This is a genomic window from Bradyrhizobium sp. Mp19 (assembly GCF_029952935.1).
GTDB lineage: Bacteria > Pseudomonadota > Alphaproteobacteria > Rhizobiales > Xanthobacteraceae > Bradyrhizobium > Bradyrhizobium elkanii.
Genome location: NZ_JASAUT010000065.1, coordinates 1 through 44,633, shown reverse-complemented (window position 1 = coordinate 44,633; position 44,633 = coordinate 1). Strand labels below are relative to the sequence as shown.

Annotated in this window: 52 protein-coding genes; 19 read left to right on the top strand and 33 right to left on the bottom strand. The window is 60.6% G+C overall.

Annotated elements, in window-relative coordinates; all coding sequences use genetic code 11:
- Positions 1-71: 71 nt before the first annotated feature.
- On the bottom strand, positions 72-1,325 hold the full coding sequence (locus QJT82_RS38835) for an SIR2 family protein (protein WP_245288860.1): 1,254 nt from the start codon (positions 1,323-1,325) through the stop codon (positions 72-74).
- An 88-nt stretch (positions 1,326-1,413) separates the two neighbouring features.
- Complete coding sequence (locus tag QJT82_RS38830) at positions 1,414-1,680, bottom strand: helix-turn-helix domain-containing protein (protein ID WP_016845109.1); 267 nt, start codon at positions 1,678-1,680, stop codon at positions 1,414-1,416.
- A gap of 191 nt (positions 1,681-1,871) precedes the next feature.
- Here QJT82_RS38830 and QJT82_RS38825 point away from each other — a divergent pair, with 191 nt between their 5' ends.
- The 5 genes from QJT82_RS38825 to QJT82_RS38805 all read left to right on the top strand — a co-directional run bounded on the left by QJT82_RS38825 (position 1,872) and on the right by QJT82_RS38805 (position 5,804).
- The gene (locus QJT82_RS38825; protein ID WP_016845110.1) at positions 1,872-2,183 is read left to right on the top strand and encodes a hypothetical protein; all 312 of its coding nucleotides are present in this window, start codon (positions 1,872-1,874) and stop codon (positions 2,181-2,183) included.
- A gap of 2 nt (positions 2,184-2,185) precedes the next feature.
- Positions 2,186-2,761: a hypothetical protein gene (locus QJT82_RS38820; protein ID WP_016845111.1), complete on the top strand. Its 576-nt coding sequence runs from the start codon at positions 2,186-2,188 to the stop codon at positions 2,759-2,761.
- A gap of 177 nt (positions 2,762-2,938) precedes the next feature.
- Positions 2,939-3,382: a hypothetical protein gene (locus tag QJT82_RS38815; RefSeq protein ID WP_051448084.1), complete on the top strand. Its 444-nt coding sequence runs from the start codon at positions 2,939-2,941 to the stop codon at positions 3,380-3,382.
- Entirely contained in the window at positions 3,379-3,531 is a 153-nt protein-coding gene (locus QJT82_RS38810) for a hypothetical protein (RefSeq protein WP_155258715.1), read from the top strand. Before QJT82_RS38815 ends, QJT82_RS38810 begins: the two co-directional genes overlap by 4 nt.
- A 2-nt stretch (positions 3,532-3,533) precedes the next feature.
- Positions 3,534-5,804: an AAA family ATPase gene (locus QJT82_RS38805; RefSeq protein ID WP_028343594.1), complete on the top strand. Its 2,271-nt coding sequence runs from the start codon at positions 3,534-3,536 to the stop codon at positions 5,802-5,804.
- Positions 5,805-5,974: 170 nt separating this feature from the next.
- On the opposite strand, the gene QJT82_RS38800 is transcribed toward QJT82_RS38805, so the two are convergent.
- Entirely contained in the window at positions 5,975-6,724 is a 750-nt protein-coding gene (locus QJT82_RS38800) for a helix-turn-helix domain-containing protein (RefSeq protein ID WP_016845114.1), read from the bottom strand.
- Positions 6,721-7,965 carry a ParB N-terminal domain-containing protein gene (locus QJT82_RS38795; RefSeq protein ID WP_155258716.1) on the bottom strand — a complete coding sequence of 415 codons (1,245 nt, stop codon included), beginning with the start codon at positions 7,963-7,965 and terminating at the stop codon, positions 6,721-6,723. The genes QJT82_RS38800 and QJT82_RS38795 overlap by 4 nt, the downstream gene beginning before the upstream one ends.
- Positions 7,966-8,717: 752 nt before the next feature.
- Between QJT82_RS38795 and QJT82_RS38790 the strand changes: the two genes are divergently transcribed.
- Positions 8,718-9,428 (top strand): hypothetical protein, encoded by a 711-nt coding sequence (locus QJT82_RS38790; protein ID WP_245288861.1) that lies wholly within the window; start codon positions 8,718-8,720, stop codon positions 9,426-9,428.
- A 226-nt stretch (positions 9,429-9,654) separates the two neighbouring features.
- Here the strand turns inward: QJT82_RS38790 and QJT82_RS38785 are convergent, their stop codons facing one another.
- The 6 genes from QJT82_RS38785 to QJT82_RS38760 all read right to left on the bottom strand — a co-directional run bounded on the left by QJT82_RS38785 (position 9,655) and on the right by QJT82_RS38760 (position 12,755).
- Positions 9,655-9,852, bottom strand: a complete 198-nt coding sequence (locus tag QJT82_RS38785) for a hypothetical protein (protein WP_016845116.1) — start codon at positions 9,850-9,852, stop codon at positions 9,655-9,657.
- A 652-nt stretch (positions 9,853-10,504) separates the two neighbouring features.
- The gene (locus tag QJT82_RS38780) at positions 10,505-10,876 is read right to left on the bottom strand and encodes a response regulator (RefSeq protein WP_016845117.1); all 372 of its coding nucleotides are present in this window, start codon (positions 10,874-10,876) and stop codon (positions 10,505-10,507) included.
- A gap of 74 nt (positions 10,877-10,950) precedes the next feature.
- Positions 10,951-11,139 carry an ATP-binding protein gene (locus tag QJT82_RS38775; RefSeq protein WP_028343597.1) on the bottom strand — a complete coding sequence of 63 codons (189 nt, stop codon included), beginning with the start codon at positions 11,137-11,139 and terminating at the stop codon, positions 10,951-10,953.
- Positions 11,123-11,758, bottom strand: coding sequence for a HAMP domain-containing sensor histidine kinase (locus QJT82_RS38770; RefSeq protein ID WP_245288862.1), 636 nt, complete (start codon positions 11,756-11,758; stop codon positions 11,123-11,125). Before QJT82_RS38770 ends, QJT82_RS38775 begins: the two co-directional genes overlap by 17 nt.
- Positions 11,759-11,866: 108 nt before the next feature.
- The gene (locus tag QJT82_RS38765) at positions 11,867-12,157 is read right to left on the bottom strand and encodes a hypothetical protein (RefSeq protein ID WP_016845119.1); all 291 of its coding nucleotides are present in this window, start codon (positions 12,155-12,157) and stop codon (positions 11,867-11,869) included.
- Positions 12,158-12,389: 232 nt separating this feature from the next.
- Positions 12,390-12,755: a response regulator gene (locus tag QJT82_RS38760; protein ID WP_028343600.1), complete on the bottom strand. Its 366-nt coding sequence runs from the start codon at positions 12,753-12,755 to the stop codon at positions 12,390-12,392.
- Positions 12,756-12,998: 243 nt separating this feature from the next.
- Between QJT82_RS38760 and QJT82_RS38755 the strand changes: the two genes are divergently transcribed.
- From QJT82_RS38755 to QJT82_RS38720, 8 genes are all read left to right on the top strand, one after another.
- The gene (locus QJT82_RS38755) at positions 12,999-13,418 is read left to right on the top strand and encodes a histidine kinase dimerization/phosphoacceptor domain -containing protein (RefSeq protein ID WP_245288863.1); all 420 of its coding nucleotides are present in this window, start codon (positions 12,999-13,001) and stop codon (positions 13,416-13,418) included.
- 889 nt (positions 13,419-14,307) lie between these two features.
- A complete protein-coding gene (locus QJT82_RS38750; protein WP_245288864.1) occupies positions 14,308-14,877 on the top strand; it encodes a hypothetical protein in 570 nt (189 codons plus the stop codon).
- Between the two features lie 839 nt (positions 14,878-15,716).
- A complete protein-coding gene (locus QJT82_RS38745; RefSeq protein WP_028343602.1) occupies positions 15,717-15,896 on the top strand; it encodes a hypothetical protein in 180 nt (59 codons plus the stop codon).
- Between the two features lie 10 nt (positions 15,897-15,906).
- Positions 15,907-16,257 carry a type VI secretion protein gene (locus QJT82_RS38740; protein ID WP_245288865.1) on the top strand — a complete coding sequence of 117 codons (351 nt, stop codon included), beginning with the start codon at positions 15,907-15,909 and terminating at the stop codon, positions 16,255-16,257.
- 182 nt (positions 16,258-16,439) lie between these two features.
- Positions 16,440-16,844, top strand: coding sequence for a hypothetical protein (locus QJT82_RS38735; RefSeq protein ID WP_035632824.1), 405 nt, complete (start codon positions 16,440-16,442; stop codon positions 16,842-16,844).
- Between the two features lie 199 nt (positions 16,845-17,043).
- The gene (locus tag QJT82_RS38730) at positions 17,044-17,982 is read left to right on the top strand and encodes a class I mannose-6-phosphate isomerase (RefSeq protein WP_028343605.1); all 939 of its coding nucleotides are present in this window, start codon (positions 17,044-17,046) and stop codon (positions 17,980-17,982) included.
- A complete protein-coding gene (locus QJT82_RS38725; protein ID WP_028343606.1) occupies positions 17,979-20,264 on the top strand; it encodes a glycosyltransferase family 4 protein in 2,286 nt (761 codons plus the stop codon). Before QJT82_RS38730 ends, QJT82_RS38725 begins: the two co-directional genes overlap by 4 nt.
- A gap of 31 nt (positions 20,265-20,295) precedes the next feature.
- Complete coding sequence (locus QJT82_RS38720; RefSeq protein ID WP_028343607.1) at positions 20,296-21,594, top strand: glycoside hydrolase family 130 protein; 1,299 nt, start codon at positions 20,296-20,298, stop codon at positions 21,592-21,594.
- A gap of 60 nt (positions 21,595-21,654) precedes the next feature.
- Here the strand turns inward: QJT82_RS38720 and QJT82_RS38715 are convergent, their stop codons facing one another.
- From QJT82_RS38715 to QJT82_RS38695, 5 genes are all read right to left on the bottom strand, one after another.
- Entirely contained in the window at positions 21,655-21,948 is a 294-nt protein-coding gene (locus tag QJT82_RS38715; RefSeq protein WP_225895068.1) for a hypothetical protein, read from the bottom strand.
- 331 nt (positions 21,949-22,279) lie between these two features.
- The gene (locus tag QJT82_RS38710; protein ID WP_028343608.1) at positions 22,280-23,281 is read right to left on the bottom strand and encodes an HWE histidine kinase domain-containing protein; all 1,002 of its coding nucleotides are present in this window, start codon (positions 23,279-23,281) and stop codon (positions 22,280-22,282) included.
- A gap of 977 nt (positions 23,282-24,258) precedes the next feature.
- A complete protein-coding gene (locus QJT82_RS38705; protein ID WP_028343610.1) occupies positions 24,259-24,936 on the bottom strand; it encodes a Crp/Fnr family transcriptional regulator in 678 nt (225 codons plus the stop codon).
- Positions 24,937-25,118: 182 nt separating this feature from the next.
- Positions 25,119-25,502: a hypothetical protein gene (locus QJT82_RS38700; RefSeq protein ID WP_014493209.1), complete on the bottom strand. Its 384-nt coding sequence runs from the start codon at positions 25,500-25,502 to the stop codon at positions 25,119-25,121.
- Positions 25,503-26,002: 500 nt separating this feature from the next.
- The gene (locus QJT82_RS38695; protein WP_080686916.1) at positions 26,003-26,185 is read right to left on the bottom strand and encodes a hypothetical protein; all 183 of its coding nucleotides are present in this window, start codon (positions 26,183-26,185) and stop codon (positions 26,003-26,005) included.
- A gap of 171 nt (positions 26,186-26,356) precedes the next feature.
- Between QJT82_RS38695 and QJT82_RS38690 the strand changes: the two genes are divergently transcribed.
- Both QJT82_RS38690 and QJT82_RS38685 read left to right on the top strand, forming a co-directional pair.
- Positions 26,357-27,361, top strand: coding sequence for an alpha/beta hydrolase (locus QJT82_RS38690; RefSeq protein WP_028343612.1), 1,005 nt, complete (start codon positions 26,357-26,359; stop codon positions 27,359-27,361).
- 83 nt (positions 27,362-27,444) lie between these two features.
- Positions 27,445-28,623, top strand: a complete 1,179-nt coding sequence (locus QJT82_RS38685) for an AI-2E family transporter (RefSeq protein WP_028343613.1) — start codon at positions 27,445-27,447, stop codon at positions 28,621-28,623.
- A gap of 68 nt (positions 28,624-28,691) precedes the next feature.
- Here QJT82_RS38685 and QJT82_RS38680 read toward each other — a convergent pair whose 3' ends face one another.
- From QJT82_RS38680 to QJT82_RS38655, 6 genes are all read right to left on the bottom strand, one after another.
- Positions 28,692-29,813, bottom strand: a complete 1,122-nt coding sequence (locus QJT82_RS38680) for a PAS domain-containing sensor histidine kinase (RefSeq protein ID WP_028343614.1) — start codon at positions 29,811-29,813, stop codon at positions 28,692-28,694.
- Complete coding sequence (locus tag QJT82_RS38675; RefSeq protein WP_264641722.1) at positions 29,813-30,604, bottom strand: alpha/beta hydrolase; 792 nt, start codon at positions 30,602-30,604, stop codon at positions 29,813-29,815. The genes QJT82_RS38680 and QJT82_RS38675 overlap by 1 nt, the downstream gene beginning before the upstream one ends.
- A 114-nt stretch (positions 30,605-30,718) precedes the next feature.
- Positions 30,719-31,117 carry a low affinity iron permease family protein gene (locus tag QJT82_RS38670; protein WP_016845142.1) on the bottom strand — a complete coding sequence of 133 codons (399 nt, stop codon included), beginning with the start codon at positions 31,115-31,117 and terminating at the stop codon, positions 30,719-30,721.
- Positions 31,118-31,203: 86 nt separating this feature from the next.
- Positions 31,204-31,560, bottom strand: a complete 357-nt coding sequence (locus tag QJT82_RS38665) for a response regulator (protein WP_035632832.1) — start codon at positions 31,558-31,560, stop codon at positions 31,204-31,206.
- Between the two features lie 122 nt (positions 31,561-31,682).
- Positions 31,683-32,054 (bottom strand): hypothetical protein, encoded by a 372-nt coding sequence (locus QJT82_RS38660; protein ID WP_026193324.1) that lies wholly within the window; start codon positions 32,052-32,054, stop codon positions 31,683-31,685.
- A gap of 27 nt (positions 32,055-32,081) precedes the next feature.
- Positions 32,082-32,483 carry a hypothetical protein gene (locus QJT82_RS38655; RefSeq protein ID WP_196238221.1) on the bottom strand — a complete coding sequence of 134 codons (402 nt, stop codon included), beginning with the start codon at positions 32,481-32,483 and terminating at the stop codon, positions 32,082-32,084.
- 416 nt (positions 32,484-32,899) lie between these two features.
- Here QJT82_RS38655 and QJT82_RS38650 point away from each other — a divergent pair, with 416 nt between their 5' ends.
- Positions 32,900-33,094, top strand: coding sequence for a hypothetical protein (locus QJT82_RS38650; RefSeq protein ID WP_245288866.1), 195 nt, complete (start codon positions 32,900-32,902; stop codon positions 33,092-33,094).
- Between the two features lie 225 nt (positions 33,095-33,319).
- Here the strand turns inward: QJT82_RS38650 and QJT82_RS38645 are convergent, their stop codons facing one another.
- The 7 genes from QJT82_RS38645 to QJT82_RS38615 all read right to left on the bottom strand — a co-directional run bounded on the left by QJT82_RS38645 (position 33,320) and on the right by QJT82_RS38615 (position 38,684).
- Positions 33,320-34,129, bottom strand: coding sequence for a transglutaminase family protein (locus tag QJT82_RS38645; protein WP_028343616.1), 810 nt, complete (start codon positions 34,127-34,129; stop codon positions 33,320-33,322).
- A gap of 135 nt (positions 34,130-34,264) precedes the next feature.
- Positions 34,265-35,149, bottom strand: a complete 885-nt coding sequence (locus QJT82_RS38640; RefSeq protein WP_028343617.1) for a transglutaminase family protein — start codon at positions 35,147-35,149, stop codon at positions 34,265-34,267.
- A gap of 226 nt (positions 35,150-35,375) precedes the next feature.
- A complete protein-coding gene (locus QJT82_RS38635; protein WP_245288867.1) occupies positions 35,376-36,116 on the bottom strand; it encodes a DUF1236 domain-containing protein in 741 nt (246 codons plus the stop codon).
- Positions 36,117-36,249: 133 nt separating this feature from the next.
- A complete protein-coding gene (locus tag QJT82_RS38630) occupies positions 36,250-36,498 on the bottom strand; it encodes a hypothetical protein (protein ID WP_028343619.1) in 249 nt (82 codons plus the stop codon).
- A gap of 48 nt (positions 36,499-36,546) precedes the next feature.
- Positions 36,547-36,900, bottom strand: a complete 354-nt coding sequence (locus QJT82_RS38625) for a CsbD family protein (protein ID WP_028343620.1) — start codon at positions 36,898-36,900, stop codon at positions 36,547-36,549.
- 150 nt (positions 36,901-37,050) lie between these two features.
- On the bottom strand, positions 37,051-37,557 hold the full coding sequence (locus QJT82_RS38620; protein WP_051448086.1) for a hypothetical protein: 507 nt from the start codon (positions 37,555-37,557) through the stop codon (positions 37,051-37,053).
- Positions 37,558-37,607: 50 nt separating this feature from the next.
- A complete protein-coding gene (locus QJT82_RS38615; RefSeq protein ID WP_028343622.1) occupies positions 37,608-38,684 on the bottom strand; it encodes a fatty acid desaturase in 1,077 nt (358 codons plus the stop codon).
- A 424-nt stretch (positions 38,685-39,108) separates the two neighbouring features.
- Here QJT82_RS38615 and QJT82_RS38610 point away from each other — a divergent pair, with 424 nt between their 5' ends.
- Positions 39,109-39,309, top strand: coding sequence for a hypothetical protein (locus QJT82_RS38610; protein ID WP_028343623.1), 201 nt, complete (start codon positions 39,109-39,111; stop codon positions 39,307-39,309).
- Between the two features lie 51 nt (positions 39,310-39,360).
- Here QJT82_RS38610 and QJT82_RS38605 read toward each other — a convergent pair whose 3' ends face one another.
- Together QJT82_RS38605 and QJT82_RS38600 are read right to left on the bottom strand one after the other, a co-directional pair.
- Positions 39,361-40,137 (bottom strand): sensor histidine kinase, encoded by a 777-nt coding sequence (locus QJT82_RS38605; protein WP_028343624.1) that lies wholly within the window; start codon positions 40,135-40,137, stop codon positions 39,361-39,363.
- 98 nt (positions 40,138-40,235) lie between these two features.
- Positions 40,236-40,616 carry a response regulator gene (locus tag QJT82_RS38600; RefSeq protein ID WP_028343625.1) on the bottom strand — a complete coding sequence of 127 codons (381 nt, stop codon included), beginning with the start codon at positions 40,614-40,616 and terminating at the stop codon, positions 40,236-40,238.
- An 841-nt stretch (positions 40,617-41,457) separates the two neighbouring features.
- On the opposite strand from QJT82_RS38600, the gene QJT82_RS38595 reads away from it, so the two are divergent.
- Entirely contained in the window at positions 41,458-41,748 is a 291-nt protein-coding gene (locus QJT82_RS38595) for a DUF1488 domain-containing protein (protein WP_240536844.1), read from the top strand.
- Between the two features lie 222 nt (positions 41,749-41,970).
- Here the strand turns inward: QJT82_RS38595 and QJT82_RS38590 are convergent, their stop codons facing one another.
- The 3 genes from QJT82_RS38590 to QJT82_RS38580 form a co-directional block, all read right to left on the bottom strand.
- On the bottom strand, positions 41,971-42,285 hold the full coding sequence (locus QJT82_RS38590; protein ID WP_028343627.1) for a hypothetical protein: 315 nt from the start codon (positions 42,283-42,285) through the stop codon (positions 41,971-41,973).
- A 459-nt stretch (positions 42,286-42,744) separates the two neighbouring features.
- Entirely contained in the window at positions 42,745-43,257 is a 513-nt protein-coding gene (locus QJT82_RS38585; RefSeq protein ID WP_028343628.1) for a hypothetical protein, read from the bottom strand.
- Positions 43,258-43,966: 709 nt separating this feature from the next.
- A complete protein-coding gene (locus QJT82_RS38580; protein ID WP_035632845.1) occupies positions 43,967-44,209 on the bottom strand; it encodes a hypothetical protein in 243 nt (80 codons plus the stop codon).
- Positions 44,210-44,633: the final 424 nt, after the last annotated feature.

Below are 44,633 nucleotides of genomic sequence, written 5' to 3'. Positions count from 1 at the left end.
AATGAGGCAACTGATCGCGCCCGGGAGCATCGATATGTGAGGCAATACGGCTTCCCACCCAGATTGTCGCGCTATAGCAATCGGCGGACTTCGATCGCGTGCAGGTCGAAGCTTTCAATGTCGTAGGCCGAAAGCACGGCTCGCACGTTGGCGTCGGAGCCGAAAGCGAGTACTCCGGCTCGTGACCGGGTCGCGAGCACCGGCAGGGCTGCGGCTTCGATCGCCGACCTGACCTCCGCCACGCCGCCGATGCCGCATCCGACGCGGCGACAAACGGTCGGCGTTTCGATCAATTCGAGTGCATTGAGCCGGACCACTGGAAAACCGCGCTTGCCGGTTGGTCGCGGTGCGGGCGACCAGATTCGTCGCTCCGAAGCGAGTTCGTCCAAGGCCTTAGTGTCCAGATCCTCCGCCAGGCGAACGAGGTCGCGCAAGACCTCGTCGAAATTCTCGATCGGCACCAGCCCGCCGTCGACGCCTTTGCGGGCGGCGGCCGCCAAGAGCCGTTTGACGCGCGGCAACGGCGGGTCCTCGCCGCGATGGAGCCAGAAGATACCGGCAGGAAAAGGGGTGTCGCGCTCGAGAGCCGTTTCCAGGGTGTCCATGATGGAGTCGTCGCGGCCGCTGTAGCCAGCTACGATCAGGCCCCACCGGCCGCAACTGTCGATCAACAGCGACCTGAGTTTCGCATCCTGTTCGCGCAGTTCGTCTCCGGTGTTCTTCAGTCTGCGCGATCGAAAGTCGCCGTGCATTTTGACTTCGACGGGCCAACGCCCCTCGTCGATGACTTGGCGCCCAAGACTTCTGGTCTCGATCGCCACCGTCGTCAACTGACCAGTTCCGCCGTAGACCTTCGCGCAGCCGTCAGCGATCAACGGATCGAAGTTGGTCGTCCAGACGAGACGAGCACGTCCGGCCCGCATCATTGTCGCAAGAGCGACGTGTCCGTAAGACGGCTTGGCGCCGCTCACCTTCGACGCGATGTAGGTTCGACGGTCCGCCTCGCTCGGATAGACGGCTTCGAAGAGAGCCGCATACTCGTCGGGAGCGCCGGGCGGCGGCAAATTCCCGATGCCGTCGACGAATGACTGCAGTTCGCGCCGGACGGCTGGGTTGGCAAGGTCGGCGACCATTTTCGGGGAGACGCGCCGCTGACTTATGTAGAGCTGCTGCTTGAACTCCCAGATCATGTCCCACGCCGTCGGGATGCCGGCGGCCGCCGATCCACCGGCTCCGAGCAACCACATCAGATTTCCGCCCCGTTGCGAGAAGCGGCGCGCAAAATCATCCGCAGCGACGGCTGGATAGGTCGAATCGGCTGACATGCGAGTATTCTAGTTGTAGGACTTGCCTTGTACGGCTTAGGATTGGCCTTCTGTCATCCTGCCCACCGGAATCTTTTGGTCGCTCCCGTCACCTCGACTTCGCGCGACGTACGCCTTCGCCCGTCTTGTCACTCGCGAAGGTGAACTCGATATCGCATTCGACTTCGAGATATTGCCGCAGCGTCTGCAGCACGGCCTTGCGGCGCGGATCGGTTCGATCGGATGGCTTGGCCGTCTCGAACGTTGCGATGGCCTTCCGCGACACGCCAGCCTTCTGCCCAAGTTCGGTTTGACTCCATCCGAGCAGGGCGCGCGCTGCTCGAAGCAGGGAGGGGGTGAGCAGGTGGTCGTCCATCGGAATCTATCAGTTCTCCGGCCGGGCCTCCGAACGGGGCGAGCTACTAATCAATGGTTACATTTTTACCTTTCCTGTTAACCGACGGTTAAGGTTAACGAGAATTTCCGGGTTTTTGGGGACAATTTGTCCCCAAACCAGAAGAACTGTGCTACACCGCCCCTCAGGAAACTGACCGGGGACGATGACCGATGGTGGATTACGAGAAACATCTGCGTAGCGCCGCTTGGCGGCAGATTCGCCAGCGTGCGATCGCGGCCGCCGGCCATCGCTGCGTGCTCTGCGCGGCGACCGAGCAGCTCGAGGCGCACCATCGCACCTACGACAACCTCGGAGATGAGCGCGATGGCGACCTCACGGTGCTGTGCCACGAGTGCCACGAGGTGGTGACCAGCATGCTGCGCGCCCGTCGTTACGCGGCCAAGCCGGCCTCGTATGCCAACATCGTCCGCAGCATCGCCGAGACGGCACCGCTCTTCGATCCCACCGAGGGGGAGATCTGATCATGGCGGTGGAGATGATCACCCTCCGTCTGGTCGGCGTCGGCCCCATGCTGATGCACTCCAGCAGGCTCGCCGACCCGTTCGACCCCACCGCGAAGGCGCTCAAAAAGCTCACGGGGAAGCAGCACAAAACCGACGCTGACCATCACCGGATCGCGGAGCTCGAGTGGCACGGATCGCTGTGGCTTCACGAAGGCCGGCCGTGTCTGCCGCCGTCCGCGATCAAGGGTGCGCTCGTCAACGGCGCCAAGACGGTCCGCAAGGGCAAGGCGACCAAGGCGGCCTTCGTCGCCGAGGGTCCCGCGATGCTCGAGTACGATGGCCCGAAGACGGTCGAAGAGCTCTGGCAGGACCCGCGCTTCCGCCACCGCGAGATCGTGCGCGTCGACGACTCGCGGGTGGCGCGCACGCGTCCGTGCTTCGACGGCTGGAGCGCGACCGTACGCGGCTCGTTCATCACCACCATTATTAACCGGGAGGACGTCGTGAGCTACTTCCGCATGGCGGGTCCCTTCGGCATCGGCGACCACCGTCCCGACTTCGGTCGCTTCCTGATCGAGGAGTCGCAGCTCGAATAGTCTTGGCATGGCTCGACACCGCGAGGCTAGGCGTGGTCCGGCACGGCGTGACGTGACGGGGCGTGTCCCGGCGAGGCAGGGCAGGGTCCGCCAAGGACCCTCCCTCGCCTAACCTTTTCAAATTCCGCATCTCAACATCACGCGCGGCCTGCCGCGCGAATGACGGAGCTTTGCCCGATGAAAGAAGGCGAATTCCCGGACGGCGAGGCGCTGCCTCCGGTGTTCTTCTACTGGCGCACAAAGACGGCTGAATCCTTCGACGAACGCGCTCGCTCCGAGGTCGCCAGCTTCGTCGCCGGCATCTCCGCCACGATGCCCGAGTGGCGTGCGGTGATCCGCGGCGACGCTGCCGCCGCCATCGGCATCGTCATCGGACGTCGAATCCCCGAGCGCATCGGCCTGCGCGTCGATCTCAGCATGACAGTGTTGCTGGCCTGCGCCTTGTTTGATCCCGCCGCGGCGATGGTGCTGTCGCACACGCTCGCCCGCATGCCGATCGAGACGCGCGAGCGCACGCGCCTCTCGGCATCCTGGTCGATGCACGAGATCTGGCTCGGCAGCCGCCGTGCCGGCGCCCGTGTTCCCAAGACGCCGCCCCGGCTGACGGGAGGTGGGTCGTGATGGTGCAGCCGACGAGCGACCTGCATGCCGATTTTTCCGCCTTGAACGCGTCCTTGATCGTCGTCGCCAGCGACAACGAGCAGGGCTTCGCCGCGGCGCTTGGCTACCCGAACGAGCGCCTCGGGTCCGATCCTCTCATCGAGATCTAGACATGAACGAGACCACGAGCATGTCGAGTGTCTTTGGGCCCCGTAACGGCGGTACGCACCGCCCGGTGTCCTTCGCCGGCACCGGCATTGGACCCATCGAGCGGCGGGCTTATGGGCAGGCTTGGCGCGATGCCTTGCGCTTCCGGTGGAACCTCGCCGTGGGCGACGATCGGCCGCCTATCGCCCGGTCGGGCGGCTTCGCCAGTCTGACGCGCTTGGCGGATGTCGATGACGACACTGGCTTCGAGGAGAATGCAAGCCGCGAGGGATGCCCCCCGAGCCCGGCGCGAATTGCCGCGGCTCTGCTGCTCGCCCGCGCTTTCGACGCCGCGCCGGACGCTGCGCGGGACTTGATCTGCGGCGGCGCTCCCGTTGTCGTCGACGTCGCCGACGGCGCGATGCTCGACGCGCTTAAAGGCGGGTGGCGCGGGATGTTTTTCGACGACGCGCTGCGTATGATCGACCTGGTCAAGACCGCTCCCGGCCGTCGCGACGGTCTCGACGGCGCCTATATCGTGCTGAGGGAGCCGCTCAAAGGCGCTGCCAAACAGCGGCTGGAGCGCGTCGCTGCCGACATGTGCGCCTACGCGCTGCCCTTCGTGGCGTTCTCGTCCAACGGCCGCGCCTGCCTTCCGAAAGTGCTGAACGAAGCGGCCCGGTACCGGATCGAGTTGCCCATGCTCGATCCCGCGACGGTGTCGCGCACCATCCGCGCCGTCACCGGCATCAGGACGGCGGTCGATGTGCCGGCGGAGACGATGCGCGATGTTGGTGTAGGTGACCTCGCAGCGGCGATTCGGTTCGACCGCACGCCGGAAGAATGCGTCGACGAGCTGCACCGTCTCGCCGCCTCGAAGAGGGCCGAACGGCCGTCGCGGGGGCTGGTGCTCTCCGAGATCCATGGCATGGCTGGTGCGCGCGCCTGGGCTGACGATGCGATCGCCGATCTCGCCGCCTGGCGACACGGCGAGATCCCCTGGGATGCGGTCTCGAGCGCCGTGATGCTCGCTGGGCCACCCGGCGTCGGCAAGACGCTGTTCGCAGAGGCGTTCGCGCGTAGCGCGTCAGGCGAGGATTCGAAATCAGGCATCCCGCTGATCGTCTGCTCGTATTATTCCTGGCAGGCAGAGGGGCACTTAGGCGATTTCCTGGCGGCGATGCGCCGAGACTTCGCCTCCGCCCGGGCTCAGGCGCCCTGCGTGATGCTGCTCGAGGAATGCGATAGTTTCGTCGACCGTCGCGCCGTCAAGCACTCGCACTCAGACTACGTCAGGAATTGCATCAACGCGCTGCTTGAGGAGGTTGATGGTGTGCGCCGGCGGGAGGGCGTCTTCCTGATCGGCTGCACCAACGAGGTCGAGGCTTGCGATCCCGCGCTGCTGCGGGCGGGCCGCTTCGAGAACGTGGTGCGCATCAGTCCGCCCGATCAGGACGAGCTCAAGAAGATCTTCCGGGTTCGGTTGAAGGGCGATCTGGTCGGCGTGGACATCTCCACCGTCGTGATGTCGGCAGCTGGCATGACCGGCGCCGACGCGGAGCGCGCGGTGAAGGACGCACGCCGTGTGGCGCGGCGGGAGAACCGCGAACTCAGGCTCGACGACCTCCGTCTTGCTCTCGTCGGCGACCACGACGTTTCCGGCAAGCTGCGCTGGAGGACGTCGATCCACGAAGCGGGCCACGCGGTGGTCGATGTGCTCCGCTTCGGCCCCGACGGCGTCGTCGCCAACACGACGCGCACGGACCGGCGGCTCGGGATGTCGATGCGTACCACCCGCCAGGTCTTCGAAGGCACGGCGAGCGATTATAGGTCACGTATCGAAGTCTTGCTCGCCGGCCGTGCCGCCGAGGAAGTCCTGCTTGGTGAGGCGTCCCACGGCGCCCAACAGGATCTGGCGGAGGCCACCAGGCTGAGCTGCGCGATGTTAGGCGGCCTGGGTTTGGCGGGACCGTCGCCCCTGACGCACCTCGGCGACCCGCGCCATGCGGAGGAATTTCTCCGCCACGTCGATATTCGCGCCGCGGTCGGCATCGAGCTTGCCGAGGCTGACCGTGCCTGCCATGACCTGCTCGAGGGCAACCGGACGGCGTTGATCGCGGTGGCGCGCCGGCTGTTCGAGCGGGGTAGCGTCGACGGCGCCGAAATCGCCGCGCTGCTCGAGGCCGAGCGCTCGGCGGCAGCAGACGCGGAGGGCGCCCGGGGAGAGGACGATGCTCCATTTTCGGGCGAGCAGGGCGGCACTGTGATCGCTTTTCCGGAACTCAGTCGCGATTGAGTTCGCGGTTGTTTGAGCCGGTCTGAAGCCCATCTTGGACTGACTGACGGCTGCCCTGCCTTGAGCGTCGTCGTTTATCGGCTGACCGCCGGGAACGCATGGACGCGACCATGACTTCCCAGCACGATCGCGTACGGTCATGCGTCCCGCCGCTGGGCGTGCGCTGGAGCTTAGCCATCGTCCTGATCAGCTCGGCATGCGTTCAGGACTTCGGCTTCGAAATACTTCCAAGAAGCAATCTTGCTGGCGCCATTGCCAACTCGTCGGGCAACCTTGATCAGGCAGGACTTCACCTCGCGCTCATCAAAGTGCATCAGCCACGTCGCGACAGGCGCCAAGTTGTTGATACCTGGGGCAGACCAGTCAATTGCGGGTCCTAGCTCCACCGCAATCCCTTCGATGGTTCGAACGGCGTAGATGATGGCGTCTACGTCGAGGCGCCCGGGCTCGGGAAACGGCTCGATGAAGCTGGGTAGGGGCTGGTTCTGTCTGGGTGTTTCATCATGGTAGATTACGCTGAAATTCGTTCCGGTAGGAACCTGAACGACGTTCTGGTTATCACCAGAAACAGCTTCATTCTTCAGTGTGGGGTGGGAAGGAGTATCCGCAGGAGGCGGGCCGACCGGCGGAGCTGCGGTCGGCGGCGGTTCGAGAGGACGGATCAGGAGAGTGATCCAGTCGGACGTACGCTTGCGATTGACGTTCCTCGATTTACGGTGGATGAGTTTAAGCGCTTCAAGTTTGGCCAATACGGTGCAGACCGTGCGCTCAGTGAGGCGGGTCCGATTTGCGATGGTTTTTTGTTTGGGCCAACACACATTGGCGTCGTTCGCGCGATCGCAGAGGTCGAGGAGAACGATTTTCTCTGTGGACGTGATGTTGAGCTGCTTCCATCCCCATATCGTCGCCTGAAGGCTCATTTGCCGTCCTCGGATTGGAAGGCTTCAAACGATTGGGATTCCAGGGTCGTGGCCGCAGCGTTGGTTTCGTCGATCCAGGCAAGAAATGCCTCGCGAGCGGGAACGGAGGCTTCATGCCAGGCTGCTTGCAGGGCGGCGAGTCCCCGGACGCCTTCATCGCACTTAACTGGTTGGTCGCCGGGCTGGGCCGAGATCAGACCGCCGCGCGACTGCCTATACGACATGGGACTGTCGCCTGATCCCCATTGGTCCACCGCCGAGACATCTTGACCGGCGGCCGCCTCCTTGATGAGGGCCTCGCGCGTGTCCAGCGGCAACATGGGCAGTGTGTCAAGTTCGTTGCCCCGGTCCAACGATGTGCCGACAACACGCTCGAGATCGTTGCGCCCGTTCCGAGAGGCACGCTGAACAATCCGCTGAACGGACCGCGCAGACTTGCCGATCCGCCTCGCGGTGGTCTCGACAAAGGAGGGCGACGCATCCGCCACACTGGCGGATGCGTGTGCCCGACCCATGGCACGATTGGCTGCGGCCGCTCCTCTGGCCTTCGGTTTGCCGTGCAACTGCTCGTGGAGCTCCCGACAGCGATCAATGGCAAGCGCTTCTTGCGCCGGCGTGAACGGGCTTCGAACGAGGTTTTCTTCGATTTCCCAAAGTTCTGCTTCCTCATCGGTGAGTCCGACGACGCGGCAACGAATCTGGTCCTCGCCACTGGTACGTGCGGCATTGAGCCTCTGTAGGCCAGCAACGAGCAGGAATTTGCCCGGGTTCATGGGATCCGGTCGGACAACCACCGGCTGGATGACGTCATTGGTGGACAGGGAGCCAACCATGACTGGGATGAATTCGTCGATGATGCCACGGAGCCGATGACCGACCGAGATGTCGACCAGACGCACGAGCCTAAGAGCATCCACTCGGACGTCGGCATTAGTCACGAGCGGATCATCGAAGGGATTGGGCAACGATGGGGTTTCCCTCAACGTCGCGTTCGGAGCTTCGATCGCGTGCAGTGATGTGCCAGCGTCGTTGGCATCTTGCGCGAGGTCCGAGGCGGGAGTGTCGGAATGGCCTTTCGGCGAATGCGAATCGTTGTTCGCGACTTTGAGGATGTGAGACCGCCTGAGTTTAGGAAAGGCGTAGGGCCGGCAGGGCGCCGCATTGTGCTGAGATGCCTCGACCGAGCGGGAATCCTCAGAGCTCTCCAAGAGTTCATCAATGCCGATTTTGGGCCGTTCCACTCTTCGCTCCTGTCTGCCCAGCTCGGATGCGCTGCGCAGTAGATTATGCCAGCTGCTTTGTTGCCTGCGCAAATTGCGTTGCGTGCGCAAAAGCTTGCAAAATTTGTGGACACTCTCTGAGAAGATCAGGCGAGAATCGGTGGCGACGAAAAAATTCCGTCCCAAATTATTTTTGTTGCTGCGTTGCCGGAGAGGCGAGGGCCGCCTTGTAAGCGGTACTTAGCACCTTGCGCCGCTTAATTGATTGTTGAACGCCGGACTAGTCTTCGGACTAGTCCTTGTGGCTGAGGTGGGAAAGCTCGCGACTTCCGCTCGAATGCTTTGGAAGCGGCAGCCTTCGCGAGGCGATGCTGTTCGCAGCGATGAGTGTCCCGTTCGGGGCTCTAGAGAGGCCGTGCCGACTCGGCGCGGAGAGCCCCGGCATTAACTCATCTTAACTATACTGCTCTCGAGAGTTTGGCGTGCTAGAGGGGCCGCCCTATATAACATGTGTCCACCGCTCCCGAGGGCGGTCGTGCGGGCCATGGAGAGGCTCGCCGGAAGTTTCCGATCCGGCGTCACTTAGTGACGGAAGGCGGTGAAGGCTTCTCCAGATATCAGGCCTTCATCCCGGCAAACGGCCTCGCGCACCCCTGAAAACATTGAAACGAGCCTCCGGCACGTCGCTCGACGCGCGGCATTCTGCGCGCGCGATGCGATTGGCGTTTCGCAGGCCAGGCATAGGGAGACTGGTCTCGGGACTAGTCGTGCAAATGACCACAAAGACCTGCGGTGAAAGGAGCTCTGGAAACTGCCATGAGACTCTCGAAGAAGGCTCGGGAGCAGACTTCTGCAACGAGTCTCAGTTTGACGAGAAGGTCGCGGAATTCGGCCTGGAACCGATAAAAGCATATGCCCGCGTCGCTCGCGTTAAGAAGAAGGTTTCAGAGGCGGCCGAAGCCAAGCGCAAGTACCGAGCGCAGCGAAAGGCGGAAGGATTTGGGCAGTATGTTGTCGAGGTGCCCGTGGACGAGGATGCCAAGCGTACCGTGTACGCCGTGGCACAGGCGATCGTCGACGACAAGACGAACAGCAGAAATATGCGCTCGATCATCCTCTCGGTTGTTTCGAGTCCGGCGCTGCTTAAGCTCCACGAGGTTCTTTCGACGTCGTCGGTAAATGTCTCGTCGATTGTCAAGCTGATTGAGCGGGGAGAATTGGACAAGATCGTCGAGATCTATGCGCTGCGTCCTGCGCTGCTCCCCGACTTGTTGCGCTTAGCGAAGTCCGACACCGACTTCCTGTCGGTGCTCGAGTGCCTCGTTCGTCATGAGAAGGGCATCTCGGAGGGGTCTGCCAAGGGTCTGCTGGAAGCGGCGGTTATCGCAAATGATTGTCCCGAGGTTCTCAGGTTCCTCGAAGTTCGCCAGCGGGGAGGTCTTCGTGGCCGACTGCTTGGTTGGGCGCTGGGAAACATCCAGTAGCTGCCGCGGGCGGAGGCTGGCCAGTATAGATTCGTATCGGGGACGAGAATCCCTCCCTCTCCGCCATAATTTCGAGAAAGCCCCGTAAAATCAGGCTTTTCTGCACACCGAGGACTGCCGGTGTAGCCCCAGGGTGTAGCCCCTAGGTAATCCCAACCTGACACGGGACGCAGAAAACTTCAATCGATCGCGGGTCGCCAGGTGAACGCCGACCCGCGTGTCGCCGCTAATCCTTGTGGTCGTTCTGCTCGGCTTCACGCTTGCGAGCTTCTGGGCCTTCATCACCTGCGTGTTCGGCATCGACGATCTGGAGCTGAACCTTGAGGGCGTGGCGAACGGCGAAATCGCGGAATGCACTGGGCCCCGCCGACGCTGCGCCCGTGTGACGGTTGAGGCGACGCTCATCCATTGTCGCCGGCGTCATCGACCGAAGTCAGCGCGGAACGCGCAGTTCCTAAGTCCGACGCCAGCAAGCTTCCGACGCCGCGGCTGTCGCGATGACGGCGTGAGCCCACTGAACGTTCCCGCTCCTCCGAACCGGCGACTACCGAGGGCAAGGACTCGAACGCCCGATCCCGCAAGTGTTTTGCTCGTCTATTCGTCGAGCTGACGTCCCGCGCAAATCGCGGTTGGCTTCGAGTCGGGAAGTGCGGGAATCCCCCTGTCATTCGGCGTGTTGTTTGACCCCCGATCGGCGCCGAAGGATGACCCCGGCCCACGTCGCCCAATTCCTTGAAACATCACCGGAATGGTCGTCACGCGTGGGGTCAACGTTGAAAGCCGATGGGGGTCAAAGTTTCGGCGCTTATTTACAGTCCGCGCACCCGAAATACTCGAAACCGCGCTGGCGCGTGGCTTTGGCCATGGTCTCCAGGGTCTCGGTCCCGCCCGAGGGGGCGCTGTGGCAGTGAAGGATCCGGCTCTCTCTGCTCGCTAGGTAGGCCGAGGATCGAAAGGTGCGTCCCCGGAACGCAGGCTGTCCTGATGTGGTTTGATCGGCAGGGCCCTATCTTCAAGCGCCGTCGAACTCGATGGGCCCGCTGGTTTCGCGAGGGGAGCGAAAAATGTGATCGATCTCAGGCGATCCCCGTCATGTCCCGCAGCGTCGCGATGAGTTCGGCCCCACGGTACGGTTTAGGCAGAAAAACGCTGCCCTTTGGTAAATCATCGCCCGCGGCCCGGACATGACCCGATGTCGCAACTATTTTGATCGGCGGCCAACGGTCCCGCACGAACTGGGCAAGCTTCAACCCGTCCATTGAACCGGGCATCTGGATATCGGTGAAGACAAGGTGGATATCGGCCCGGGTCGACAGGATTGCGATGGCTTCGTCGGCATTTGCAGCCGGGATGACGTCGAACCCCGCATCCTCCAAAATCTCGACGGAATCCATGCGCAGCAGGAACTCGTCTTCGACGATCAGGATGACCGGCTTCACCTTCGACATTTCAGCATGACCTTTGCATGCCAAGCAAAGCGGGGAGGATTGGTTCCGAAGGAAAGGGCGTCGGGAACGCGCGATCATTTGGCCCGATCGTTCCGGACGAGCGGCATCGAGAACACGAACTGGGATTCTTCCGGCGTCGAGGTCACGTCGATCCTTCCGTCGTGCGCTTGCGCAATCTGCGAAGCGATATGCAGTCCCAGACCGAGTCCGTTTCGGCTGTTGCGCACCTCTCCGCGGAAGAACGGCTCAAACAGTCTCTGCATGGCGGCTTCCTGGAATGGGTTCGCCGCAATTAGCCACCCAGAGCCTGAATGTCCCGCCCTCCGTTCTGGCCCCCATCCGCACCGGCTGGTCCGGCGCTCCATGAGTAAGGGCATTACCAATCAAATTGGAGGCCAACTGTCCGATACGCGCGCGATCGCAGTCGACGGGCTCGTTTATCTCGAAGTCGGTCTGGATCAGGCGTTGAGGAGACGCCGTTCGTAATTCGTCGACGACCTGCTCGAGCACAGGCTCGATCGGCTTGGCGTCTCGGTGCAAGGTGATGCCCCCTCCCAGTCGTCCGCGCGCGAAATCCAGAATGTCGTCAATCAGATCGGACATGCGGGTGACGGTCGAGTTGATCATGTCGAGAATACGAAGCTCTTTTGGTTCCTGCAGCTCGCCCGACCGCTGCAGGATCCGCGCGCCGGCGCTGATGGCCGCAAGCGGATTTCGAAGATCGTGGCCGAGGACGGCAATGAATTGTTCGCGCAGCTGTGCGGTTCCAGCTGAGTGGCCAGACCCTCCTGAAGCTTCGACTTCGACTCCACTAGTTCGCGTTCGTAGCGTCGAACCGAACCCGCACGGTATCGCGAGCCGCGACCGGACCACGTCCAGCACCCCGGATTTGAAAGAAGGGTCCGTTTCTGCCGACGAGAGCACCCGTCGTTTGAGACGCGCCCGGAACGACTGAGGAGGGCACAGGCGTCCAGAAAATGGTGCGTCAGGCTAGGCGGCTTCCTTCAGAGAACCGAGACGCCTGCGGAGAAATGCCAGCACCACGATCTCGTCGGAGGTAAGCTTGGCGTACTGGCGCTTGAACTTCTGCGCTATCTTGGCTTCAATCATCTTCACGAGGTTCCCGGACATGTAGGCGTTCAGGACTTCCGGGTGCACGTAGCACTTGCGGCAGATGGCCGGCGTGTTGCCGAGCCGCTTTGAGACGCTCTCGATCGCGGCGACGACGTTGCGCTTTGCGTCGGCCTGGCTGTCGTATTTCTTGAACTTGGCCAGCGCCAACGCCGCCAGAACCGTTCCGGCCCAGGCCTGCCTACCCCGGAGGATCTACCGAGGATAAAGGCCCCAGCTCTGGGGGCTAGGGGGTGTGAGCTGGGGGGGCAGTACGGGGTTCGCCCCTGGGCAGGGGCATTGGGAAAACTTAGCACTGACGCCTTCGTTCCTGCGCAGGAAAGTTTGATCTGCGCGCATCGCCCCTGCTGAATCGGTGAAAGCACGGCAGCCGGTAAGACAGCTAAGCTGAAGGCGTCCCCTTCGTCTGGCCGAGCTCCTCTACTATTCGAACTATCTCTTCCGGCCGAAAGGGTTTCTTAACAATGCGGCTGCCGGGGACGGGACGTGGCAGGACGGGTGAGAAGCCAGTCGCGTAGATGACCGGCAAATTGGGAGACTGCTTCCGATAGCGTTCCGCGATCTGCCATCCATCGACTTGCCCGGGCAACCTGACGTCAGTCACCAGGACATCCGCGACGCGGCGGTTGCACCATGCCAGCGCCTTGTCGCCGGTGCTCGCGTGGATCACGTGATAGCCCGCCTCGCGAAGCGCCTCGACGACGAACTCGCGGATCAGAGGGTCGTCCTCTACAAGGAGTATGCTCACTGCCGGTGACGAAACGTATGGGTCTCGCATCGAACGGCGCAGCGCTCGGTCGTTCCCCGCGTCAATGGCTCTTGCGGACGAGCACGGCCTTGTGGAATTGGATCCCGCCAGGAACAGCTGTCCGCGGCACGTAGTTTTCAATCCATGAACAGGCTCTCCCCGCTCGTACTCAAGCACCGGCTTCCGACTCCCGTCCGGTACGGCATCTCCGCGAGCATCATGCTGGGCTGCGCCATACTGCAGATGGCGCTGCAGATGCAGACCGGCTCGCCGGGGTACCTGCTGCTGCCGGGCGTGTTTCTCTCGGGCCTGATCTTCGACCGGAGGTCCGGAATATTCGCGGCGATCATCGCCGTCGCCGTCGGCGCCTATGTCAGCTATGCGGGCAGCCTGGGTATCGACTATTTCGCGACGAATGCGCTCTTTGCGATCACCGCCGCCGGGACGGCCGCCGTCGCCGAATTCCAGCGTGCCGAACTGCGCCGGGTCGTCATGGCAGACAAGACGAAGGCCTTGCTGCTGCAAGAGATGGCTCACCGGACCAAGAACAATCTGACGATCCTCGGCGGCATGATCAGGCTGGAGGCGCGGCATGGAGGTCCGGAGGTCGCGGCTGCGCTCGAGGCTACCGCGCGCCGGCTGCAGGTGATGGCGGAGGTCTAGGACCATCTATCGCCGAAGCGGGACTAACATGCGCTATTTCCTGAACGACTTGGTCGAGAAGGTCTTTCAGTCCTTAGGCCCTTTCCGGACCGATCGCGTGTCAGGGGGTCTGCGAGGACATCGACCTCGCCAGCAACCATGCACTCGCAATCGGCATGATCACGAACGAACTGGTGACGAACTCGCTGAATACGCATTTCCTAGCGACAGGCCGGGCCACATCGCGGTCGCGTTTTCGAGCGCAAGCGGTATCGATCTCTCGGTGTCCGACAATGGCGTGGGTCTCAGTGAGGGGGCGGCGCCGGAGGGATTGGAGTCGCGGATAGTTCAGCTGCTGGCGCAAACAGCTCGAAGGCGAAACTTCCTACGAACGGCTGGAGCCTGGCCTCAGGGTCCGGGTGCGGGCGCACCCGCGATAGCTGCGGTTCGCCAGTTGGTCGTTCTTGACTGTCGGCGGTCCCTGATAAATTGCTTCAGCCAGCCGAGAAGATCGGCGGTGCGACGATGCTGGGCGTCGTAAAGGACTCGATCCAGATCCTGAAATTGGTTGGTTGGTGCTGCATTGCTCTCTCTCTCTCTCTCTCTCTCTCGTTCGGAGGGAAGCGTCCCAGGGATTCAGTACAAGACGACAGACGGGCTTTTTTGGATGGCCTTGGGGCGGTTGCCCCATGATGACCGAGATCGCGATGCCGATCGCCAAGGCCGACAACAGGGTCGACACGATCGGGTAGCTCCTCTCGTTGCTCATGCCTCAGTGCGAGGATTCGAGCTTCCGCATCTCTTGCAGGCGGGCAAAACAATAGTCGCGATAAAGGGTTTCGATGAATGTCCACATGACCATATCCCCATAGGTCTAATGACCGGAGCCTGATGCGTCGTTGGAGCTCCAATGCCAAGCACGCTGTTCAAAGATATGTCCTTGAATTCAAAGCTGCGCAGAAGCGAAAGAGGCTTTCTTGGCGATCGCGCGCCCAGGGGAGTCAAACGCGAGCTAATTCGAGCCCTGGCACCAGCCGCTGGCGGGCTTTTCACGGGCCACCGTGGCGCGCCCGAGCTAGTGCGCGTCATGGGTACGGAAAAGCAGAAGCGCGGGTCGCACAGAATGAGCGACTGCCAGCAGCTGGCTGCTCACGCGAAAGGCGAACCTGAACAGGAAGACCCGCTAACTGAATCAGCTTTATCTGGATCGTCCCGGCCTAGGCGCCGGGCGCTGGTTCGCTTTGGAGATTTTCGTTCGAGTCTCTTGTGCTTCCTTGGCCAATCTCAGTTCCTTGAGGCGCGCCATGTTTTCGCGAATATCAACGGCATTTTTTGCCTCTTCTTGCAAGACCACCTCGCGATGCGCGACCGCAAGGCGCTCTCGGTTCGCTTTGGCAGCGCGATGAAGTTCCCGATCGTCACTCATCTTATGGTCTCCGGCCTCGACATGCGGCTTGGAACGGTTAGCCGACCTCATTAGGCGCTCGGTTGAGGGCAGGAAGGCGCCCGCTTAGGGCTTTGAAACCTTCACGGGCGTATCTCAATGTCGCGCCCATCGCTGCCTCGGTCCCAGCAGCGTTCTTTAGCGCCACTGGCATCATCCGCCTTCTGTTCGGCGCGGTCGGCCTAATTCGCGGAAGGAAGGCTCCTCTTCCGGAGCCGTCGTCGGGTCGATCGTCTGGGCTGTGGTGGCGACCCTGCAACGATCAGCGCCAGGAACAATCTCTTCATCCCTGTTCATAACACGTGCCGGCTGAGAAGTCTGACTTTGTTTCGTCGCCGCTTCAGGGGAGTGAAGGATTCAATTCAACTCTGCGGGTGCGGCGGGGGCGACGACCGCCAACGGAGGCAGCCTCAATGCTGGGGGGTCCCCATTTCGACAGATCACGGAGGCGCAGAACAGTTGCTTGGTTGTGGAGCGAACCTAAATCGCCATTCGGGACGTTCGTGGAGGCTGCTCCGGACTTTGAATTCGAGCCAACGGCTCTCATCACTCGATGACCTCGTCGGTTTGTGCAAGAAGCATCGCCCGGCACTCCGAGGCGGAGAGCCCTGCAAATTCGATCTCGCTGCTGTTCCTCGACATTTTAGCGCTCGCTATTCCCAGGACGTAAGCGTAGAGTTGCTCATCACCGCCCATCCTGCGGCTTCCACCGGTGACTGAGGGTAACGAACGCTCCCGCCGAAAGAAAGGAAGAGGAGCGTGGATGTCTCGATCTCGTTTGGCAGCCGACTGGATCGTGTCGCCGGTGATCTTCCTACTGTTTCATGTGCTCCTGGTATTTGCAGCGGTTGTCCGGCGTGGATAGCGCAACACGAATGCAATACCTGGTTGGCGGCCACAATGGAGCCGGCCGCGTCAATCTGAGTCGCGACACGGCGGCTGCCGCCTTGAAGAAAGCGCGGGAGCTCTTGCAGGAAGACTATATGGACGTGCGGATCTGTACGCCGCGAGGCCAGATCTTGCTGCCTGACGAGTTCGATAAGCTCGAAGCCTGAGGGAACGGCTGTGCTGCCGCGCCAGAGCAAACGGCGGGCAGACGGTTTTCGCCTCGGCAGAAGAAAAAAGTACGAGATGATCGGCGTGAATGTTGCCCGAAAAGGCACCTGGATAAAGACGCTTCCTGTCGCATTTGCGCTCGGTACATTCGCCCAAGGCGCCGTCGCCGCGGAGCTGAACTGCCGCACGATCGAAAGCACGGGCGGACGCCTCGCTTGTTACGACGCTGCGTTTCCGCCGAAGGTGAAGAAGCCCGCGACGACCAGCGACGACGCATCGCGACCTGCATACAACGATCCGTTGATCGCGGAAGACACTCGAATCGCGGCCAAACTAAAGAATGTCTGTCGCGGCTGTTGAGCCCTGCGACCAAGTTTGCGCGGAACTGTGAGACGGCGACCTTAGTCGAAGAGCGCGCGCTGTCGACGCGTCGCTGCCGCTTTGCAACAGCAGCTCGGATTTTGCGGCAACGCCGCCGTGTCTGTTCTGGTCGACTATCGAGTTTGATCGTAATGGATGGCGGCGCCTAAGAAAGGCCGGACATGTTCAAGTCTAAACAATATCGTGCAGAAGCGGCCAAATACGGCGAACGGGTCAAGGGTTCGACCGATCTGGATGAAGGCCGCAAACTTCAGGAACTGCAGGACCGCCTCGTCTCGCTTGCTGATAACGAGCAGAGACTGGCGGACGACTACCACGACGCAGTTCATGTCATAAGCCCGGACCAACCTCGCGGCGCGGCCCTTGCAAGCGAAGAGGAGCGCGTTCTGCGGTGCCTTGGCGCGGCCGTCATCATGCAATGGAACGCGCTGCCGACGACGTTGCAGCGTGAGATCTTCGACACCGCTGGATCGGTCGGCAAGTTGCTGGAGACGGCGGAACTTCGTGGGCAGATCGCCCGATTTCTGCACAAGCACAAGAATGACGCGAACGGCAACGAACATTGATGAAGGCACGCCCGTCTTTATGAACGCGCAAAGGTTGTTATCGGATGCCGGAGTAGCCATCTGATGAAGGACACGATCGGATCGCTGTGACAGCGCCTGTCGCGAAGCGCGACGCTTTTTTTTAGCCACGCCAGATCTTACCGACCGCATCGACCAACAGCAGTCGCTTCGAGATGCGCGTCAAGGGTAAGGACAATCCATGACCATCGAACATGCCTCGGTGCAGGTTGCGCGCAGACCATGGGGGGTCGCAGACATCCGACCATGGAGCTGCATCGACGTTTCGGGCGACCCCGTCGGGGAATTGTGGTTTGATCGCATCGATAAAGATGCACCAGGCTCCGCCCTGCTGCTCAAGCTCCTGTTTACCAGCCAACCTCTGTCGATCCAGGTCCATCCCGACGATGAATTCGCGCACGCCATCGATTTGCCGAACGGGAAGACCGAGGCATGGTACATCCTGTCGGCAGCGCCGGGCGCGCGGGTAGCGCTGGGACTGACGCGGCGCCTCACGCCGCAGGCGTTGCGCGCAGCGATCAGGGACGGCTCGATCGCCGGTCTCGTGCAATGGCGCTCTGTTGCGAAGGGCGACTTCATCTTCGTCCCCGGCGGCACAATCCACGCCATCGGCGCCGGTATCGTGCTCGCCGAGATTCAGCAACGCAGCGATACGACATTCCGCCTGTTCGACTTTGGCAGGCACCGCGAACTGCACGAAGACGACGCGGTGGCTGCTTCCGACGCCGGGCCATCCCAGGCTCAATTCGCTCCGCGGCGTCTCACCGACGCACGAAGAGTTCTCGTCGCGCGCCCACAATTCGTGCTCGAGCGGGTCGACTTCCACGCCAATTCGCAGTGGGCGCTCGATGCCGACCGGGAAACCTGGATCCTCGTGATCGAGGGGAAGGGGCGCATCGGGCGAACGAATGCGACCGTCGGTGACGCGATCTTGATCGAGGCCGACAGCGCCGGCATCGAGGTTGGCCCGGACGGAATGACCGGCCTGCTCGCCTATCCGGGACCGGATCCCATGGTTTTGCTGCTGCAGGACTGCACCGGACGAGCGACCAAGTCTCCCGATGCTTCCACCGGCACGGGCTCCAGGAAATCGGGCAAGATCATCGAGGCACAGACATGACGTGGCTCCGCCGCATCGCCCTTATCGGCAACTCGCTGCCTCGCCGTTGCGGAATCGCAACCTTCACGATGGACCTGCAGAGAGCGATATCGGCGTCACGCCCTGATCTGGAAACCTGCATCGTGGCGATGACCGATCGCGGCCAGGCCTACGACTATCCGCCGGCGGTCGCTTTCCAGATCAAGGACGACAATGTCGAAGACTACCTGCATGCAGCGGATTTCCTGAATGCCGGCCGGTTCGATACCGTGTGCCTGCAGCACGAATTCGGCATTTTCGGCGGCGAAGCCGGCGCCCATATCCTCCCGCTGCTGGCGCGCCTGACCATGCCGGTCGTGACGACGCTTCATACCGTACTGGCCAACCCGTCAGCCAAGCAGCGCGCGGTCATGGAGCGCATCGTCGATGCGTCGTCGAAGGTGGTGGTGATGGCCAACAAGGCCCGCGAGCTACTGCGCAGCGTCTACCTCGTGCCGGACGACAAGATCGAGGTGATCGCCCACGGCATTCCCGATGTCGCCTTTGCCGGGCCCGATACGGCGAAGGCCAGGCTCGGATTTGACGGCAAGTCGGTCATTCTGACGTTCGGGCTGCTGTCCCCCAACAAGGGCATCGAAGTCATGATCGATGCAATGCCCTCGATTCTGAATCACTGCGCGAATGCGGTGTATGTCGTGCTCGGCGCAACGCACCCTAATCTGGTTCGAGATCAGGGCGAAGCCTATCGCGAAAGTCTGATGGCGCGGGTCCGCGAGCTGGGCGTCGAAGACCACGTGGTGTTCCTCGACCGGTTCGTGGATCAGGCCACGCTGCTCGATTTCATCTCGATGTGCGACGTCTATGTCACGCCCTATCTCAACGAGGCCCAGATGACCTCTGGAACCCTGGCTTACAGTTTTGGGCTCGGGAAGCCGGTCGTCTCGACGCCTTACTGGCACGCACGCGAGCTGCTTGCCGATGGATGCGGAGTTCTCGTGCCGTTCGGCGATGCGGCGGCGATCGGCGGTGAGATCGCCAAGCTGCTCACTGACGACGCGCGCCGGCAAGCGATGTGCCAACGCGCATACGCGATGAGCCGAATGATGACGTGGGAACGCACGGCCGAGCGCTACATGTCCGGCTTCGAGGCCGCGCGGCACAGTCATCGGCTCAAGGTCTTTGCGCGTCCCGATCCCGGCGCGCCGGAACCACGCGGCCCCGCGGCGCCCGACATGCAGATTGGCCATTTCATGACGATGTGCGACGACATCGGCTTGTTCCAGCACGCGGTTCAGTCGGTGCCGGATCGCTCGCACGGCTATTGCGTCGATGACAATGCCCGGGCGTTGCTCTTGGCCTGCGCCCTCAACAATCCCGGCGAACAGGCGTTGCCGGAAATCCTGACGACCCGCTTTGCGGCTTTCGTACAGCATGCGTGGAATCCCGACACCAGGCAATTTCGCAACTTCATGGGCTTCAACCGAACCTGGCTCGAGGACAGAGGCTCGGAAGACAGTCACGGGCGGACGCTATGGGCATTGGGCGAGGCGGCACGCAGAGACACGAGCCCGTCGCGGCGCAGGTGGGCCACCGATTTGTTCGCCCAGGCTTTGTCGGCGGCGGAGAGCTTCAGCTCGCCCCGCGCGTGGGCGTTCATGCTGCTAGGTCTGGACGCTTATTGCACTATTGCTCCGGATGATCTCCACGCGAGGGAAGTCCGGCATGCGCTTGCTGACAGGTTGATGTCCTGTCTGGCGTCGGTAGAGACGCCGGACTGGGTGTGGTTCGAGGAAGGGCTCGCTTACGACAACGCGCGATTGCCGCAAGCCTTGATGCTGACAGGGATGACGACTCAAACGCCGCAATACCGCGATGCCGGATTGCGCTCATTGCGCTGGCTGATGACGCAGCAGACGAGCGTGGCAGGTCATTTCCGGCCGGTGGGCACCGGCAGCTTCGGCGAACAGCGGCAACATCCCCGCGCCTTCGATCAGCAACCCGTGGAAGCCACGGCAACGATCGCTGCCTGCCTGACGGCGTGGCGTGCGGACGGCGATGCCGAGTGGAAAACCATGGCCATGCGCGCCTTCGGCTGGTTTCTGGGCAGCAATGATCTGTCCGTAGCACTGGTCGATCCGCACACCGGGAGCTGCCGCGATGGATTGCATCCCGATCGCGCCAACGAAAACCGTGGAGGCGAGTCGGTCGTCTGCTATTTGCTTGGACTTGCGGAGATTCGTCAGCTCGCGCGCGTCAACACCAGCCTGAACAAGCCCTCGGCCTTACGCGCCGTGGGCGCTTGAATTCCCTTTCATCCAGCGACCTGAGGATACCGTGTCACAAGCTACCTTCCTGAACCGGCAGGCGCTTCATCTGCGTCCCGATCCCGCGCGAGTTATCGTGCGGCCATTCAAGCCGGCGACTGAACCGCGCGATCTCAACCCCACCGACAAGATGCGCGCAAATCATATCGTCGAGCGAGTTCTCGCACTCGATCAGGAAGCCGTTGCCGCTCAGCTCGCGGACGTCCTGGACAATTTCAAGGGGCGACATCGCAACCTGTTGGAAAGATTCGAGGCCCGCGCGGACGAAATGGAGGACGCTTTCGCGACGCATGGCGTCTTCTCAATGAAGCAGCGCCAGCTGGTCGGCGCCTATTTCCTCAATGAGTATTCATTCGAAGCCTCTGCCTTGTTCAATCCGAGCATCGTGGCGCACCCCGATCAATCGGGAGCGCCGAAGGGCGGCGTGCGCTTCATCCTCAGTCTCCGTGCCATAGGCGAAGGGCATGTATCGTCACTGACGTTTCGAACCGGGACCATCGCGGCTGACGGCAGTCTGGCTGTTAATCCGACGGCTCGGCTCGCGTCGATTCCGAGGATTTGCCATCGCATATCGGGGCCGGACGGCGAGCGTGTCGAGCTGGTTTTCAAGCCCGAAGAAGACCTGACCGAGCGCGTCATCTTTCCCGTCACAGAATCCCAATCGAACGGCATAGAGGACGCGCGCTTTGTCGAATTCAGCGACGGCGATCGAAAGACGTATTACGCGACCTATACCGCTTACAGCGGTCGAGCCATCCGCTCCGAACTGATCGAAACCAGTGATTTCACGTCGTTTCGACTGGCGCCCCTGCGAGGGGCTGCGGCTCGGAACAAGGGCATGGCACTGTTCCCGCGCAAGATCGGCGGCCAGTATGCCATGATCGCGAGGCAGGACAATGAGAACCTGTATCTAATCTATTCAGACGACCTCCACACGTGGGATGGCGGTCAAGCCATTTTGAAACCGCAGTTTCCCTGGGAGTTCGTCCAGATCGGCAATTGCGGGTCGCCGATCGAACTCGATGAGGGTTGGCTGCTGCTGACGCACGGTGTCGGCCCGGTCCGCAAATACTCGATCGGTGCGGCGCTGCTCGACAAGCGCGACCCATCCAAGGTGCTGGCACGTTCGCGCGAGCCGCTATTGCGGCCTGAACCATCCGAGCGCGAAGGATACGTCCCTAACGTCGTTTATACGTGCGGCGGGATGCGGCACAATAACCAGATCATCCTGCCATATGCCGTGTCCGACACATTCTCGAATTTCGCAACGATCGAGATTTCCGAGCTCATGAACGCGATGAAATGCTAGGGCGCGGCCAGCTGATCTCAGGAGCATACATCCAGTTCAATAGCTGCTTTTGTTCCCGAGCTACTCCTGCGCCTTGACGCCAGGCCGCACGCTTATCCTTGCGAGCTCGCGACGCTCGTCCTCTGTCAGCTGCCAATCCTCGCACTGGCTGCAAAGCTGCGCGAAAACGTCGTGTAATTGGCTTCGGGCTACCCTGACGATCTCGGTATCGTCGAATTCGCAAGACTTCAGGAAAATTGGCAAGGTAAAACTGGTCTGACGGCTTTCGAACTGAAACGTCAGGCGAATGTCCTCGCCACGTTCATTCGGCAGAATCACCTCGATGCGTGCGATCGTAATCTCGAACATATTCATGCGCATCTCTTGCTTGGTCGACCTTGAATTGAGCTTTTCAGCGGGCGCGCGGATTCCGACGAGGTTGCTCGGATACACCGATATGAAGTCGCCCGTCCTTGAAGTTGTCAAAGGGAAGCGGCATGTCCGCAGCGTCACGGGCTCAGGCCTTTCGGGCATATTGCCGGGTTAGGCGCAGGCGCTGGCCGCAGACGTCGAGCCGATGGGCATTGTGCGAGGCCCCCTCATGCAGTCTCCCGGAAGGGCCGGCCACTCTGGAACGCGGACCTGATCTCCGTCTTCAAGGCTCCGCGTTGCGCCGGCCGCTACTATACGAAGATCTCAAGGTTCCTCACCTTGCCAGGCGATCTTTGCTCATGATCAGCGTCACGACCAGCCCCTCTTCCGACCAGTCGAATGCGATGGAGCCACCGAGTTGGGCCGCCATGCTCCGCTGCACCAATTTGCTTCCAAAGCCATCGAGCATTGCGGGAAACTTGAGAGGCGGGCCGCCCCGCTCGGTCCAGGTCACGACGACTTCGTCGCCATGGGCATTGCACGACACGTCCAAGGTGCCGCTTGCCAGCGATAGCGAACCGTATTTCGCCGAGTTCGTTGCCAGTTCGTGCAGCACAAGAGCGAGCGTTGTACTCGACATCTCGCCGACATTCATCTTCGGCACCGAAACGCGAATGCGGACGCTCGCCTCTCTTTCGTCGTAAGGCGCGAGCAAGATGGAGACGAGGTCACCAAGAAGCGCTCCTTCGCTCTTCCTTCCCGGTATGGGGCGAATGAGATCCTGTGCACGTCCCAAGGCCATCAGCCGATTTGTTAGCTCGTGGGCCATGTCTTCTTTGGTTGCGGCCGAACGCGATGTAAATTGAGTAAGCGCGGTCGCGATAGTCAGAAGGTTCTTCACGCGATGGCTCATCTCACCGGCCAGCAACTCGTTCGCTTCTTCGGCTTGCTTGCGTTGGGTAACATCGAGGAAGATGCCAAACATGGTTCGATCGGCGATGTCCGCATCGTCGCCTTGCCCGCGCGCGGAGATCCAACGGATGTCGCCGTCGAACAAGATGCGAAAGTCAATCTCGTAAGCGCCTACTATTGCGCGAGTAGCGGCAAACGCAGACCTGACCCGTTCCAGATCGGCAGGATGGATGTTCCTGGACAGGATCTCGAATGTGATGTGTTTTTCGCTCTTCGCAACGTCCCACAGGTCGTAGGCGCGTTCGTCCATCGTAATGGCGTCCGTATCCACGTTCCAGGCCCACAAGGCCACGCCGGCGGCGTCGGTCGCAGCACGCAAGTGCTTTTCATTCCAAACCGGCATCGATATCTTATCGGACGACATCCGCTTTGCTTCCATCTTGTACACCGATAACGGCTGAGGGGCGCGGTGGTGCCAGGCAGCGCATGTGAGCGGAAGAACGAGGCTTGGCGGAATCAATTTCCGTGATCGGCCCGCGCCGGCCGGCCTGCGCACTCCGACATACGCGCCGCGAGCGGATAGGAATGAGCCTTGCCTTAGTCGGCGTCCGTGATCCTGCCCTTGCCTTTGCATGACTGGCATTTCGCTGGGTAGATCTTTCGGCCCGGTTCCACCGGCTGCATCGTCGGAGCGAAGCCCGTTCCGCTGCATCCAGGGCAGGTATGCTCTTTGATCTTTAGCGTCATATCGACCTTTCAGGTTCCGCGGATCTGCGGCCACCAATTTCATTACAGATCGCGCGCTTCCATGATCGATCACGCTTCAGCGGTCCGTCCTGCTTCTCGCGCTCCTGCGCCAAGCCAAACAAGAGCGGCCCGAGTTCGGCACTGGTCGAGATCTCGGGCCGCCCGAACGGCGCGGGGGCGGCCCGCGACGCCCGGCGTCATCCGATCACATCCAGCTCGCGGTCGCTGTGCAATTTTGCTCACTCTTCGACGCGCCACTTGTTGGTCCCCACCTGCTCACGCGCCCTGATGCCGGGCACGCGAGGTAAGACCGGTCTGAGGTGCCTTCGAATTGAAACGTCGGCCGACCGTCCTCGCCGTGCTCGTTCGGCGGAATCGTCTCGATGCGTGATCTGTATGCTGAATGCATTCAGCGCATCACCTTGCTTGATCGACCTTGAAGCGACTTCCCTCGGCTTGATCTCGATCTCGATCGCGCTCGGCAGCGATGCTGCCGCGATCATACCAAATGACAACCATACTGGATCGCGATCAGCATCGCAGCGATCCAGCGAGAGGGCGAATGCTAAAGACCGGCGAGGGGGCCGACGTGCCCGACCTCCAAATGGCGATGCCACGCATCTGCAGTCGATCAATCGACCGGTCGCGCGCCGGTCAGTCCTTCCGGCCCAGCTCCGACTTCTCAATCAGAACGGCGTTCAGGAGCGAGCTATGGACCTCGATTTTTCCATTGTAGCTGATGAAGCCAAGCCTGCGGAATTTATTCATGAAGAAACTAACCCGCGATCGGGTCGCGCCGATCATTTCGGCAAGTGTTTCCTGACTGATCTTGACCCCAATAGGCTGCGGGCTGGTTTCCTTGCCGAAATTCGCGAGCAGAAGCAACAGCCGCGCCAGACGTTTTTCGCTGGAGTTGAATAGTTGGTCGATCAGATCTTCTTCGATTCGACTATTGCGCGTGAGCAGGTACGCCATGAACAATTGGGAGAACTTGGGCCTGCCTTCGAGCGCTGAAATCATTGCCAGTTTCGATATTCTAGTGATGGTGCTGTCTTCCATTGCCGTAGTCGTCGCGATACGCAATGGCTGGCCGTTGAGACAACCTTCACCAAAGAATTGTCCCGGCTCCAACATCCCGACGACGGCTTCCTTGCCCTGGTCGGAAACGACCGTGAGCTTGATCTTTCCTTTTTGAATGTAGAAAACCGCGTCCGCGACATCTCCCTGCACGAACACGTTCTGACCCTTGCCAAGCTTTGAGATCGATTTTCCTGCCCCAACCTTGGCGAGGAAGGTCTTGGGATCAAACTTGTCCTTCGCGGGCTTGGCCAAATGGACGCTCTCATTCCCTAGGTGTAATGCCCCGTGATATTAGCAGAATGTCCGCTTCGTGGAAGGCGCAGCGCGTGAGAGCGGGAACGGAAATCACATCAGGGAATTTCGGCCCGCAAGGGGGGGCCAGGTATGGACATCCCGAAATACTGCGCAGATTGCGCCCTGCGCAGGTTCGCCGGCTATCCGCGTTGCTCCACCGCTTTTTCGCGGCCGAGCGATTCGGCACAAGCCCGAGCAACGGCCGAGTTTGGCTCGGTGCTTCCCGGCATCGTGGCCCAACCTCCCTTTTCGACGAACTTGCCTTGTTCCGATACATAGGTCGCCTTCTTCATTTCGGTCAGGTTCGCCGAGGCATCAGCGGTCTGTCGAAACTTTTCAACGCAGATGGGTGTGAGAGCTGCGACGACGGCCGTCGCAGCGCGGCTTGCAGCGAGGGTCTCTGCGGACCCACCGGTCACCCAGCCGCCCCAGCTGAAGCCAACGATCGCCAGGGCCATCGCCCCAGCCACAGCACCCCACAGAACGGAGCGCGCGGTCGCCTTTGTCTCCCGGGAGATGTCCATGGTGTCGCCTTTAACTTGGAGGATCGAGATAGCCGAGGAAGTCAAGCATGTCGATCGATGGACGGCTGTACCAAATTGCTCACTCAGCCTGCGTGGAGACCATTCGGACAATTCGGATGGACACATTGCCGCATGACGTCACCTTGGGCGAAGACTTTCGCAAATCGGCTGGATCGGGTGCCCTGCGATGCTCAGACCTGTACGACCCTAGCTACATTCCTACGCAGTTGCGCGGCGAGTGCCAGCGGTCCGCGCATTCTGTTCCTTTTTGAACAGCCAGCGCTGTCCACGCGTGCTCTGTTCTTTGATTGCCTGACTTGGACTCATACTTCCGATCGGCCCGGCCCTCGTGGCCGGGCTTTTCGTTCCGGCTCCATGGATGTCTCTGTTAGCTTAGAACGGTCATCAGTCTGAGTCTGAGCAAAATCACAGCGGCCGTGCCCTTCACCGGCCGCCGCGAGAGAAAGCGAGCCGCCAATTGGCGGCCTCATCAACAAGTTCTAACCGCCGGGCTCTTCCTTGTGATCGTGCGGAGTCTTGTGATCATGCCGAGTGCCCCGATTTTCGTCAGTCTGCTCCGCATCCCCCGGCGTTTTTCCCGCCATATTTCCGGGATTGAAATGGTACTTGCCATCCGGATTCTCGCCGGGCTGCTTCTCGTTCGGGTTCTTTTTGTTAGTCATTGGACCTGTCACTCCTTGGGAAGAGCAACAATGTTGAACGGGACCGAGGTCTCTATGTTCCCATGGCTGCGATTGACCGCGTGGAACGAAAGCTCGCTCGTCGCCGTTGAGCATGACCTGCAACATTCTCATTGGCGTGAGGCGTCGTGCAGACCACTTGAGGTGTTGCACATGGCTTTTTCGCAAATACGTTCTTCGGCATTCCTGTCCGACTGTCTGGCCGCCTTCAGGCGATATCCCGCCATCGCCGCGTTTGCTGGGGCCGCTACCCTTGTGGCGGCGACGGCGATCGCGAACCGGCATTTTGCCGAGAAAGCGCAGCGTGATAACCCGCCACAGGGGCGGTTCCTCGACGTCGACGGGGTCCGTCTGCACTATGTGGAGCGCGGCAATGGCCGGCCGCTGGTTCTCTTCCACGGCAATGGCAGCATGATCCAGGATTTCGAGTCGAGCGGCCTGATCGATCTGGCAGCCGAGAATTACCGGGTCATCGTCTTCGACCGACCTGGATTCGGGCATAGCCTGCGGCCGCGAAACGTGGTTTGGACGCCGGAGGCACAGGCGGACCTGTTCAGGAAGGCATTTGATGGGCTGGGCGTTCAGCGAGCCATCGTACTCGGGCATTCGTGGGGGGCGTCGGTCGCGGTTGCGCTGGCGATAAGGCATCCTTCCTTCGTCGAAGCGCTGGTGCTGGCATCGGGATACTATTTTCCGACCGCGCGAGCCGACGCAGTGGCCTCATCTCTATCCGCTACACCCGCGCTTGGCGATATCATCAGCTACACTGTCTCACCGATCCTGGGTCGATTGATGTGGCCGGCAATGTTGCGCAAGGTGTTCGGCCCGCAACCAGTCCCCGGAAAATTCGCCGGCTTTCCGAAGGAAATGGCCGTCCGGCCATCACAGCTCCGCGCCGGTGCAGCGGAATCGACGTTGATGGTTCCCGCTGCATTTGCTTCTTCGAAGACCTACGGCGAACTCGACATGCCGACGATCATACTCGCGGGCGAGGATGATCGTTTGATCGATATCGATGAGCAATCGGCCAGGCTGCATGACGAGGTCAAGCAGAGCAAGCTGCACCGCATTGCCGGAGCCGGACATATGATCCAGCAATCTGCCACGCGAGATCTAATGGCGGCTATCGACGAAGCCGCTGCCGAGACCCTGCACTAGTCCGTCGGATGCGGCGATGCGCTGGCGCGTACCGCTCGCCATGACCGCGCAGGGATACCTGGCTACCGGCAGGACAGATTTGCGTGGAGGATGGAGGAGACCCCTTGGTTTCGCTTTCGATGTTGCCGCAGGAGCCCCCCTCGTCGCCAGGGCAGGACGCCGGCGCGTCGGAATCGGAGGCCTTGCCAACGCAGGCGGTCGACAATGTCGAGATGCCGCTGCCGTCCAGTCCGCAGACGTTCTTTCTCGGTAGCCTGTTGACACTGGCCGTCCTGGCGGCCGTGTACGTGGCAAGCTCGATCATATTGCCCGTGGTGCTCGCCTTCGTGTTGCAACTCATTCTGCAACCTGCCGTGGATCTTCTCGAGCGTATCGGCCTACCCCGTACCGTCGGCGCGCTCTTGGCGATCCTGCTGGTCGTGGGAGCGCTCGTCGGCTTTGTGGCAGCCTTGTCAGTACCCGCCGCGTCGTGGGCGGAGAAGTTGCCGGACGGCTTACCGCGCCTGGAAACTCATCTGGTCGTCCTGAAGCGCCCGATCGAAGCGCTGCAAAAGGTTGTCCAGCAGGCGGAGCACGTCGCGGACTCTCCCGGGAAAAAGGAGCCCACCGTTTCGGTTCGCCGCGATCTCGGTCTGACCGGCGTGCTCTTTGCCGGAACGCGCGCCGTGCTCGACGGCCTGTTCACGACGGTTCTGGTGCTCTATTTCCTTTTGGTCGCAGGCGACATTTTTCTGCGACGCATCGTCGAGGTGCTGCCGAATTTTGCCGACAAGAGGCAGGCCGTGGACATCTTCCAGCAGATCGAAGCGGACATATCCGCCTATCTGCTCACGATCACGGCCATGAATGCTGCGGTGGGAATAGCGACGGCGGCTGCGATGTACCTCTGCGGGCTTGGAGATCCCTTGTTGTGGGGAGCCGCTGCCTTCCTGCTCAACTACGTTCCAATTCTGGGGCCGTTGTTGGGAACCGTTATCTTCCTGCTGGCCGGAATGTTGAGTTTCGACAGCTTGTGGTGGGCCTTGCTGCCGGCGGTTCTTTACTTCTGCATCCACCTCGCCGAGGGCGAGACCCTGACTCCCATGCTGCTTGCGCGACGCTTCACCCTGAATCCCGTGCTGATCATCCTGTCGCTGGTGTTCTGGTTCTGGATGTGGGGGGTGCCCGGCGCGATCCTGGCCGTTCCAATGCTGGCCATCCTGAAGATCGTCAGCGATCGCGTCCGTCCGCTAAAGGCTTTGGGGCACGTCCTCGAAGGATAATCGCAGTATCGCGTCTCGGTGATGGATTGAGGACGTGCCGCCGGCGAGGCAAGGCCAGTGCTGGCAGGCTACGAAAGAGGCATAGAGAAGGTGAAGCGGGTCCCAGCGGAGTTCGATGCAACGGTCAAAGCGCCCCCATGGGCCTTTGCGATCTGAGAGGCGATGTAGAGCCCCAATCCAAGCCCCTGCTTGCTCGCACGAGCTTTGCCGCGGAAGAACGGTTCGAACAACTTCTCCATCACCGTTTCCGGAATCGCCTCACCCGCATTGGCGACCCAGAGTTCAAACGATCCCTTTCGCGTCTCGGCGTGAACGACGATGGGTTTGTCGGTTGCTCCGTGCGTCACCGCGTTGCCGAGAAGGTTGGAGAGGAGCTGGCCGATGCGGATGCGATCGCAGTTCACCGGCTCGTCGATGGCAAATTCGGTTTCGATGACCCGGCCGGGTGAGGCCAGTCTCAGTTCGTCGACCACCTGGGCAAGGGCAGGTTCGAGCGGCGCTCTTGCATCGCGTTCCAGGGTAATGCCGCCGCCCAGCCGACCGCGCGCGAAGTCGAGGACGTTGTCGATCATCGAGGCCATTCGCATGACCGTGGTCTGCATCATGGCGATGATCTGGTGTTCCTTTTCGCTATGGACGGTTCGGTCGAGAATTCTCGCGCCGGCGCTAATGGAGGCGAGAGGATTGCGAAGATCGTGACCGAGCACGGCGATGAACTGTTCGCGCAACTCGGAGGTTTCGTGCTCGAGCCGCAGCAGTTCTTGCGTCGCCTTCTCGGCGCCAATCGCCAATTCTCGGGCGGCCAGAAGCTCGTGCTCGTAGCGCCGCCGATCCGTCGCCTTGATCAGGGCTAGACGGATGAGCAGCAGCCTTCCTTCCGGATCGCGGCGCTCGTTCGCGTTGGCGATCATCTGCAGCGGCGTACCGGCGGCGGTCAACACGTCGATGGCGAATTCGTCGAAGGATCCCTGCATTCGGAGCAGCGGCGCGATATGGGTTTCGTAATAGATGCGGCCCGGCATGGTCAGAAAATCGCTGAAGCACTTCCCGATCATCTGTGGCGCCGTATGTCCGCTCCATTCCAGGAAGGTGAGGTTGACGTACTCGATCCGGCCGTTCGGCTGCAGGGTGACGTAACCGCAGGGCGCGTTGTCGATCATGTCCTTGAACTGGGGATCGGAGGCGCGCACTAGACAAAAGGTCGCATCGCCGCGATGACCTCTTCCGGCGCGCTCAGATTTGGGCAATGCCCGGTCGCGTCCAGGACGATCATCCGGCTGTTGGGAATATTGCGGGCGACAAACTCGCCGACCTCCGGCGGGGCGATAATATCCTCGCTGCACTGGAGAACGAGGGTCGGAAGGGAGACCTCCGCGAGGTCTTCGCGGTTGTCGGAGGTGAAGGTCACCCGGGCGAACGCTTTGGCGATTTCGGGATCCGTGCTGCAGAAGCTATTGGTTAGCTCCTGACCCAATTCCGGTCGGTCGGGATTGCCCATGATCATCGGCGCCATCTGCATCGACCAACCCATGTGGTTCGAGTCGAGAAACCTGAGCAATTCCTCGATCTGCTGAGCGCTGAACCCACCAACGTATCCATCGTCGTCGATGTAACGGGGTGACGGGCCGATGAGTACGAGCTTGCCGAACATCCCGGGGGCTTGTCGGGCGGCCAGCACGCCCATCATGCTGCTGACGGAATGTCCTACGAAGACGGAATCCTTCAATCCGAGCTCCGTGCCGATTTCGACCACGTCTTTGGCGTAGCCGGACAGGGTCGAATATTTGGCGCTGTCGTAGGCCGAGAGGTCGGAGCCGCCGGCGCCGACGTGGTCGAACACAACGGTCATGAAATCCTTTTCGAACGCGGGAGCCACAAAGCGCCACATGTTCTGGTCGCACCCGAAGCCGTGTGCGAAGATCATCGTCCGGTGGCCGGCGCCGCGAACGCGAACGTTATTTCGTTTGATTGTGCCTGCCATCAGGACTCCCTGAATCGCCCTTTATCGTGCAGTTCCTCTAACGTCGCCGGGCCGCGGTCCGGTTTGCGAGGCCTGAATGCAGTGGAGATGCCCGGTCCTGCGAGCCGATCCGGATCAGCCGGCGCGCTCGAGCATCTCGACTTTCGCTTGCTTGATTTCTTCATCCGACGCCTCCTCGATGCCCGCAATGCGGTTGCTTGCGGCCTTGGTCGCCAGGATCAATTCGTCGAGTTTCAACTGCAAGGCCAGCGTGTCGCGGTTCTGCGTTGACTGGATCAGAAAGACCATCAGGAACGTCACGATTGTCGTGCCCGTGTTGATGACGAGCTGCCAGGTATCGCTGAAGCCGAATAAGGGACCTGTGATCGCCCACACGAGTACGACGGCAACTGCCAGCAGAAAGGTCGTCGGTCGGCCGGAAATGCGCGAGGTCGCAACTGCCAGCCGGGCGAACCAATTGCCGCTTGGTTGAGCATTCGCGGACGTAGAGCCTATGGGCAGATTTGCGCGCATTGAATGATTTCCTTGGCGAAGCGGAAGCCACACCGCAGATGTCCGCAAGTCAGCTATTGGCGATCGACGGACCGCAAGGAGCGCCGTCAGCTGATGGAAGGAGGCCGTCTTTCTTTTCCCATTTGTCTGACCGCTTCGACGATGCGGTCGGGTTGGTAGGGCTTGTGCAAGGTGAGACTGCCAGGCACCGGACGGGCCTCGACGGGCGAGAAGCCGGTCGCGTAGATCACCTGCAGCTGGGGATCATGCTCCCGACAACGTTCGGCGATCTGCCACCCGTCAACTCCGCCGGGCAGCCTGATGTCGGTGACCAGAACGTCCGCGATCTGCCTCTTGCACAATGCCAGCGCTTGCTCACCATTGGAGGCGTGAAAGACCTCGTAGCCTTCCTCGCGCAGAGCGTCGACCACCAATTCGCGGACAAGTGGATCGTCCTCGACCATAAGTATTCGCACTGGTGGCTCCTCAATACTCTTGACAACCGTTGCGAGTCTGGAACGGCCCAGCCTTGATAGGGTTCCGCGGCGACGCTGCCAACGTCGCAGCATTCTCGGAGTTCTGAGACTCAGGCCATCCTGTGAAATGCCGGTGGCAACGTCTTTCGAACCAGTTCACTCAGATCCAGCGCCTCGCCGCTGTCCGCAATGTCGGAGAATAGAACCTCGACGAAGGGATGCTGTCGGTTGAATGCCGCGCCTCTCCGGTATTTCGCGCTCACGATCCGCTGAAGTGCGGGAAGGTTCAGTCTGCCAAGCGCATTGTATTGATCGCGAAACAGGCTTTGTCGCCCTCCACGATGCTCGATGGAGTCCGCCCAGACGTCCATCACCTTCCGCCCAATAAACGCTTCTACGCCATCATTTCCATCCTGAGCAAGAAGCCTTAGTCCATCCATGACGTGTGGTCCGTCATCGACCCGAAACTGTGTAAGCGACATGGGAGTCCTCCTGTTATCAGCGTCCATCTACATCGGCGGGCAGTCGTGGACTGCTCCTCCCTCGTTGTCCCATCGCGACAGCGCCAGGGCACTTGATCTTGCATCGGCAGGCGAGTCTTCTGTCACCGGTAATTTGCCACGACCGGCATCATCCTTGTGGTTGTGAAGAAACCGGGCGATTTGGCTGCGGAGCGCCGATGTCGCCAGTAACTTGCCGACCGACCCCGCAGTGTCGAAGATCTGCCGTTGCAGCGTCGTCGGCAGGGCGTTCCATCGTATGATGATGGCCGCGCCCAGACACCGCAAAACACGTTCTTCTTGGGCCGCAAGGGCTGCACCGTACGAACGGTTCTGATCCGGATCGGGCGGGTGCTTGGTCAGTTCGCCGTGCTTGGCTTCTCTCGCCCGAGATTGCTGAGATCTAAACATGCCGGGCCCCTTTCGTTGAAAGTCGCGGCCCCTTCCGAACAACCCCCGATGGGGTGATCAGACTCAAATAGATATGGGGATCAAGGGTCCGGACAACGAGCCCAAGGTCCAAATAAACTTGCACGATAGTTGGCATCGTTTGGCGTCCAGTTGTGTCGTGCAAAGAGCATTGCCGCGACAGCGGACTGCGGTGATCCCGTCAAACTCCTGGTCGTGAGCAATATTGACCAGCGGGCGGCGCTGCCGGGTCCATACTGCTGCGATCGCCGTGGACGCCGATCGGTGAGAGTTCGATAGTGCCGCTACCCTTATTCTGCAGGGGGCGAGCGTGCTCGGGTCACAAGCCAGGGCCCCCAACACTTCACGCGACGCGGCGACCGGTGCTGGCTTTCGAGCGCCACACTGAGGACGATGAAATGACAACGCTGCCGCGCAACGATCTGGATCGTCACGATTGGGCTACCCGGGCATCCGAGGCTCTGGCGCAAGCAAAGCAGTTGCCGGCCGGAGCGATGCGATTCGAAGCCATCAGAAAAGCCGAGCAACTTGGCCTTGCCGCTGAAATGAGGAAATGGCTGATACCGAAGAAGCCAACGGCGCCCCGAAAGTGACTGGCTGACGGCGATCTCGGTTTCGAAGCGGTGAAGTGCTGATTTGGGCGAGAAGCCCAGGCCCAGAGAGCAAGACCAGAAGGGCTCTCCTAAAGGAACGGCCCCAGGGCGTGGGGGCGCGCTGGGGCCGTCATTTCATCGGATGCGTGGGGGCACTTGCATCCGGTCGCCCGTTACCAAGCAACGCCGCCGACATTCGTTCCAGGAAAGCCGCAAGTCGCGTTGCTAGGAAGTGATCTCGTCGGTCCACACCTTAAAGCTCACCAGGGTGTTGGGCCCGAACGTCTGCGTAATCGGAACGTCAGCAGCGTCACGTCCCAGGGCAATCAGGATGCGTCCAATCCGTGGCACGTTGTTGCGCGGATCGAACGTGTACCAACGTCCGCCAATGTAGGCCTCGAACCATCCGGCGAAGTCTCCTGGGGCATAGGGGGGCGGCATGGCGATGTCGCCCAAATAGCCGGTGCAGTACCTTGCCGGAATGTTCATGCAGCGGCAGAACGTAATGGCCAGATGCGCAAAGTCGCGACAAACGCCCTTGCCCTCGTGGTACACTTCCCGGGAGGTCTTGGTGGCGCGCGCGTGCTCGTAGCCGAATTGAATGTGATTGTGGACGAAATCGCAGATCGCCTGAACGCGCGCCCATCCGGGCGGCTGCTTCTCGAAGAGCTTCCACGCGGTGTCGGATAGCTGGTCGGTTTCGCAATAGCGACTGCCGAGAAGATACACGATCGTCTCTGCCGGCAAGTCCTCGACCGCGTGTTGGGAAGCCGAGGGCACGGTGGCGTCCGGCAAGCCCGTGTCGCGAATGATGCCATCAGCCGCCAGCCGCAGTCGACCGGCTGGAGCAACGATACGGCTGCACCAGTTACCGAAGCCATCGCGGTATGGGTTGATCGCCACCGGAGGATCAGTGGTCAGATAGTCAGGCACGATAACGTCGGAAGCCCGGGTAAAATGAACGCCCAGGACCATGATCATGGGTGTGGGTTGCGGAAACTCGTAGACCATCTCATAGCCGACCCGGATCTTCACTCGGCGTCCTCCAAAGTCGAGAAGGCTGCTCGACTACTTCGATTTTGTGTGTGCTCACCCTACACTCGCGACACAGCGCGGCGCGAACCCCAACGCCCTGGTGGTACTTGTGTTCCAGCCACTTCATCACAGCAGCTACAATAGAGCCGACGCCGTTTTGACGTTGACCTCCACATTCATCCCAAGCTCGTCCTCGCGACTTCCCCAATAGGTGCCGAACAGGGGAATGGCCTGGCTCGGGATTCTGGCCACCGCGACGCGAATTAAGTCCCGGTTTCCGACGATGCCGTTGGTCGGATCGAACTCGACCCAGCCCGAACCGGGGACGTAAATCTGGCACCAGGCATGAGTGGCTCCCCCACCCAGCCAGGTAGGTCCATCGCGATCCGGTACGTAGATGTAGCCCGTGATAAAGCGCGCGGCGAAGCCCAGACTGCGTGCGGCTTCAATCATCAAAACGGCAAAGTCCCTGCAGGTGCCTTTCCTCAGTTCAAGTGTGGTGGAGGGAATTTGAGTTCCTGGCGCCGTGCGGCGGTCATATGCGAAGCCATCCGAGATTGCTTCATTGAGGGTCATCAGGAGCTGGCCCGTCGGACGTTTCGTCCCCCGCGTGAGAAAGGTGTCCAGCCACCGGCCAACATGATCTTCCGGGTCGGAGAACCATCTCTGAACATAAGGTGCCAGGTCAGGCGCCTCTTCGTCATGATACGTGAATGGATGGTCCTTCGCGTAATCCTCAATCCTGAAGTCCGGGGCGTTCTCCGGAGTGTGGTCAACCTTGATTTCACAGTCGAATCGCAAGTAATCGCTCGCGCGGTCAAATTCGATGTGCGCGACGCAATTCCCAAAGACATCATGAAGCCATCTCACCTCTGAGGGCTTCGGCGTCACATCGAGCGAGAAGTCAATCAGTCGTTGATCGAAGCTGTCCCGCGGACGTGCCATTAGCTGATGCCGGCCGAGCCTTACCTCGCGCTCGTACCGGTACGTTGTACTATGCCGGACGATGAAGATCGCCATGATGTCGCCGGTCGACGAGGGTTAAGGGCTCACGATTCGCTCGGTTGATGGCGACGATCGCATTCCGACGGGAAATGTATCTGAATTTGCCGACAACTGACGAGATCTTCGGAAGGGCGTGGCGCAAGTGATGCCAGGACAGGTTCGCATGTCTGGTTGACCCATACAACAAGGGCGGCTCTCGAGCCGCCCTCGTAACTGCCTGTCATACGCCTGGCGTGGTCGCCTAGCCTTCGATGATGTAGACGATCTCGTGGGTGCGCGGGCGAAGAACGATGTACCTTCCGTGCACGAGGATGAAATCGTATCCACGCCATTCCGGATAGATCTCGACGATACGTGCTGGCATCGGGTAATAACGGACGCCCGCCGGCACGGCCGTTCCGACCGAGAGGTTGAAGTTCACGTTTGCAACTTCCTCGACCTTCTCTTGCTTCATCGCCGAACTGATCTGGGTGCGCTTCTCGGCGGGAGGCGTCGCTGTCGCTGCGGTTGCGGCGTTGCCGGTCGTCTTGTTGTCCGAGGTCGAGGGCTTGGTCTCGGCAGTCGGAGTCTTCAAGTCCTTCGAGGTCGCGGCCGAATCAGACGATTTCGTCTTGCTTTCGGCTTTCATCTCGCTCGCCGCCTTGCCGCCCGAAGGCGACGTCGTTTCGGCGGCCGGATTCTTTAGGTCCTTCGTGGCGGCCGGCGTCGTCGACTCCGAGGCCTTCGACTTGCCATCGGCCTTCATGTCACCGGTCGTTTTCGCATCCGGCTTGCCCTGCGCATGTTGGGGCGCCATCTCCTTTGACCCAGCACCTGGGGTAGCCTTCTCGACTCCCTTTGCCGCCGGTGCATTCATCGGCGCCGCAGGATCACCTTTCGGCGAAGCGGCCGTCGGAGAGTCCTTCGCCGCTCCTTGGTTGGCGCCTTGAGCTGTCGCAAACCCGGTTGTGGCCAATAGGGCCGCAACGGCCGCAGAAACCATTAATGACTTTCTCATCTGATTTTCCAATTCAAATTCAATCTATGCCGACGGAGCCGGCCATAGGGTGCAACGGCTCCGACCTCCTAGAGTTCCGCTTTCTCCGATTGACCCATCACTCGAGCTGCGCAAGCCGTCATCGACGGCGGGCGATGGCAACTCCCAGCAGGAAGGCGACCAGCAGAGAGCCAAGAGGGGCTTCGCGCGCGATATTGCTCAGGATGCTCAGCGGCATTCCTGGCTTTCGTCCCGCTTCTATCGCACCCGCAACCCGATTGGCCGTTCCCTTCACGGCGTCGGAGACTTCCGCGATAGGAGATTTCGGCTCTGAAGCAGGATCCAGGCTTTCGTAGGGGAAGGGGGCGAGCGGGATGTCGTCACTCATGATTCAATCTCCAATCCAGCATTTGCTCGGCTGCACCCGTCCCAAACGCTATCGTGCGCGCCGCGTCGGGCGCGCCAGCCATTGCGCCAACACAAATCCGATCGCGCCGGCGATCAGCATCGAACCGAGCGGATTATCCTGCACTTTCCTCGCGATCGCTTGTGTGCCGTCGCGGAAGGTCTCGCCGCTGTTCTCATAGGCGTCCTTGGCGTAGTCGGCGGGGGCATCCGTAACGTCGCGCGCTGCGTCCTTGGCTTGGCCGTACAGGTTCTGCGCGGTGCCTTTCGCCTCGCGGAGGCGGCCCGCTGCCTGGCTCTTTGCATCTCCGGCGATATCGCCGACGGTGCCCTCGAGCTTACCGGCGAACTCCTTCGCCGAACCGGCAATGCGATCGTTCTCCATAGCAGATACTCCCTGGGGTGAAAGTCTCGGCGAGCTAACTGGCAGGACCCCGCGACGTTCCTGCGCGCACAGAGCGCGGCCTGCAAATGTGGTTGCGATCTGAGCTCCCAGCAGTCCACGCCTGCCGCTCGACCGCGCCGAAGAGGCGGATCAAGATCGCCAGGAAAGCAGCTTTCGCTTCTGCGCAGCCTTGAATTCCAGGGCATGTCGTTGAACAGCGCGCTTGGCATTGAAGCTCCAGCCGCGCACGAGTTGCCATGCCGGCAGGGAAGCGACCCAGTCCTGGCCTTGGCAAAACCTGTCGTGGCACCAGGCGAAAGCAGGAATTGACATCAGCTTGTCGCGGTTGACGCAGAAGAGCCACTCGATGAGCAGGAGTTTGAGAAGCTCGCCGACGATGAGGAGCGCAAACCCGCGACCGATGTGCCCGGTCGCCGTCAGGTAGGCCGCGAGAGGCTTGACCGGTTCAAGCAAGATGACCGGCACGAGGAACAGTGCCAGAGCCGGATACGGGCGAAGCGACTCGATCCACGCTCGTACGCGCTTGAAAACCCAGCAGTTCGCCAACCGGCGAAAGACAGGTTTGAAGAGAGTGAAAAAGACCGCGTCCACCAGGAAGTAGATGGCTGCGATAAGAAACACAAAGGGTTTGAACATGCGGCTCAAGCTGGTTCTCCAATGAACCAAGCGCGAACCCATCGTTAAGTTCACGAATTCAAGCGGCGAATTCCAGGACCCGCAACGGAACCATTGTTCTGCGTCCCCTTATGGCGCGCGACCAGACCTATTTCGGCGTCCCGGAACGAAATGAGCCGTCGCTCCTTCTCGTCCCACAAGGCCTTCGGCACACATCGCAAGCTCTGGACGAGGGTGATTCGGCCCACATTTGCGAGTTCCGGATGATCCCGGAGCACGTCCGGCAGCCGATAGCAGGGAATTCGACTGCATAGATGATGGACGTGGTGGACGCCGATGTTCGCGGTGAACCAGCGCAAGACCCATGGCAAGTGATAGTGCGAACTGCCATAGAGCGCAGCTTCGTGAAAGCTCCAGGCTTCATCGCGTGACCATGAGGTGTTCTCGAACTGGTGTTGAACATAGAACAGCCAGACGCCGATCGACGCAGCCAGAATCATGACCGGCAGATGCACCAGCAGGAATGGCCCAAGGCCTACCAGTCGGATCATGCCGGCGACCAGAACCGCGATGGCGACGTTCGTGCCCATTGTGCTCAGCCAGGGCTGCCAGCCGTTACGCATCATCCCAATCGGCAATCGATGCCGCAAGATGAACAGATATGTCGGGCCCACGCCAAACATGACGATCGGATGCCGGTACAGGCGATAGAGAATCTGGCGCCATCGAGACTGAGCGGCAAACTCGCTCACGGTCAATGTGTCGATGTCGCCCGAACCTCTATGATCGAGATTGCCAGAACTCGCGTGATGTCGCGCATGGTTGCGCCGCCAATAATCGTAGGGAGTTAAAGTGAAAATGCCGATGGCTCGGCCGATCCAATCGTTTGCAAGCCGGCTGCGAAAGAAAGACCCATGGCCGCAGTCATGCTGGATCATGAAGAGACGAACGAGCAGGCCTGCCGCGGGCACGGCCAGCAGCAGGCCAATCCCATGGCCGCGGACAACGCCGACGAGCATCAGAGCCCAGATGACAGAAAAGGGTACTGCCGTGATCACCAGCTCGAAAATGCCTCGCGCGTCATCGGGTTGGCGATACCGGGCGAGCGGCGCTGCCAGCGCGCGGGTTTCCGGTGGATGTTGAACCATCTCTAGCTGCTTTCGGAGTGGACCCGCCAAAGCCAAGGCCGCGACATTATCGACGACCGGAATGATCACGACGAGCCCGGGTTCGGCACGAGGTAACCAATGACACCGAGCACCGCGCCGATAAGCGACGCGGTGCTATCGCACGACATGCGATGATCAGATCCAATGCTAATCCGCATCCGGATGTCTTGCTGAGCAATATTGCTCAGTCAGAGCCAGCGCTTGAAAGCACGCGGGTTGAACGAGGCTGCACGGTCTACGAATGCCGCGAATGCGGGCCGGACCTCTTTACCGATCTTGCAATCACTTCTCGGAAAATGTGAGCAATATTGATCAGCGGCCGGTCAGGTGGTGCGCGATCTTGGTGCTTTGCCGTCCGATTCGCTTCACGACTACAGGTGACGACCCCGCAAAGGAGCATCACATGCCCGAAATCTTCGCACGCCCCGAGCCCTCGCTTATTCCGATCGCAAGACCGCGCTGTCCGAAGTGCCAAGGCCGCATGACGCTGACCCGGATCGAATCGGACCACGGCCATCCCGACCTGCGACCTTTCGAATGCTCCAATTGCGAACTCGTCTGCCGGCTGACGGCAGATGAACAAGTAAAATCGCTCAAGACCTAGGGGCCCGAAGCCCGAAAAGGGAGTCCACTCACGCGATACGTCGCGCACGAGCTATGTGGCCGGGGTGCTCAGTGCGGCTATCGGCGCTTCGAACGTGTACGAAAACCCCGTCGACGCATAGGTTAGTTGCACGTCACCCCGCAACTGCTTGCCCAGGGTTTCGATCAGCCGTGTTCCGAAGCTGCGCTTTGCGGGCGGCTGGACGATCGGGCCATTCTTTTCGGTCCAGGTGAGGTGCAAGCGTTGTGTCGCTTGGTCCACCGTCCAGATGATGTCGACGCGTCCCTCCGGGACCGACAGGGCGCCAAACTTGGTGGTATTCGTGCAAAGCTCGTTGAGCGTCATCGCGACGGCGATGACGGCACCGGACGCCATCCGGATATCGGGTCCCGTGATCGAGAATTTCGATTCGTCGGGATTGTCGAAGGCTTCGATGGCGCTGCGAACGACCGTGCCAAGATCGGCGCTGGACCATTTTGCCTGCAGAAGGAGATCGTGCGCCCGGCCGAGTGCCAAGAGCCGGCCCTCGATGGCGCGCTGCGCGTGCTCAACCCCCTGCAGGTTGCGCAGGCTCTGGGAGACGATTGCGGCGACGGTCGCGAGCGTGTTCTTGATGCGGTGGTGCAGCTCTTCGAGGATCAGCTTCTGCAGCTTGTCGGATCCCTCGCGCTCTTTGGCGTCGATGCCGGCCTTGGCAAGCAGACTCCTTGTATTGATCTCAGCTTGCGCCAGGAGTAGCCGCAGGCTGACATTCTCTGCCGCCAGGAAGTCCTGCCGGAATTCTGCGCCGCCCGGGCGCTTGTCTGTGCGGAGATCAACTTCGAGCATTTGCAACTGTATCACCCCGGGCTGGGTACCGCACTTGATTTCCGCCGAGCGTTCGCATTGAAGCGTCTGACGGCAGACAGCGCCAAAAACCACGAGATTCAAGCGTGGCCAATCATGCTGCGTAGCTCAGCTATGATTTGCCAGGCTTGGAGTGGTTTGCCAAAAAATCTGCTGCAGGGGGGAAGATCGATGCTCGATGGGTTCAAATGCCCCGACACCAGGATGATCTTGATCGCCGGCCAACGCTTGTGCACGGTACGCGCAAGACCCAGTCCGTCCATGCTGCCGGGCAGCTGGTCGGTGCACATGAGCGCGATGTCGGACCTGGATTCCAGGATTGCGACGGCTTCGTCGGTATCCAGAGCTTCAAGCGGCGTGTAACCGGCGTCTTCCACCATGTCGACCGCGCGCATGCGGAGCATCATCTCGTCCTCTACGACGAGAACGACGGCCGGACTGCGTGAAAGATCGGGCACCATCGGATGGGCATCCACGGAAAAACGGGTGTGACTGAAACAAGCGATTGATCTGAGACAAGCATCTCGGTGCCCCTACGATCCATGCCCAGGTGCTGTTTTCACTAATTATCCGAGATTGGGCCTGAACGGTGGAGCGCGGGAACCGTCATTTTGCTGGCACGCCGACCCTGCCGCTGAAATGCTCGAGCATTTCAGCGGCGTTCTCCAGGATCTTAGCCATTTTCATCGCATCCGCGCGCTCGTCTCCCGGCGGCATCTTGCGGGCTCTATCCAGGGCGTCTGCCGCCCGGATGTTCAGCTTGCAAGCTAACGACGATTGGACTCGCTTGACTGGCCGGAATGAGCGGTTGGCTTGAGCTGACGGCGCAGGCCCACCGAGGGAAACTACCACTGAATAAGCATCGCAGCAGCGATCAGCAGCACAAAAAAGACCGGCAGCAGTACCGGAGGCACCAGCCACTCGCGAACGCTGAATTTGGAGATATCTGACATAGTAACCGCCTCTAGGTCGCGGCGGGAGCACAATGCTCTCAGTCACCGATAACAGCCGAGGGGTGGGCGGTGATGTCTAGGATATAGTGCCGATCCGCAGAATAACGAGGCCAGGCGCAACTATTTGCTGTGACAGGATCGAGCGGGGTTGTAATCCGCTTCCAGCATAGCCATTTGGAGGCTGGCGCAACCGGATCGCTCCAAACTCCCTCCCTTCGCGCCAAGCTTTGGCTACAGCACATCTTGTCAGCGTATCGACCGGTTGCACGCGAGTGCGTCGGAGACAGGATCGGCTATCGCCATCGAATATGCCGCGACGCAAATCGCGTGCAGCCGGCACGGAGGTCTCGTGCTCCGACAACTGATCGGCCCCGGCAACATGATCGAGTTTCCGAACCATAGCCGGTCATATGACCGCACGCGGCGTGCCGTACGATTTTGGGGACACGACAGCGCTATTGAGGCATCGTTTTTCATCAACGAAAATGCGCTGAAGCGAATTCAACCGGATATCGGTTGCGATGAGCCGGGCTTCCTCCGCGCATTCGATTCCAACCGTGACTTGATCTGCGCCGCCGCTGCCAAGGTGTACGTCCGCGGCAGCAGAGGCTCTTACGACCTGGTCCCCGCAAATTTTTGAACCGATCGTGCTTCTGGACTTCGCCTGATCGGCGAAACTGCCGATGTGCTTCGACCTGGCCATCTGAATACTCTCGACTGGCCACGAGGGGTAGCGGCAAAGTTTAACCGAGACTGCGCGTCAGACGCCGAGTGAAGCGTTCGATCTATGCCATTTGAAGATGGCCTCAATGAAAATGGCCGCGGAGTACTCCGCGGCCATTCATAGATATCCCGTCGTCTCTCAGTAGCGGTCGGTCCCGATTCCGACGCTCACGCCGGGAGCGCGGAAGCCGACGCCGGCACGGTCGTCATAGCCGCGCCGCTCGATGTAACGCTCGCGAGGAGCATATCCGTAAGCATCGCGCCCGTCGCGGATGATAACATGGCGTTCGCCGCGTTCGCGCCAGCAGCGACCATCTTCATTGCAGACCATGCGAACGTTTTGAATGTTGCTCTCCGGTGCAATCGATACACTGGCGGAAAGTGGGGCGGCTGAAGCGGCGGTCACAATAAGCGTACTTGCGGCGGCTACCAGAGTGATTGCGAAGGTTTTCATAATAGCATTTCTCCAAAGGTGATTGTGTCAGTGAGCCAATGGGCTCGCGACAGGATGGTTCCAAGAACTCGAATGTGAATATTTTTAGCGCAGGTGCAGGCGAGGAGCAGGGACTCCAAGTTGAAGGCGGCTTGATACCCACATCCGTCGGCTTGCTAAGCAATTGATGCCAATGCCGCACGCCGCAGTTCGTTCTGATTGCGCTCACCGGTCGCAGCACGAGCGAGGATGTTCTGCGCAACCTGCAAACGGTTGGAGGTCGTGAGCACAGTGGGTGAGAATGACCCTATCGCATCCTCAAAAATTGCTTTGAAGCTGGCAAGCTCTTCTGGAGAATAGACTACACGTGATTCATCATCCTAATGACTTTCCCTATTTGCTACGTCTTGTCGGTGTGCCCTCTCACTGTCGCGCGCTAAAAAAATCGGCCAGCGGCGTCGGTCCAATTGCCATCGGAAGTTACTCCCTACCAGCTTCGGCCACGGAGTTGCGCGCGATGGTACCGGCAGCAATTTGAACTGAAGAACCGATTGCCCAACAGCCTGCGATCACAACGATCGAACCGTGAGACACGACCTGATCAACGACAATCATGCTGACAGATAGAAACGCTGCAATCGCGGCAATGAATGTGCCTGCTGCGCTGAAGATCTCAGCCGCATCGGTGTGGCTCCGCTCTTCCGGGAGCCCCTGAGCACGATGGCGAGGTAGGTCGATGCCGATATAGAAGCTAAAAGCTCCGTAGAGCATCAGCAGCAAGATGAACCAGACACTTCCAAACAGTTCGTGTTCGAGGCGCATCAACGTTGCGGCCACGTACATGCCGCACGTGCCTCCAATCGTGGCGAGTCCAATCCTTTCAAGGAAATGCGCCGATTTGATGAGGGGAGAAGGAGCGACCCATATGGTCGCCGCGCCATAAGTGTACTTTGCCGCAGACAGGGCACTGGGAACTACATTGCTCATTTTCATGTCGTTCTTCCTTCTGCGATTACCTGACGCGCGCGACGTGGTCGGCACTCCCGTGTTGTTTGGAACAGCAATTTTGGAAAGAGTTTGCCTACCGACGGCAATGCGCTGCCATTTAGATGGAGGCGAGGACTTCGGTGCGTCGCCGTTTTGGCAGCTGTCGGGCAAGCAATCCGCTTGACCGCTACAAAGACGCTACTCCGTTTCGGGTCCAACGCCTAATCAATAATGACTGGCAATGGAGGCGGTCTGAAAAATCTGCGGTGTTATGCCTCCGACGAAACTCTCTGAGTCGCCGCAATCCCACAAGGGATGGCATCGCAGCGCGAGGTCGTACGCGCTGCGCCCAGCGGCCGATGCGAAGTGGGCTCGCTGCATTCCCGCGATTAGTATTACCGCCTCTTGGCCTGCGGAATGGATTAAGGCAGCGCCACCTACCAATGAGGTGAGCTTTCAAATGCCAAGCAGATTGTGCCGTTGGCGAAGCGCGCAGGTGTCACCGCTTCCCGCAGCTTGTCACGAGGTCTGTCCGAGGTGCTACTGCACGGGCTCTCCTAGGTGACTGAGGGTGTTACGCTCCCGCCGTGATGGCTAAAACATACAGCCAGAACGACGCTGGCGCAGCCAGAGCACTGGATCTCGCATCGGCAGGCGTGCCTTCTGTCACAGGCAATTTGCCGCGACCGGAATCATCCTTGTGGTTGTGCAGAAATCAGGCAATCTGCCCGCGGAGCTCCGCTGTCTCCACCGACCTTCCAACCGCCCCGGCGGCGTCGAAGATCTCCCGTTGCAGCACCGTCGGCAAGGCGTTCCATTGCATGATGAGGGCCGCGCCAAGACAACGCAGAATGTACTCCTCGTCAGCCGCGAGGGCTGCGCCGCGGGGATGGTCCTGCTCCGGGATGAGAACGGAGCCGTTGCAAGCCTCCGCGAACCCTCGCTTGTCATCCGTCAAAAAGACGAAGCCGTCCCTTCAGGTCTTGAATTTACGCGTTTCCTAAGCTGAGAACCCTTGACGAGTTCGCCGCGCGCGGTTGCCCTTGGGCGATGCTGCTCGGATGTGAACATGCAGAGCCCTCTCGTTGGTTGACCAGGACAGATATGGATATGGGGATCGAAGGTTCGAATAACGAGCCCAGGCGCAAATAAGATTGCCCTCGGAGCGCGCGGATAGGCTTTGCTGTGCGTCCAACCGTCCCGCCTGGCAAAAAGAGCCGCTGCGGCGGACTGCAATTAGGAACAATTCACCACCATCTTCGACCGCATCGTAGTTGCGAGCGATGGCGTCCTTCATCGCGAACCTCGCATTGCCTCGCCTTAATTGTTACCGGATCCTAAGCCGTTGCCTCACGTAAATTGCTCCCCTGGACCGGGAACGA

Coding starts and splice junctions, on each gene's coding strand:
- QJT82_RS38835 (WP_245288860.1), bottom strand. CDS start 1,325: ATGTCAGCCGATTCGACCTATCCAGCCGTCGCTGCGGATGATTTTGCG.
- QJT82_RS38830 (WP_016845109.1), bottom strand. CDS start 1,680: ATGGACGACCACCTGCTCACCCCCTCCCTGCTTCGAGCAGCGCGCGCC.
- QJT82_RS38825 (WP_016845110.1), top strand. CDS start 1,872: ATGGTGGATTACGAGAAACATCTGCGTAGCGCCGCTTGGCGGCAGATT.
- QJT82_RS38820 (WP_016845111.1), top strand. CDS start 2,186: ATGGCGGTGGAGATGATCACCCTCCGTCTGGTCGGCGTCGGCCCCATG.
- QJT82_RS38815 (WP_051448084.1), top strand. CDS start 2,939: ATGAAAGAAGGCGAATTCCCGGACGGCGAGGCGCTGCCTCCGGTGTTC.
- QJT82_RS38805 (WP_028343594.1), top strand. CDS start 3,534: ATGAACGAGACCACGAGCATGTCGAGTGTCTTTGGGCCCCGTAACGGC.
- QJT82_RS38800 (WP_016845114.1), bottom strand. CDS start 6,724: ATGAGCCTTCAGGCGACGATATGGGGATGGAAGCAGCTCAACATCACG.
- QJT82_RS38790 (WP_245288861.1), top strand. CDS start 8,718: ATGACCACAAAGACCTGCGGTGAAAGGAGCTCTGGAAACTGCCATGAG.
- QJT82_RS38785 (WP_016845116.1), bottom strand. CDS start 9,852: ATGACGCCGGCGACAATGGATGAGCGTCGCCTCAACCGTCACACGGGC.
- QJT82_RS38780 (WP_016845117.1), bottom strand. CDS start 10,876: ATGTCGAAGGTGAAGCCGGTCATCCTGATCGTCGAAGACGAGTTCCTG.
- QJT82_RS38775 (WP_028343597.1), bottom strand. CDS start 11,139: ATGCAGAGACTGTTTGAGCCGTTCTTCCGCGGAGAGGTGCGCAACAGC.
- QJT82_RS38755 (WP_245288863.1), top strand. CDS start 12,999: ATGGCGCTGCAGATGCAGACCGGCTCGCCGGGGTACCTGCTGCTGCCG.
- QJT82_RS38750 (WP_245288864.1), top strand. CDS start 14,308: ATGCCAAGCACGCTGTTCAAAGATATGTCCTTGAATTCAAAGCTGCGC.
- QJT82_RS38745 (WP_028343602.1), top strand. CDS start 15,717: ATGCAATACCTGGTTGGCGGCCACAATGGAGCCGGCCGCGTCAATCTG.
- QJT82_RS38735 (WP_035632824.1), top strand. CDS start 16,440: ATGTTCAAGTCTAAACAATATCGTGCAGAAGCGGCCAAATACGGCGAA.
- QJT82_RS38730 (WP_028343605.1), top strand. CDS start 17,044: ATGACCATCGAACATGCCTCGGTGCAGGTTGCGCGCAGACCATGGGGG.
- QJT82_RS38725 (WP_028343606.1), top strand. CDS start 17,979: ATGACGTGGCTCCGCCGCATCGCCCTTATCGGCAACTCGCTGCCTCGC.
- QJT82_RS38715 (WP_225895068.1), bottom strand. CDS start 21,948: ATGAATATGTTCGAGATTACGATCGCACGCATCGAGGTGATTCTGCCG.
- QJT82_RS38710 (WP_028343608.1), bottom strand. CDS start 23,281: ATGTCGTCCGATAAGATATCGATGCCGGTTTGGAATGAAAAGCACTTG.
- QJT82_RS38700 (WP_014493209.1), bottom strand. CDS start 25,502: ATGGACATCTCCCGGGAGACAAAGGCGACCGCGCGCTCCGTTCTGTGG.
- QJT82_RS38695 (WP_080686916.1), bottom strand. CDS start 26,185: ATGACTAACAAAAAGAACCCGAACGAGAAGCAGCCCGGCGAGAATCCG.
- QJT82_RS38690 (WP_028343612.1), top strand. CDS start 26,357: ATGGCTTTTTCGCAAATACGTTCTTCGGCATTCCTGTCCGACTGTCTG.
- QJT82_RS38675 (WP_264641722.1), bottom strand. CDS start 30,604: ATGGCAGGCACAATCAAACGAAATAACGTTCGCGTTCGCGGCGCCGGC.
- QJT82_RS38670 (WP_016845142.1), bottom strand. CDS start 31,117: ATGCGCGCAAATCTGCCCATAGGCTCTACGTCCGCGAATGCTCAACCA.
- QJT82_RS38665 (WP_035632832.1), bottom strand. CDS start 31,560: ATGGTCGAGGACGATCCACTTGTCCGCGAATTGGTGGTCGACGCTCTG.
- QJT82_RS38660 (WP_026193324.1), bottom strand. CDS start 32,054: ATGTCGCTTACACAGTTTCGGGTCGATGACGGACCACACGTCATGGAT.
- QJT82_RS38655 (WP_196238221.1), bottom strand. CDS start 32,483: ATGTTTAGATCTCAGCAATCTCGGGCGAGAGAAGCCAAGCACGGCGAA.
- QJT82_RS38650 (WP_245288866.1), top strand. CDS start 32,900: ATGACAACGCTGCCGCGCAACGATCTGGATCGTCACGATTGGGCTACC.
- QJT82_RS38640 (WP_028343617.1), bottom strand. CDS start 35,149: ATGGCGATCTTCATCGTCCGGCATAGTACAACGTACCGGTACGAGCGC.
- QJT82_RS38635 (WP_245288867.1), bottom strand. CDS start 36,116: ATGGTTTCTGCGGCCGTTGCGGCCCTATTGGCCACAACCGGGTTTGCG.
- QJT82_RS38630 (WP_028343619.1), bottom strand. CDS start 36,498: ATGAGTGACGACATCCCGCTCGCCCCCTTCCCCTACGAAAGCCTGGAT.
- QJT82_RS38625 (WP_028343620.1), bottom strand. CDS start 36,900: ATGGAGAACGATCGCATTGCCGGTTCGGCGAAGGAGTTCGCCGGTAAG.
- QJT82_RS38620 (WP_051448086.1), bottom strand. CDS start 37,557: ATGTTCAAACCCTTTGTGTTTCTTATCGCAGCCATCTACTTCCTGGTG.
- QJT82_RS38615 (WP_028343622.1), bottom strand. CDS start 38,684: ATGGTTCAACATCCACCGGAAACCCGCGCGCTGGCAGCGCCGCTCGCC.
- QJT82_RS38610 (WP_028343623.1), top strand. CDS start 39,109: ATGCCCGAAATCTTCGCACGCCCCGAGCCCTCGCTTATTCCGATCGCA.
- QJT82_RS38605 (WP_028343624.1), bottom strand. CDS start 40,137: ATGCTCGAAGTTGATCTCCGCACAGACAAGCGCCCGGGCGGCGCAGAA.
- QJT82_RS38600 (WP_028343625.1), bottom strand. CDS start 40,616: ATGGTGCCCGATCTTTCACGCAGTCCGGCCGTCGTTCTCGTCGTAGAG.
- QJT82_RS38590 (WP_028343627.1), bottom strand. CDS start 42,285: ATGAAAACCTTCGCAATCACTCTGGTAGCCGCCGCAAGTACGCTTATT.
- QJT82_RS38585 (WP_028343628.1), bottom strand. CDS start 43,257: ATGAAAATGAGCAATGTAGTTCCCAGTGCCCTGTCTGCGGCAAAGTAC.